Source organism: Streptomyces sp. NPDC029151, from assembly GCF_055564315.1.
In genome coordinates, this window is the sequence record NZ_JBVHWQ010000010.1 from 57672 (window position 1) to 113431 (window position 55760).

Consider the following 55760-nt stretch of genomic DNA (forward strand, 5'->3'; position numbering starts at 1 on the left):
GCGACGCCGAGGCGGGCCAGAAGCGCGTCGGCGAGGTGTTCCGCGCCGAAACCGGTGCAGGTGGCGAGCGTCGAGGTCAGACGGGCGAGGCCGGTGTCGATGTCCTCACCGCGGCGTTCGACCAGGCCGTCGGTGTAGAGGACGAGGGTGTCGCCGGGTGTGTAGGTCACGTTGGCCTGCGGACGGGGGACGTGTTCGGGGCGGGCGCCCAGGGGTGGGTCGGTGGCCTGGTCGAGCAGTTCGCAGGAGCCGTCCGGGTGCAGCAGGACGGGCGGGGGGTGCCCGGCGCTGCTGTAGATGAGCAGCTGGCTGTGGCAGTCGACGAGGACCTGGACGGCGGTGGCGGCCAGTGCACCGTCGACCGAGCGGGCGTACAGCCCCAGGACCTCCAGTGCCTGGGCGGGGCCGTGGACGGTGCGGGTGGCGGCGCTCAGCGCGCTGCGGAGTCTGCCCATGACGGTGGCGGCCATGAGCCCGTGGCCGACCACGTCGCCGACCGTGACGGTGAAGCGGTCCGCGGGCAGGTCGACCGCGTCGTACCAGTCGCCGCACACGTTCAGGGATCCGGTCGCGGGCAGGTAGCGCACGGCGATGTCCGAGTGCCGGGACAGGTCCGGGGAGTGGAGCATGGCTTCCTGGAGGGCCACGGCGATGCGCCGTTCACGGGCGTGTGCCTGCCGCAGATCCTCGTTCAGCTGCTGGAGTTGCCGCGCCCGGGCGTACAGCTCGGCTTCCATGGCCGCTTCCCTGCCGGTACTGGCCGACAGCACCTGTGCCGTGCGACGGGCCTGGACGACCTCGGTCATGTCCTCGGACCGGTGGAGGATCCAGGCGACCTTGCCGTCCGGGCCGAGGACGGGCACGTTGATCGCGGTCCACCAGCGTTCCTTGAACACCTCCGGGTCTCCGGCGACCGGGATGTCGTACTTCTGCAACGCCATGTGATCGGTCTGGCCGGAGGACAGGACACGGTGCAGCGACGTCTTCAGCGTCTTCACCCCGGTGGCCTCCTGGTCGGCGGGGTTGTCCGGGAAGGCGTCGAAGAGGTACTGCCCGACCAGCTCGGCCCGGCTCCGCCCGGTCACCTCGCAGAAGGCCGCGTTGACGTCGGCGATCGCCAGGTCGGTGCCGAGTATCAGGCACGGGCTCGGGAGGGCTGCGAACACCCCTGTGTAGTCGATCTTCGGCGTCACACGCGGTACCTGCCAGTCGCTCGCTCTTCAATCTACGAAAGGTCCAGCTCCGGCGCCCACCGGACTCCGCCGGTCCGGGGTCCTGCGGCGCGGGCCCGCAGGCGTCGGGCCTGCGGCGTGGGCCCCGCGGCCCGCCTCCTCCGGACCCGGCCCGAGGCCACGGAACCCCGTCCTGGCGCCCACCCCGCACAAACCCGTTGCGCCACCCACCGCAGCACCGGCAAGGTCTACCGTGTCCCGGCCTTTGCGGCTGCCGGACCCGCCCGAGCCCCGGCGACCTCGGACGGGCGAGGGCCGGTCGGCCCCCATCGCATCGAAGGAGCCTGCGGCCATGGCCGAGGTCCACGTCACCTACGACGAGACGGCGGATGCCGCCTATGTGTACTTCACGGATCCACAAGCCCGCCCTTCCGTGGCGCGCATGTACCCCTGTGACCCCGTACAGGTCGACGGCATGATCAACCTCGACTTCGACGAACAGGGACGCATGATCGGAATCGAGGTGCTCGGGGCCGGTGCGAAGCTGCCGACACACCTCCTCGCATCAGCGCGGCGTCTGGGTACCGATGGTGCGTGACGCGGCTGGACCCGGCACCTCGCACTCCCGTGCGCCCGCCGGCGGAGGGCCGGCCCGCCCACGGGCAGCGGCCGGGGCCATGGCGACGGGGGCGTCTTCGGACGGGCCTCGGAAGACCCGTTCGACAGGACCCACGGGATTCAGGTAGCCCGCCAGGAGATACCTGGCGGTCGCTGCGATCGGAGTCCCATGGCACGCACCGCTCACCACCTTCCTCCTTCACGCATCCGGCGTTCAGGTGACCACTCGTCAACGAGGCCTTGGCACTCGGTGGTTCTCCACGACCTCAGGTACAGCGCGGACTGCTTCGCCGACGCGGCACGAGAGGGCAGAAGGCCCCAACCCCGCGCGGTCCGTCGCACGGTGGAGGTCTACGCGTTCCCCCGGCACCAGCGGGACCGCTCCGTCGCCGAGTGGTCCGCACTGGAGGAGCGCCGGGCTCGACAGCGGCTACGAGCCCGAGTGGGGACCCTCCTGAGGCTGGTGAACTCCACCGCCGACGAGCTCGCACTCGACGCGGCGGAAGCGGTGGACGTACCGCCGGCACGTCATCGGCGCGGCTCGCTCTGGCTCGCGTGACCGCCACTGGACAGACGTCTCGCCCGGAAGCCAGGCCGGCCGACGCCCCTCACGTCGGCCGGCCACGGAGACCGCCCCGCTGCCGATCCGCGGCCATCCCGCACGACGGCTCGCGCAAGCGGTCCGCCGTGGTTGAACCGTCCCGCGCCGGCCTCTGATGCTCCTGCATTTTTTGGTGCGCGAGTGAATTCACCCAATCCACCGCGACGGCGCGGCGGGGGCGCGAACCGTTGCCGGACCGGAGCGCGCCGCTTCGCAGGACGCGATGTCAACGGATCCGGGTACACCAGGCAGCCCCTTTCGGGCGGTTGCCGTGCAGTGCGTGACGGAGGCTGGTTGCGGAGCCTGTCGGGCGCGACGGGCCGGGGCCGGGTGACGATGGTGTCGGATTCCTGCCGGACAGGAGGCCGGGATCGTTGGTTGGCTGACCGTGTGACCACAGCACACATGGACAAGGCCCTGCTCTTCCGCTCCCTTCACAGTTCCGCGCGCCCCCTCGCGCTCGCCAACGCCTGGGACGTCGCCAGTGCCCGTGTCATCGAGGCCGCAGGGGCACCCGCGATCGCCACCACCAGCGCCGGGATGGCCTGGTCACTCGGCCGTCCGGATGGGCAGGCCCTTCCTCCCGGACAGGTGGTGGAAGTGATCGCCCGCATCGTCGCCGCGGTCGACGTACCGGTCACCGCCGACATCGAGGGCGGATACGGACAGGACGCGGCCGGCGTCGCCGAGACGGTGACACGCGTGCTCGAAGCGGGTGCCGTGGGCGTCAACATCGAGGACGGCACCCGGCCTCCGGCCGAGCTCGGGGCACGGCTGGCGGCGGCCCGGGCTGCGGCCGAGCGAGCGGGTGTGCCCCTCTTCCTCAACGCCCGCACCGACACCTACCTGTTCGGCCTGGGCGACCCCGGCACCCGGCTCAAGGACACCCTGGAGCGGGCGCGCGAGTACGTGGACGCGGGCGCCGACGGCATCTTCGTTCCCGGCGTCACCGACGCCGCCACCATCGCGGAGCTGGCCGCGGGCATCTCCGTACCGCTGAACATCATGGCCGGCCCCGGATCGCCGGACGTCCCCCGGCTGGGCGCCCTCGGCGTCTCCCGCGTCAGCCTCGGCTCCGGCGTCGCCCAGACCGCCTACGCCGCCGCCCGCCTCGCCGCGCGGCAGTTGTTCGACACCGGTGACTACCAGCCGCTCGCCGGCGCCATCGCCTTCCCCGAACTCAACAGCTTGTTCCCCCACTCGCGGTGAGGTGAGGCCCGGCAGGCCGAGGCGCTCCCCCGCCGGCGCCCGCCGGACGGCGTTGACGACAGGTGAACCGGCTTGTTCTGGAAGAGCAGAACGACTGGGGGCCTCTCGCGTCGCGTGCACTGCGTGCAGCAGCCGCTCGTGGACATACGGCGGCCAGCTCGGCCGGTTCCCGTGCGAGTGGGCGAGGCGTGCAGCGCCGGGGAGCGCGCCTGCTCAGGCCGGCTGACCCGGAACGGCGGTGGTCCCGGCTCTTGCACCCAGGATGCGCCGGCCGCCGCGCCGGCTCCCGTCCGTGTGTTGCCGGCGGACCGCACCACGCCCAGCGTCGGTGCGCGGAGCCGGCGGCCGGGTCGGTGAGGTCGTATCGGCGCGCGTGAGGGAAAGCCGCCCTTGACCGAGGCCTTCCGCCGGCGTGAGCCCCCGCCCCCTCTGCTCCAGGGCCACGGCCGGCGAGCGGGACGGCGGTCCGGTTCCAGGAGGCGGTCGATCGCGTGCGTCGGAAGCGACCCCGTCTGGCGGCGCCGGCGCGGGCTCCGCCCTGCCTCACGCCACGCCGCAGCTGACGTCTACGCCGAGGCCTTTCGTTCGTCGGCCTGGAGTCCGCGCAGTGTCCAGAGGCCGTACGCAGCCAGCAGCGGTTTGACGACCGTCCACTCGCCAGGCCGGTAGTCGTCCGCGCGCACCAGCCTCCGCGCGAGATCGGGGCGCTGCCTCCGCAAGTACGCACGGGCCTTGAGCGCATGAGCCGGCTGGGAGACGATCTTGATGCGGTCCGCGTCTTCCAGCAGCGGGATGACGTTGGTGATGTTCTCCCACGTCGTCGCGCTCTGGTCTTCGAGAAGCACCGTACCGTCGAACGCGAGCGCCCTCTTCGCGTAGTCGGCCATCAGCCGGGCCTCCGACACGCCGCTGCCGATGGCACCGCCGCTGAAGATCACGCGGGTCTCGTGCGCACCGTCGGCGGCGACGGAACGAATTCCCGCACGGACGCGCCAGCGGTTGATCAAGTTCGCCCTCGTCCGGGGATTCCGGTACCCCAAGACCACCACGGCCTCGGAAGCGCCCCCGCTGTGCCCCACGAGGGCCCGCGACCAGCGCCAGTTCAACCACTCGCCCCAGGCCAGGGCCGCGACCCCGGCCACCGCCAGTCCCGTTCTTCGCCGCATGCGGTGACTCTAGGGCACCTCGGCGCGGGACCGCGCAGGAACCAGCCGCGCTGCGAACGACAGGTCCGTCCGGGGCGGCGGCACCCGTACCGTCACCCTGCCGTCCGCCGGCCCGAAGCAGCGCACCGCCGGGAGGCAGGCCCCGCGTGGCCTCTGGGCCATGCCAGCCTCCCGCCCGCACCGCGTCGCCGTCCTCGTGCTGGAGGGCGCCAAGCCACTCGATGTCGGCATTCCCGCGCAGGTCTTCACGACCCGCGCGAGCATGCCGTACGAGGTGCGGGTCTGCGGGGCGGCGCCCGGGCTCGTGACCGGCGGTGACGGCCTGTCGTACTCCGTCGCCCATGGTCTAGACGCACTGGCGTGGGCCGACATCGTCTTCGTCCCCGGCTACCGGTTCCCGGACCGCGAGGACCCGCCGCAAGCCGTGGTCGACGCACTGATCGCCGCCCACGGCCGGGGCGCGCGGCTCGCCGCCATCTCGACGGGTGCCTTCGCGCTCGCCGCCACGGGCCTGCTCGACGGCAGGCGCGCCACGACGCACTGGCACTACACCCGGGAACTCAAGGCCAGGCATCCGCTCGTCCAGGTCGACGAGAACGTGCTGTTCGTGGACGAGGGCAGCGTGCTCACCTCGGCCGGCGCCGCCTCCGGCATCGACCTGTGCCTGCACATCCTGCGCGGCGACCTCGGAGTGGCCGCGTCCAACCACGCGGCCCGCCGTCTGGTCGCCGCCCCCTATCGCAGTGGCGGCCAGGCCCAGTACGTTCCGCGCAGCGTTCCCGAGCCGCTCGGCGAGCGCTTCGGCGCCACCCGCGAGTGGGCGCTGCACCGGCTGGGCGAGCCCCTCACCCTGGACGTACTGGCACGGCAGGCCGGGGTGTCGCCGCGCACGTTCTCGCGACGCTTCGTCGAGGAGACCGGGTACACGCCGATGCAGTGGGTGATGCGCGCCCGTGTCGACCTGGCCCGCGAGCTGCTCGAGCGGTCGCAGCGCAGCGTCGAACAGATCGCCGCCGACGTCGGCCTCGGCACCGGCGCGAACCTGCGCCTGCACTTCCAGCGCGTCCTCGGCACCACCCCGAGCGACTACCGGCGCACCTTCACCCGGGGCGCGTGACGCCGGGGCGGGACGGCACCGTCATCCCGGGTGACGTCCTGGGCGCCGCAACGGGACGGGACCGTCACCGATCGACGCTGTGGCGGGATCCTTTTGAACGCTGGCGATCTCGCCACTGTCAGCGGCGCGCGCCGCGGGCGAGCCTGGTGGCGAACGGAAGGGACATCACTCATGACTCGCATCGCCGTCAACGGATTCGGCCGCATCGGACGCAACGTGCTGCGCGCACTGCTCGAACGCGACAGCACCCTGGAGATCGTCGCCGTCAACGACCTCACCGAGCCCGCCACGCTCGCCCGGCTGCTCGCCTACGACAGCACGGCCGGCCGGCTCGGACGTCCGGTGACCGTCGACGGGGACTTCCTCGTGGTCGACGGCCGCCGGATCAGGGTGCTGGCCGAGCGTGAACCGGCGCAGCTGCCGTGGGCCGAACTCCGCGCCGACATCGTCCTGGAGGCCACCGGACGCTTCACCTCGGCCAAGGCGGCCCGCTCCCACCTGGACGCGGGCGCGAAGAAGGTCCTCGTCAGCGCGCCGTCGGACGGCGCCGACGTCACGCTCGCGTTCGGGGTCAACACCGACGCCTACGACCCGGCCGTGCACACGATCGTCTCGAACGCCTCCTGCACCACCAACGCGCTCGCGCCGCTGGCGGCGGTCCTCGACGAACTCGCCGGCATCGAGCACGGGTTCATGACGACGGTGCACGCCTACACGCAGGAGCAGAACCTGCAGGACGGTCCGCACCGCGACGCCCGTCGGGCCCGGGCCGCCGGCGTCAACATCGTGCCGACCACGACCGGTGCCGCCAAGGCGATCGGTCTGGTGCTGCCGAACCTCGACGGCAAGCTGTCGGGCGACTCGATCCGCGTCCCGGTGCCGGTGGGTTCGATCGTGGAGCTGAACACGACCGTCTCCCGCGACGTCACGCGCGACGACGTGCTGGCGGCGTACCGCGCCGCGGCGGAAGGGCCGCTCGCCGGCATCCTCGAATACTCGGACGACCCGCTCGTGTCGTCCGACATCACGGGCAACCCCGCCTCCTCGATCTTCGACTCGGCCCTCACCCGCGTCGACGGCCGCCACATCAAGGTGGTCGCGTGGTACGACAACGAGTGGGGCTTCTCGAACCGCGTGATCGACACACTGGAACTCCTCGCGACCCACTGACCGGCGCAGGGGCGGTACCGCCCCTGCGGCGACCGTTCCGGCCGGCCCCTGTCGTGAGCGCTCCGGCTGTGGAACCCGGTCCGTTCGGTGCCTGGTACGGGCAGGTGGGAAGCTGTGTCCGAGGCAGCGGCTCCGTGGAAGCGGGGTCGCCGCAAGCGCCTCGGTCCGCGACGCTGTCGTCGTGACCGCTCGCGTCCGTCAAGAGTCCCCCGGCGCCCGCGCCGCCGCCGAGTCCGGAGTTATGGCAGTGCTTTTCGACATCACCCGCGAGAAAGTCGCCGCCGTGTTCGGCGAGGACCGGCTCGCGACCCTGCCCGCCACCGCCTTCCCGCCCGCCGCCGCGGACACCGAGGGCGCCCGGCTCCTGCGGACGGTCGGCGTGCCCACCGGGACGCTGTGGCTGCGTGAGCCCGACGAGGATTCCGGCCGGCTGCCCGTCGTCCGGGACGTCGTCGACGTGGAGGACTTCGAGGACGCCTCGGAGGGTGCCGGCGAATGGCCCGTCGTCGGCTGGCTGCTCAACGCCCACCTCGCCCTGGACCCCGGTTCCGGCAAGGTGCACGCCTTCGACGCCGACGAGGAGACCGTGCGGGAACTGCACACGGACGTCTCCTCTTTGATCCAGGTCACCCTTCGGTTCCAGCGCCTGCTCGAAGAGTTCACCTTCGGCGGCGGCGACGACGGCGGCGACGAGGAAGCCGGCTTCAAGCGCTTGGAGCGCGAGGTGGAACGTATCCGTCAGGAGACGAGCGGCATCGACCCGCTGCCCTTCCAGGACGACGAGTCCGTCTGGTCCGTGGTCGGCGAGGAGATCGCCGCGGGCCAGCGCTTCACGGGCGACAGCCCGGGAGCCCGCTCCCTCTACGGCTGATCAGCCCCGATGTCGCGGGGGTGCCGCGGCGACGGCCCGCGCGGTGCGCGTCAGCCCGGCACTCGCGGACACCGTCCGCTGCGTTCTCGTGACCGGCACCCGTTCCGGGCGATGACCTGGGTCGTCAGTCGGCTGCTTCGACGTACGACGCCAGGTTGGCCAGCGAGGACGCCATCCCGGCCTCGTGGACTGCTCGGTCGATTCCCGGTGGCACGCCCATGGCGGTGACCGTCACCTCGGTTCCCTCACCGGCGGCAGTGAAATTCCAGGTCATCGTCATGGTGCCCGTGTACGACGGGTCGTCCGCCTCGAACACCGCCCGCTGCACCACGCGCTCCGCCGGCACCAGCTCGGCGAACTCGACGTCCACGACGTCCGTCGCATCCGACGTCTTGCCGGGGCCGTCGGTGGGACGGAGGTAGGTGAGGACCATGCGGAACCCGCCACCAGGCCGGGGGTCCCATTGGGCGACCCGACCGCGCATGCCCTCCGGCGGCAGCCAGATCTCCAGCGCGTCCCGGTCGAGGAGGGCGCCGTACACGGCCGCCGGTGGGGCCGCGATCATCCTGCCGGCGCGGTCGGTCCTTCCCATGGCCCGATTCTAGGACCGGACCGACGGCAAGCGGTCCGGGCCTACGAATGGCCGGGCTGCGGCGGAACCGAGGCCCCCGCCGGATGGCGGAGGACCCGCTGAGGCTCCCGGCAGCCGGTGACGGTGCGCCCAGCGCTCGGCGGTGCCGTTCACGAGCGGATGCCGGGTCCCGGGGCAGGCGACAGGGGCTCGTCCCGGGCCACTTCGGCGTGGGCGCCGGCACCGTCCTGGTGGAGCCCGGCCACGAGGGTTCTGGGGGAACTGAGCCCGCGCGCGGCGGCTGTCGCGGTGCGGGGCGCGGTGACGCGGCCCGCACCGCGGGGTGGGTCAGATGCCGAACGGCGCGGCGTAGCGGACGGTTCCGCCGGGCAGCGGGTGGTCGGCGTCGAGGCCGAGTGCCATGAGGGCCTCGTCAGGGACGTCGATGGTCAGGCCGATGCCGTGGGCGGAGGCGCGGGTGAAGCCGAACCGGGGGTAGTAGGCGGGGTGACCCAGGACGACGACGTAGTGCTCGCCCCTCTGCTTGGCCGTCGCCAGAGCGGCGCGGACGGCCGCGGAGCCTGCGCCGCTCCTTTGGTGCTCGGGCCGTACGGCGCAGGGGGCCAGGCACAGGGCCGGCTCGTCGCCGATGTGGCAGCGGGTCAGCAGGGCGTGGCCGACGGGCCGGCCGTGCCCGTCCGTGGAGACGACGGACAGGCCGTCGATCCAGGAGGCGTCGGCGCGCAGGGCGTCGACGAGGTCGGCTTCCTCGGAGGTCGCGAACGCGGTGAGGAGGATGTCACGGATGGCGGGGATGTCGGCGCCGGTCTCGGCGCGCGTGATCCAGTCGCGCATGGTGGAGGAGGCTCCGTTCCGGAGGGGGTTCGTGTGGGTCCCTCGCGAGCTCACGCTCCCAGCGAGGGCGGGCAGGACGAGGTCAGGCCACGGCCCGGGACGTGAGGGGCGCCCGGACGCTGCGCAGGGTGGCCTTGCACGCGGTCATCCGCCTCACCTCCCTGTCTCTCCGCTCCGGGTCGCACACGAACAGAGACCACGGTACAGCGGTCCGATGTCCGCCCCGCTCGTCAGGTCCCCCTCGAGATCGCTCATGCGGGGAACCGGGAGGCGGTCTACCGGCGGACCGCCGAGATCAGCCCGCCGGGCCGCTCATCGGGCCGTGGTGGGGTGGGGACCTGCCGGCCGTACGCGGCAGCGCGCTCGCGCAGGGTGTGGCTCTCCGCCTGCCAACCGTGTCCGGCCAGCCAGCCGACCGGGTCGTCGGGCATCTCCGAGACCCACATGGACGCCGCCGACCCCGGCGCGGCGTCCGCGCCGAAGCGCTCGATCACGCCGCGCGAGCCCAGCGTCAGTCCCAGTCGGCTGCCTGCCGCCGACTGCCTGCTGATCCGGTCCAGCAGGAGATCCACCGCCTCATGGGGCAGGTAGATCAGCAGTCCTTCGGCGATCCAGGCGGTCGGCACGGCGGGGTCGTGTCCCGCGGCGGCCAGCGCGGCCGGCCAGTCCTCACGCAGGTCCACCGCGACGGTGATCCGCTCGCAGCGCGCGACGGCCCTCTCCTGGCGCAGCACCGAATCCTTGAACTCCATTGGGACCGCGGTGTCGACCTCGAACAGCCGGGTTCCCTCGGGCCAGTCCATCCGGAAGGCCCGGCTGTCCATGCCTGCGCCGAGCAGCACCACCTGCCGGATCCCGGACGCGGAGGCCTGCCGCAACAGGTCGTCCAGGAACTTCGTCCTGATGACGATGGAGAACGAGACGGCCAGCCGGCGGCGTCGCGCGGCCTCGTCGTCGGGAAGGGGCGGCGAGGAGGGCCACAGGCCGCCGGCGGCGGCGAAGGCCTGTGCCAGCGGGTCGCGGAACAGAGCGTTCTCCCGCTCGGTCTCCAACGCCCGCACCCTGGCCACCCCCACCGCCGTGGCCCACACTCCCGACGGCTGCGCCCGCTCCCGCTCATCAGTCACCGCGCCAGCCTAAGGCTGTACCCGTAAGCGATCCGTGAGTTGACGGCGGTGAGGGCGGTCGCTGTGCGGACCACGCCGCTACCCGAAGGGCGCTAGACCGCGACCAGCAGCACCCCGTCGGCGGCCGAGCGCCCCGGTCCGGTCCCGTCAAGAGCCGGCCCGGGGGCCCTGCCGGAGAGGGCGACGACGCCCCCGAGAGCCCGGGTTCCGCCACGGTCGCCCGGGGTTCAGTAGCCGATGGTGAAGCGGCGCTGGACGAAGCGGGGCAGCTCCGCCTCGTCGACCAGGGCCACGGCCGCGTCCTCCACCGAGATGCGGCTGCGGCCGTCGGCGTCGAGGACCGGCTGGTCACCACCGATCCTGAAGCGACCGGTGCGCTCGCCGGGGGCTATCTCCTCCGCCGGGCTGAAGTAGGTCCACAGCCGGTTCGAGGTGCGCAGGACGTTCAGGGCGTCGCGGTGGCCCCGTACCGCCGCCGCGTACGCGCGGGGCAGCCCCAGCCCGTCGAGGGTGGTGTGCAGCAGCTCGTCGGAGTCCGCGCGCACCACTCCCGGTTCGATTTCGAGGCTCCCGGCCCCGCCGATCACGATGAGCCGGGTCCGCGGATGGCTCTCCAGAGCCTTCAGCAGGGCCCGCGCCGCCGTGGCATAGACGGTGGGGTCGGCGATCGAGCGCCGGACGGTGTCCGCGAAGTCCGTGGCGGCATTGCCCGGCTGGAATCCGCTGATGAGGACATCGAGTCCCGGGAGGACGCCGGCGACGCTCTGGGGGTCCAGGACGTCGACGCTCGCCCAGGTGACGCGGTCCCGGCTCTCCTCGCGCTGTGCCTGAACGGCGTTCCGGCTGAACGCCCTGACGTGGTGGCCCCGTTCGAGGGCCTCGGTGACGACCCGGCCGCCGATGGTTCCGGTGGCTCCGATGACTCCGATGTGCATGGCTATCCCCTGTTCATGCGGACGCGGGACGCCACGGAAAGTGACGCCGTCACGAAACTATACGCCGTGAAGTTTCTGTACGGCGCTCACTAAACGAACGATGTAGAGTGCCCGGTGTGACAGTCACGGGAAGCAGGGGAAGGCGCGAGCGGCTGCGGGCCGAGACCACGGCCGAGATCAAGAAGGTCGCACTGGACCTGATGGCCTCGGGCGGCCCGGACGCCATCACACTGCGGGCCATCGCCCGCGAGATGGGCATGACCGCCAACGCGATCTACGGCTACTTCGCGACCCGCGACGACCTGGTCACCACGCTCGTCAACGACGTGTACACCGCCTTGGCCGACGCCGTCGAAGCCGCCTGGGACGCCGCCCCCGCCACGGATCCCGCCGTCCGCATCGACGCATGGGCCACCGCCTTCCGTACCTGGGCCCTGGCCAATCCGCAGGGTTTCCGGCTCGTCTACGGCGACCCCGTGCCCGGTTACCGCGCCCCCGAAGGCGGCCCCGCCCCGGACGCCGCACGCCGGGTGTGCACCGGACTCACCGCGCTCGCGGCAGCCGCGTGGCCCCACGCCCGGCACCTCTACGAGGACAGCGCCTTCGACTGGTCCGACTTCGACCCCGGGCTCCTGGCCAAGGTACGGCCGGCGTTCCCGGACCTGCCGCCCGCCGCCGTCGCCCTCGCCCTGCGCATCTGGGGACACCTGCACGGCCTAGTGTCACTGGAGGTCTACGGCCACATGCGCACCCAGACCACCAACCCCGGGAAACTCTTCCAGGAGGAACTGGCCGAGCTCCTGCGCATGCTGGGCGTTCCCCGCCGGAGCTGAACACCCCGGGCTCCGGCCGCCACGTCAGGGGCACAGCGCCGCGGGAGACGACGGCCGAGCCGCACTGCCGCGGGATCTCGCACCCACTCCCACCTGACCGGGTGGGCGCCGCTCGTCGGCCAGGAGAGCCTCGTCGCCTTCGCGGGCCCCGGTCAGTACGCCAGGCCGGCCGCCGCGCCGAGGGCGGCGGCCGGAGGGGCTGCCCCGCTACGGAAACCCGACGGACGGAGCGGTGGCCAGTGCGGCCGCCCTTTGACGTGCCGGGACCCGGGCGGGAGCCCGCGTGACGAGGGCCGGAGTGACGGCCAGATCATCGAAGCGCATCGACTTCGTCATCGTCATGGGCAGATCTCGTCAAGAGCCCTGTAATAAAGAGACTTTCGTTGTGCGCACCCTCTTGTTTCGCGCGAAACGCGTCCGTTAGCTTCGCCTGTTGAGTGAAGCGCTTCGACTGCCCCCTGCTTACTTACTCACAACCCGCGCCTGCCATGACGGTGCCCTGCCCACCGCGCTCTCCGCCGCCCCGCTGCCGCCCAGCGCCTGAAGGCGCCTCCCTTCGGACGACACCCCCGCCGGACCCACGTGCCCGTACAGCGAAAGGACCTGGTGGCTTGTCAGACACCGGCCCCGCCAACCCCGTCATCCCGGGCTTCCACCCCGACCCCAGCATCTGCCGGGTGGGCGGCGACTACTACCTCGCCTGCTCCAGCTTCGAGTACTTCCCCGGCGTACCCCTCTTCCACAGCCGCGACCTGGTGCACTGGACGCAGATCGGCAACGTCCTGGACCGGCCGAGCCAGCTGCGTCTGCCCGCCGACGTTCCGTCCTCCGCCGGGGTCTACGCCCCCACCCTGCGCCACCACGACGGACGCTTCTGGCTGATCGTCACCGATGTCCAGGAAGGCGGCGGTCACCTGATCGTCACCGCGACGGACCCCGCGGGCCCCTGGTCGGATCCCGTCCGGCTCGACGGCGTGCCCGGCATCGACCCCGACCTGGCCTGGGACGAGGACGGCACCTGCTGGTGCACCGTCGCCGGGGTGTCGCAGGTCCGCATCGACCCGTACACCGGGAAGACGTACGGGCCCCTGCGGAGGACCTGGTCCGGCGCGCCCGGCGACAAGGCCCCGGAGGCGCCGCACCTGTACCGGATCGGCGACTACTGGTACCTGCTCATCGCCGTGGGCGGCACCGAGCGCGGCCACGGCGTGGCGGTCGCCCGTGGCCACAGGCCCGACGGCCCGTTCGAGCCCTGTCCGGCCAACCCGATCCTGACCCATCGCAGCACCGACCACCCCGTGCAGAACACCGGGCACGCCGATCTGGTCCAGGCCCCCGACGGCTCCTGGTGGATGGTGCTGCTCGGCGTACGACCGCGCGGCGGCACCCCCGGCTGGCACGTGCTCGGCCGGGAGACCTTCCTCGCCCCCGTGACCTGGGTGGACGACTGGCCGGTCGTCGGCGAGGTCGCCCTGGACCTGCCGGATCCGCCGTGGCCGCTCGTCCCCGGCCCGGAGGAGGAACGGCGGGACGACTTCGACCGGAAGGCACTGCGGCCGGCGTGGATCTCCGTGCGGGACCGCACGGCGGAGCACTGCACCACCGAGGTGCGCCCCGGCTGGCTGACGCTCCGCGCGCGGGACGGCGGCCTCGACACCCCCGGCGTCGTCTTCACCGGCCGGCGCCAGCAGCACCTGTCGTGCCGGGCGCGCACTCTGGCCGACCCCTCGGAGGGCCGCGGGGGCCTGGCCGTGCGGCTGGACGAGCGGCACCACTACGCGGTCGAGGCGTCGGGCACCGAGGTGCGGGTCGTCGCACGCGTCGGGCCGCTGCGCACGGTCGTCGCCACGCACCCCGTTCCCGAGGGACCGGTGGTCCTCGGCCTCACCGTCACCGACCCGCCGCCCCCGCACGGGCCGTGCACGGGACCCGACGTCGTCTCCCTCGGCTTCGAGCGGCCGGACGGCACCTTCACCGTGCTCGCGACTCTCGACGGCCGCTACCTGTCGACCGAGGTGGCCGGCGGATTCACCGGTCGCGTCATCGGCGTGTACGCGGCCGCCGGCACCGTCCACTTCGACTGGTTCGACTACGAACCCCTCACCTCGTGACCACCTGTCCGACCACCGTCCCGACCACAGGTCCGGCAAACGGCCAACCCCCTGTCCGGCCACCCTCCCGACAACCCGCCGAAAGGAACAACAGGTGAAGGACACACGGCACCCCGCGCTCCGCCGCAGCCGCGGCCCCGGGCGCCTCGCCGCCCTGGTGCTGGCGCTGCTCGTCGTCGTGGGCCTGTCCAGCGGCGCCACGACGGCGGCGACCGGGAACCCGGCACACGCGGCGCGGTCGCAGGTCCGCGTTCCGGCCTCCGCCATGGGCGCCGTGGCGGCCATGCAGCCCGGCTGGAACCTCGGCAACACGCTGGACGCGATCCCCGACGAGACGTCCTGGGGCAACCCGCCGGTCACCAAGGCCCTGTTCGACACCGTGCGCGCGCAAGGCTTCCGCAGTGTCCGCGTCCCGGTCACCTGGACCGACCACCAGTCCGCCACCGCCCCGTACACCATCGACGCCACCTTCATGAGCCGCGTCAAGCAGGTCGTCGACTGGGCGCTGGCCGACGGCCTGTACGTCGTGCTCAACGTCCACCACGACTCGTGGCAGTGGATCGCGGACATGCCCACCGACCACGACGAGGTCCGGGCCCGCTTCGACGCCGGCTGGTCGCAGATCGCCACCACGTTCCGGGACGAGCCGCGCTCCCTCCTCTTCGAGAGCGTCAACGAACCGCAGTTCAACAACACCACGGACGCGCGGAAGACCCAGCTCCTCGACGAACTCAACCGCTCCTTCCACACCATCGTCCGCACCTCGGGAGGCGGGAACACGAACCGTCTGCTGGTCCTGCCCACGCTGGGCTGCACACCCTCGCAGGCCCTCATGGACGACCTGTCCGCCACGATCGGCACGCTGCACGACCCCGACCTGATCGCCACCGTGCACTACTACGGCTGGTACCCGTTCAGCGTGAACATCGCGGGCGGCACCCGGTACGACGCCACCGCCCAGAAGGACCTGACCGACGCCTTCGCCCGCATGCACGACTCGTTCGTCGCCCGGGGCGTCCCCGTCTACCTCGGCGAGTACGGCACCCTCAGCTGGCCCGACCACACCCACCCCGACTCCATCGAGCGGGGCGAGGGCCTGAAGTACGTGGAGCAGCTCGGGTACCAGGCGCGTGTCGCCGGGGTCACCACCGCGCTGTGGGACCCCTTCTCCTACCTGAACCGCTCCACCCTCCAGTGGCGGGACCCGGCGCTGTTCGCCTGGGTCAGGTCGAGCTGGACCACTCGCTCGGGCACGGCCTCCTCCGACCGGGTCTTCGTGCGGAAGTCGAGCCCGGTCACGGCCCGGACACTCACCCTGAACCCCAACGGCACCTCCTTCCGGGGACTGTGGCAGGGCGGCACCCGGCTCGTCGTGGGACGGGACTACACGCTGTCCGGCGACCGGCTCACCCTCACGGCCGCCGCTCTGACGCGGCTGACCGGCGATCACGCCTACGGGGTCGACGCGACGCTCCAGGCCCGGTTCTCCCGGGGGCTGCCCTGGAACGTCGACATCGTCACCTACGACCCTCCGGTCCTGTCGAACGCCGCGGGTACGACGGCCTCGTTCACCGTTCCCACGCAGTACCGCGGTGACCTGCTGGCGACCATGGAGGCCACGTACGCGGACGGAAGCAACGCCGGCCAGGCCGACTGGACCCCGTACCAGGAGTTCAACCGCGCCTTCTCGCCGGACTACGCGGGCGGCGGGATCAATCTGACGCCCGACTTCCTGGGCGCGCTGCACGACGACGCACCCGTGAAGCTGACCTTCCACTTCTGGAGCGGTGCGACCGTCACCTACCACGTCACCAAGTCCGCGGGTTCGGTCACCGGCACGGCGTCCTGACCGAACGGCCGTTCGCCCTGGTTCCGCGCTCCCCCGGGCAACCAGGGCACATCCCGTGGGCCGGCCCGGTCCTCGCCGGTGAGCAGCGCCTTGGAGGCCGTGTGGACGCCGAGGCGTCCGACCGCGGAAAGGCATGATCCAATAGGTCCGGTGGACAAGGGAGTTTCGGACTGATGGGCGGATTGATCGGGGCGGGTGTTCCGCTGCTGCTCGGGGCGGTGTTCATGGCCGTCGGCCTCACCCTCCGGCGTCGTACGCGAAGGCTGCGGCAGCAGGGGGCGAAGGCCCGGGGGACGGTCGTCCGGTTTCACATCGGGCGCGACGTCGACAACAGCGCCACGATGTACAGCCCGGTGGTCCAGTGGGTGACCGGTGACGGCCGGACCGTGGAAGGCGTGTCCCCGATCGCCAGGAACACGGTCGGTGATCTCCGCACGGGTTCGGTGGTGACGGTCTTCTACGATCCGCACAACCCGAAGCGGATGCTCATCGACGGGCACGACGGCGCCGCGCTGGTCACCGTCTTCTGCGTCGTGGGGGCCGTGTGCCTGGCGGCCGGCCTCCTCGTCGCCGGGATCCTGGTCGCTGCTTGACGGGCCTGCGGTCCCCGGGAGCGTGCACGTGGGGACACGCGCACCTTGCCCTGGCGTCGGGAGCCGCCTGGATCCGGCTCGTGCGAAGTGAACGCCCGGGAGCGGGGCCCGGCGGCCATCCGGGCGGCCGGGCGCGGGGCGGCGGGCGGTTCGGGGTCCGGCAGGGGCACGCGGCCGTCCTCACCACCCTGGTCGAAGACCTTGGGGCGGTCAGTGCGCCGTCGGCGCCCGGACGGACCGGCCGACGCTGCCGACGCGGGCGCCGAGGCGTCTCGACGCGGGCCAGGTGACGTCCCGGCAGGCGGCGGTGACCTGCTCGATGTGCTCGGTGTCCCGGTCGCGGCTGTGCTGCGGTTCGTCCATGGAGGGATCCCGTAGCCGGTGATCATCCGGCCGGGGTTCCCGCCGGGGCGGGTGCAGCGGCTGACGGGGCACGGCCGGGGCTGTGGGTAGCATCGGCGTTCATGGCGCTGACGAAGCGGTACACGGCCCGGGTTCTCCTGGTGGACGAGGCCGGTCGTCTGCTCCTGCTCTGCGGGCGTGACCCCCGCAGGCCAGGGGCGAGATGGTGGTTCACTGTCGGCGGCGGCGTCGAGCGGGGCGAGACCTACCCCGAGGCCGCCGTGCGGGAGGTGTGGGAAGAGACCGCCCTGTGCCTTCCCGTGGAGCGGCTGAGTCCCGTCGTCTGGACCCGGCAGGCGACCTTCACCGTCGACGGCCGCGTCTTCGACCAGTACGAGGAGTACCGTCTCGCCCGGGTCACCGCCGAGGAGGCCGGCGGGATGGACATCCGGACCGAGGAGGCCCGTTACGGGCATCACTGGTGGTCGACGGCGGAACTGGCCGGCACCACGGAGACCGTCCGGCCCAAGAGGATGGCTACCCTCCTGCCCGGCGTACTGGCAGCCGTCGACCTCGACCGGCCGCCCGTCCATCTGGGCGACTTCGACGAAGACACGGATCCCGACCAGTTCGCCCGCGCGTCCGGCTGAGGGCCGGTGAAGGTGCGGCCTCGCCGACCGGGCCGACGCCGCCGTACCCGCCGGAGGGGGACGGGCCGGCACGCTCAGCCCACCAGCCGGGGAGTCCTCTCCGCGGGCGGGGTGCGCATGGTCCGGAGCGGCGACAGGAAGGTGGGGAGGACGCTCAGCGTCATGCCGGCCGCGCCGATCCACAAGGTGGCCGCCGCGCCGAACACGGAGCCCAGCGCCCCGCCCAGGACGCCTCCCAGAGGAACGCCACCCCAGGACACGAACCGAGCCGTGGCGCTCACGCGGCCCAGCAGCCGATCCGGGGTGAGCGCCTGCTGCAGGCTTGACTGGGCCACCACCCGGACCACTCCCCCGAGAGACAGCGTCGCGAGACCGATCGCGGCGACGCACACGCTCCAGCCCGGCCGGGCCAACGGCATCAGGACGGTCCAGGGGCAGGTGAGCAGCGGGGCGAGCCAGATGACAGGACCGTGCCCGACGCGCCGGGAGGCCCGGGTCGCCGCCAGCGCGCCGAGCAGGGCGCCGCAGCCCATCCCCGACAGGATGAGGCCCACGCCGAGGGAATCGAGTCCCAACTCCCTTTCCAGATACACCAGCAGCATGGTCTGGTAGACGACGAGGGAGAGGTTGAAGAGGGAGTCTCCCAGCATCATGGCCCGTAGAGCGGGTCGTCGGAGAACGTATCCCAGTCCCTCTGTGATCTCCCGGCCCAGATGAGGGCGCTCACTGGACTCGGGCTTCTGCTCGCGTCCGCCGATGGTGCCCGCGAGCAGGGCGGACATGGCCATTCCCGCCGAACTCACCAGCAGTGTCGCGGGCGCACCGATCAGGCCGACCATCGGTCCGGCGATCGACGGTCCGCCGATACTGGTCACCGAGCGTATCGCCGAGAGTCTCGCGTTCGCTTCGACGAGGCCGCCCCGGCCTACGAGGTGTGGCAGATAGCTGACGTAGGCGACGTCGAAGAAGACGGTGAGGACTCCGTGGACCAAGGCGACCGCGTAGAGCCACCAGACGGTGAGACGGCCGGCCCACCAGGCGAGCGGTACCGTCACCAGGACCAGCGAGCGCGCGGCGTCGGTGCTGATCATCACGGACCGCTTCCGCATGCGGTCGATCCACGCGCCGGCCGGTAACCCGACCAGGAGCGAGCCTGCCGTGGTCATCGCCGTCAGCAACCCGACCTGGAAGTCGCCGGCGTCCAAGGCCACGATCGCCACCAGGGGCAAGGTGAGGAAGAGGATGCGATCGCCCAACTGCCCGAGGGCGGTGGCGGCGAAGAGGCGTCCGAAGTCGGGGTCACGCAGAAGCCCGGGGCGGGAGGGTGTCGGCATACGCGTCTCCTACGGGTGTTCGGGGCGTCGCGGTGCCGGTTCCCGTGGCCGCGGCACCTCGGCCGCGAACTCGTACACCACTTCCCGGCGCGCGTCGGGGATGACGATGTCGGCGGTTTCGACCGGGCGTCCGTCCGTGTCGTAGATGGTCCGCTCGATGTGCAGCATCAGGTCGCCGGTACCGATCCCCAACAGGTACGCCTGCGTCCGGGTGGCCCGAGCCGGGCGCGGGGTCTCGGCCACCGTGTCGACGAGCACGCCGATGGAGCGCATGCGCTCGACCACCCCCTTGCCCGCCAAGGGGCCCGTCTCGGGCAGCACGATGGGTGTTCCGCCGGTGATGGCCATCGGTTCCCAGGACTCGGAGAGCTGGACGGGCTGACCGTCGGCGAGGAACTCGTAGTCGGTCCGGACGCAGAGGTCTCCGGGGCGGACGGCGAGCCGCTCGGCGATCGCCTTGGGAGCGGGAACGCGCACCTGGCTGTACGCGTCCCAGGCGTCGGCCCTGCCCCGTTCCCTCGTGCCGGCGCCGTACGGGAATCCGCCCCGGCGTTCACGGTGGCGTGAGCGGAGCAGCCGCAGGCGCTCGCGCGGTGTGCGGACGTAGGTGCCCGAACCGGCGCGGCCTTCGAGAAGGCCGTCGGTGATCAGACGGTCCATGGCTCGCTGCACGACGTTGCGTCCGACGCCGTACTCCTCCGCGAGCCGCACGCGGGACGGCAGCCGCTCTCCTGCCTCCCACTCCCCCGCGAGGATCCGCGTGCGCAGCATGTCGGCCACGGCACGGTAGGGCGCTTCTCTGGGCACGGCTGTCTCTCCGGTTGTTCCGTTGCGGGGCAGGGGGGGTGATCCGGGCTGCGTTGGCAATGTACTGAGCGCGCCGAAAGCTACTGGAGTAGAAATACGCTCGGCGTCCGGGAGTTGCCGGGCGTCAGGCGACCGGGTCAGCGCGCGCGTTCCCCGGTCTCCGACTCGGCCGGCACCACGGCCGGCCGGCCCGGCGCCGCCAGGTGCTCCTCGTCCCGAGCAGCGGCGCCCACGTGCACGGTGTGGTCGAGGTCCTCGGACCGGTCCGGGTCCTGCCACACGTCTCGCTGCCGTGCGGGGCTCGCCGGACCGGTTCCCGGCAAGTGCCTCGGCAGGTTCTGTCCGCGCCGGCTCGCAGCCGCGCCTGTCACGGGCAGGGCGGGGCAGGCAGGATGATCGGCATGACCCACTTCTCGTATGAAACCGCCGTGTTCCACGACCGGTTGGCCGGACACCCCCGCCTGGCGGACTTGGCTCTGGCGCCCGATGGGACCCGTTTGATCCTCACGGTGTACTCGGTCGACGACGAGGGCACGGGGCACGACGCGACGCTCTGGGAGGTCGACCCCTCGGGTCAGGGTGAGAGCCGGCTCGTGACCGGGGCCGTCGAAGGGGACTTCGCCCCGGCGTTCGCCGCGGACGGAACGCTGCTGTTCCTCTCTGACCGCCAGGACCGTCAGGGCCCTCAGGACCCTCAGGGTTCCGACGCCGCCGGTGACGACGGAACGGGTACCTCGCTGTGGGCGTTGCCCGAGAGCGGTGAGGCCAAGCGGATCGCCGGCCACCCGGGGGGCATATCCGCCTTCACCGTCGCCGCGCGTGTGGGCACGGTCGCCTACACCGCCGACCTCCTGCCCGGCGCCGCGGACACCGAGTCGTACGCCGCCTCTCTGCGTGCGCGCGAGAACGCCATGGTCACCGCGGCCCTCTACGAGGAGACCACGACCGGTGTCTGGGGCGCGGCCCTCGGGCCGGACGAACCGCACACGTTCGTCCTGCGCCCCGACGGGCCCGCGGTGAACGCCGGCAGCCAGGGCCTGGCGGGCGAAGCGGACATGGCGGTCTCACCGGACGGCTCGCTGGTGGCCTACACGCGGGCCGCGACCGGCCGCGCCCCGGACACGAACACGGTGGTGGTCGCCGACGCGGCCACGGGTGCCCGGCGTCGCGTCTTCTCGCGCCCTGGTCACCAGTACTACCGCCCGGCGTTCACCGCCGACGGCTCGACGCTGGTCTGCCAGCGCCAGCGGGAGGAGACGTACGACACCGAATGGCGCGTCACCCTGGTCGCGTTCGACCTCGCCAGCGGTGAAGAGGCCGACCTGCTGCCGGAGTTCGACAACTGGCCGTGGCCCGGACGGGCGGTCCTTTCGCCGGTTCCCGGGGACTCCACCTTGTGGTTCACCGGGGACGAGCGGGGGCACTGCCCGGTCTTCCGCCGCGACACGGACGGCACCGTCACCCGGCTGACCGCATCCGGTGCCTACACCTCGCTGTGCGTGACACCCGACGGGACCGCTCTCTACGCGCTGCGCAGCGCGATCGACAGCCCTCCCCGGGTGGTCCGGCTGGATTCCGCGACGCCCGATCAGCGACCCGGCTTCCTCAAGGCCCCCGGCGAGCTCCACCGGCTACCCGGCACCCTCACCGAGGTGCGCGCCCACGCGGACGACGGCTTCCCGCTGCGAGCCTGGCTCGTTCTGCCCGAAGGCGCCTCGCCCGAGCGTCCGGCGCCTCTGCTCGTCGTTCCGCACGGGGGGCCGCAGGCGTCCTGGAGTGCCTGGACCTGGTCGTGGAACCCCTGGCCGTTCGCGGCCCGGGGCTACGCGGTACTGCTGCCGGACCCGGCCCTGTCCACCGGCTACGGGCAACGGATGCAGGAACGCGGCCGGGGGCAGTACGGCGGTCAGCCCTACCGTGACGTCATCGCGCTGACGGACGCCGCACTGGCACGCGCCGACCTCGACGCGACCCGGACGGCCCTCGCCGGCTGGTCCTACGGCGGCTACCTGGCCAACCGGGCAGCGACCCTCACCGACCGCTTCAAGGCCATCGTCTCCGCCGCCGGGATGTGGAACCTGGAGGCGTTGCAGACCGACACCGACATGCGCGCCTACTTCCACAAGATCTTCGGCGACCCGCGGACGCGACGGGAGCGGTACGAGGCCGACTCGCCGCACCTCGACGCGGCGAGGGTGACGACGCCCGTGCTCATCGTGCACGGCGGCAGGGACCACCGTGTGCCGATGGGCCAGGCACTGAGCCTGCACCACGATCTCCAGCGGCTCGGCGTGCCGGTCCGGTTCCTGCACTTCCCGACCGAGGGCCACACCATCGGAGCGCCGAACCACATCCGCGTCATGTACGAGACGGTGCTGAACTTCCTCGACCACCACGTCCTCGGGCAGAAGTGGCGACGTCCCGCGATGCTCTGACCGGTCCGGCCACACGAGCGGAGGCGTCGATCACTTCTGGACGGCGGCCCGGGCGCCGTCGGACGGCGGTGTGGGTCGCCGCGGTCACTGCTCACCGACAGGTGGCCGGCGGGCGAGGAACTCCTCGAACGCCGCCTTCTGCCGTGGGTCCATGAAGCCCTGGCGGACGTTGCGCGCCTGTTCCCGGAGCCAGTGCGCCTCGTCGGGGTCCAGCAGCTCGGCCACCACCACACCTCCGCGGGCGACCGCGGTGCGCCCTCCCACGCGACGGCGGAAGAGCGTGAACGGTCCGTGTTCCGCTGGGTGGGCCAGTTCCGGCTCGTCCGTCCCCGGCTGGTCCTCGTCCTCCGCGTCGCCCGTCGGGTAGGCGGTGGGGGCCCAGTGCTCCCAGAGCGCCAGCGTGGCCGCGGGCACGAGCACGGCGCGCTCCGCCTCCGTACGTCCCTCCCACAGGAACGCGACGTCGACGGGCTCTCCGACCGCCTCGGCCAGCCCGAGCACCCGCTCCATCTCGTCGTTGACCGGGTAAGCCACCTCTACGTCCATCCGAATCCCCATGGCGTTCGAGGCTACCGGCCGCTTCCGACACGCCCGCCCGCGGAGCGGGCGGGCATGCCGCCACCGATGTCCGCTCCGCCTGGCGATCCCCCGGTGCGAGGATGGTGACGTGCTGGATGCGATCGAGTCGGTGAACTGGGGTGCCGTACCCGGCCACCCCCGCTGGTACGACCCGGCGCGTGCCGCCCGGGGTCTGCGCGCCCTGGCAGACGCGGCGAGCCTGAAACAGGCGGCCGAGGCAGGCACGCTGCTGGACGGTGGCGGCATCGTCCACGGCCACAGCGCCGCGGTGTTCCCGGCGGCCGTCGTCGCGGCGCCCCTGCTCCTCGACATCGTCCGGCAGGGTCACCCGGCAGCGGGGGACACCGCGTTGGGCCTGCTCGACCAGGCCCTGTCGTGCTATCCCCACGCCGGGTACACGCGCGTGACGACTCCTTACGGCGCGGCGGTGCCGGTCTGCTGCGCCATCGCCCACCACCTGCGGGCCCGTGCGGATCTCCTCGCGGCGCTGGGCAAGAGGGGGAGGGCGCTGCTCGCCGAGGCGGCCGGGCACTGGCGCTTCGAGATCCGCGAGTGCGTCGCCGACGGCGACGACACGGCGGTGTTCGGCACCTTGGCAGGCTGTCTCCCGGACGGCGTGTGCGCGGCGGAACTGCATGTTGGCGACGACTTCGGCGTCCTGAACGAGGTCGCCCTCGAATACCCGCCCGTGGAGGGCTCCCGTGAGGCGTGCCTGCGCGTGAGGGGATGTCGTCCCGGCGAACTGCCGCCGCGTGCCGTCCTGTTGTCGGCGGAGTGCGGGGAACGCGTCCACTGACCGGCCTCCGGGGCGGTACGAGGGCTGACCGGAGGAGTCATCGCGACATCCGGCGTTCTCCCTCGCCCACGCCGGTCAGTGGTCGTCCGTGCCGGACTGTCCGTTGCCGGCTCCGGGCGTTTCCCCCTCCGGCTGCGGTGCGGGGCCCAGCAGGACCTCGATGCCCGCGCGCAGGTAGCGTTCCAGGGCGGCGTCCGGTGCCGAGAGCAGGGCCGGGGGGCGGATCTCCGTACGCATCAGGCTGGTGCCGAGCATCCAGGCCGCCAGGAGTTCCGCTCGCAGGTCGGCGTCGGGGCCGCCGAGGCGGGAGGCCAGGCGCTTGGTGAACACCTCCGTGAAGTCGGCCCGCAGCCGGGCGACCGCCTCGTCCCTTCCGGAGGACCGCAGCACCGACAGCACCGGATGCGGGAAGTCGCCGTCCTTGGGCGCCCCCAGGAGCAGCGCGCAGAACCAGTCGGGGATCGTCTCGACGGGCTCCCGCAGCAGCGGCTCGAATATCTTGCCGGTGCCCGTCACATCGTTGAAAAGCGCTTCCTTCGAGCCGAAGTAGCGGTAGACGAGGGCGGCGTCCACGCCCACGTCGCCCGCGATGTCGCGCACGCTGGTGCCCTCGTAGCCGTACTTGCCGAAGCGGAACGCCGCGGCGGCCCTGAGCGCGGTGCGCGTGCGCGAGGCCGATCGCCTGTGGGCAGGCCGGCACGCCTCCGCCTCCGAGGCCTCGCCGTCGTGTGCTGCCGTCACGTCACCGCACCTTTCGTCGTCCGTCGAACGTCCCGTCGTCCGCCCCATGTTCCAGTCTGGAGCGACTGTCTCAAAGTCACCGACCGATGTCACCGGTCGTTGACTTGTGTTCGCGCCGCATGCCATACCTGAGGCAGGTCAACGATTGATGACTTGAGAACTCGCAGTACCGGGCCGTACGACGGAGCCGGCCCGTTCCAGGTCGCCCGCACGGCACGACGGCGCACGTCCCCGACACGCGCCCGGCGCCGCGCGCGGGCCCCACCGACCGGAAAGGGTGATCCCCTGTGCCTGCTCGTCATGTCGCCGTGATCGGAACCGGCTACGTCGGACTGACCACCGGTGCCTGCCTCGCCTCCCTGGGCCACTCCGTGGTGTGCGCCGACGCCGACCCGCACAAGGTCGAGCGGTTGCGCGCGGCCCGGGTCGACATCCTGGAGCCCGGTCTGCCGGAGACCGTGCGGGACGCCCTGGAGGCGGGCCTGCTGGAGTTCACCGGCGACACCGCGGCCGCCGTCGCCGAGGCGGAGGTGGTGTTCCTGTGCCTGCCCACACCGATGGGAGCGGGCGGCGCGGCCGATCTCGCGGCAGTGGAGGCCGTCGCCGGGCAGATCCGCGAGGTGCTGCGCCCCGGCTGTGTCGTCGTCAACAAGTCGACCGTGCCGGTCGGCACCTGCGAGCGGGTCACCGCGCTCCTCGGCCGGGCCGACGTGACCGTGGTGAGCAACCCGGAGTTCCTGCGCGAGGGCCGCGCCGTCCACGACTTCCTGCACCCCGACCGCATCGTGATCGGCGCCGCCGACCGGGACGCCGCCCGCCAGGTCGCCGACCTGTACTCCGCCCTGGACGCGCCGTTGGTGCTCACCGACCCGGCGAGTGCCGAACTGACCAAGTACGCGGCGAACTTCTTCCTCGCGATGAAGCTGTCGTTCGCCAACAACCTCGCCACTCTCTGCGAACGCCTGGGCGCCGACATCACCGACGTCACCGAGGGCATCGGGCAGGATCCGCGCATCGGCGCGGCGTTCCTGCGGCCCGGGCCGGGCTGGGGCGGCTCCTGCCTGCCCAAGGACACCCACGCCCTGTTGACGGTGTGCGACCGGTCGGGGGTCGACTTCCCACTGCTGCGCGCCACCATCGAGACCAACGTCACCCACCAGCGCCGGCTCGTCGAACGCGTCGCCGTGGCGTGCGGGCGCGGTGAGGGCGGCTCGCTGGACGGCGTACGGCTCGCCCTGTACGGCCTGACCTTCAAGGCCGGCACCTCCGACCTGCGTGACTCGCCCGCGCTCGCCGTCGCCCGGCTGCTGCGCGACCGGGGCGCCGAACTCACCGCGTTCGACCCGGCGTTGCGCGAGGGGCGAACCGACCTGAGCGACCTGGTCGAGCTCGTCGACGACCCGGTGCGGGCCGCCGAGGGAGCGGCGGCCTGTGTGGTCCTCACCGAGTGGCCGGAACTGCGGGACCTCGACTGGGCGGCGATCGCCGCGCGCATGACCGGCCACGAGGTCCACGACTTCCGCAACCTGCTGGACGCGGACCTGCTCGCCCGGGCCGGGCTGACCCTGCACGGCATCGGACGTGCGAGCACCGCGGCGCGGGTGGCGTGACGCGGGAGCCGCACGACTGCCGTGAAGCGGGAACGGGGCGGCCGGGGATCCGCCACCGGCACCCCGGCCGCCCCGCCGCCCCCTGACCGCGCCACTCCTCCCTGTGCCACTCCTGCTGTCCAACGAGAGAAAGGCCCCGCTCATGCGCGTTCTGTGCACCACGCTCGGAAGTCCCTCCCACGGGCGTGCCCAGCTGCCTCTGCTGCGCGCCCTCGCCGAGGCCGGGCACCAGGTGCTGGTGGTCACCACCGACGCCCTCGCCCACGTCTTCCGTGACGACGACGTGACGGTGAACGCCGCCTTACCGCGGTTCGACCCGCTCGCCATGATCAGTTCGTACGCGGCCGAACTCCCGGACACCATCGACCTGACCGGCCCGGCGCCGGCGCTGTCCCGGTTGCTCATGCGGGCCTTGGCCGGGCCCGGCGCCAAGCCCCACCTGGACATCCTCCTCCCCCTCGCCCGGGAGTTCCGCCCCGATCTGATCCTGCGGGACGGCATGGACATGAGCGCGGTGCTCACCGCCGAACTCCTCGGTGTGCCCCAGCTGCCGACGCCCTCCGGGTTCAGCAACATCATGGACCCCTCCGAAGTGCTGCCGCTGCTCAACGAACGGCGGCGGGAGCTGGGTCTGCCCGAGCGGGACGATCCGCTGTCCGTCGTACCGCACGGCCGCGTCGACTACGTACCCCCCGCCTTCTCCTTCTCCCGGCACCTGCCGCCGACCTGGTCGTACCGGCAGACCGTGGACGTCGAACGGCACGCGGTGCTGCCCCGCTGGGCCGCCGAACTGCCCACGGACCGGCCCCTGGTGTACGCCGCCATCGGCACCGCCCTGCCTACGCTGCGGGAGCAGGCGGCGGACCGGACCGCCCCGTCGCCGGTGAAGATGCCGGACACCGCCGAAAGCCTGCGCGCGATCGTGGGGGCGGCGGCCGGCCTGGAGAACTGCACCGTGATCGTGTCGACCTCCGGCATCCCCGTGGACACCGGAGATCTGCCCGGGCACGTACACGTCACCGAGCGCATACCGCAGCCGCTGCTGCTGGAGTCGGTGGACCTGTTCGTCACCCACGGCGGCTTCAACAGTGTGCGCGAGGCCCTGCGGACCGGCACGCCGCTGGCGGTGCTGCCGCACTTCGGTGATCAGCACGCCAACGCGGAGCGCGTGGAGGAGCTGGGCGTGGGCCGCCACATCACCGACCGCAGCGCCGAGGGCATCGCCGGTGTGTGCCGCGAGCTGCTCGCCGATCCCGCTCCCCGGGCCCGGGCCCGGTCGGCCCAGCTGGAGATGCTGACACTGCCGGACGTCGGGCAGGCGGTCACCGACCTGGGCGGCCTCACCGGATAGCCCGCCTGCCTCCGCGCACGGGTGGCCGTACCCGTCACCCTGTCGGTACCCGTACCCGGAAGACGGGCAACGGCCCCCCGGCGCCTGTTGCGCGCCCCGGCATAAACCCCGATCTCCCACCCCTCAGGACGACTTGTGACCTTCTCCGACACCCGGCAGCAAGGCGCGGCCGGGGACGTGCCGGGGCGGCTCAGCCACCGGCAGATCACCACGGTCATGTCCGGTCTGGTCCTCGGCATGTTCCTGGGGGCCCTGGACCAGACGGTGGTCGCGTCCGCGCTGCGGACCATCGCCGACGACCTGCACGGGCTGACGGCCCAGGCGTGGGTGACCACCGCCTACCTGATCACCGCGACCATCGCGACACCGCTGTACGGCAAGCTCTCCGACATCCACGGCCGCCGGCCCGTCTACCTCGCCGCCATCGGTCTGTTCACGGCCGGCTCCCTGTTGTGCGGATGCGCCACGTCGATCCACGAACTCGCGGCCTTCCGTGCCGTGCAGGGGCTCGGCGGCGGCGGGCTCATGTCGTTGGCCATGACGATCGTCGCCGACATCACCACCCCGCGGGAACGAGGCCGCTACCAGGGCTACTTCATGGCCGTGTTCGGGGGCGCCAGCATCGTCGGACCGCTGGCGGGCGGGGCCCTCGCGGACCGGGGGACGCTGCTCGGCATCGACGGCTGGCGCTGGATCTTCCTGCTCGACGTGCCGCTCGCCGCGGTGGCCGCCGTGGTGATCGCCCGCGTCCTGCGGTTCCCGCACCGGCGGATACGGCACCGGCTCGACCACCCCGGAGCCCTCGCCCTGGCCGCCGGGATCGTGCCGCTGCTGACCGTCGCCGAGCAGGGCCGCGCCTGGGGGTGGGGTTCACCCCGGGCGCTGCTCATGTACGCCGTCGGGGCGCTGGGGCTCGTCGTCTTCGTGCTGGTGGAGCGGCGGAAGGGTGACGCCGCGCTGCTGCCGCCGCGGCTGTTCCGCATCCGCGCCTTCCGGCTGGGTGTCGCCCTGCACTTCATCGTGGGGATCGGCATGTTCGGTGCGATGACGACACTGCCGCTGTACCTCCAGATCGTGCGCGGCATGAGTCCGATGGCGGCGGGGCTCGCCACCCTTCCCACCGTCGCCGCGAATCTCGCCGTGACGCTCCTTGTGGGCCGGTTGATCGCGCGGACCGGCCGGTTCAAGACGCATCTCGTCGCGGGCATCGGCTCGTTCACCGCCGCAATGCTCGTCTTCGCCACCCTGCGGGTGGACAGCCCGCTGTGGTACGCAGCGCTCGGGATGGCGTTGATGGGCGCGGGGCTCGGTGCGTCGATGCAGACGCTCACCACGCTCGCGCAGTCCGAGGTGCCCCGCACGGAGATGGGCGCGGCTACGGCGTCGGTCAACTTCTTCCGGTCCAACGGCGGTACGGTCGGCACCGCCGCCTTCCTCTCCCTCCTGTTCTCCACGGCGGCCGGCCGGATATCCGAGCGGCTGGCCGAGGCCCGCCACGACCCCGCCTACCGCCGTCTGCTGGCCCGGCCCGACAACGCCCACGCCCTCGCGGGTGTCCTGCGCCCGGGCGGCGGCGCCGACCTGGAGGACTCGGCCTTCCTGCGCGCGCTCGACCGGGACGCGGCGCTGCCGTTCCTGGAGGGGTACGTCGCCTCCATGCGGGTCGTCTTCCTCGCCGGTGCCGCGGTGACCCTGGTCGCGTTCGTGATCGCGTCCTGGAGGGTGCCCGACGTGACGCTTTCCGACGAGTAGCCCGCGGGCGGTGGTGCCGGCCCGGACGGTCGGCCGGAGATCGGACCGTCCGACGGCACGGGGGCGGTCGCAGGGTCCGTCGACGCCTGGAACCACGGCCGGCGCGGGCGCATCGAGGCCGCCCGCGGGTTCGCGGGTCGTCGTACCCGGGGTCAGGCCTCTGCCCTGCAGAAGGAGCGTCAGCCGACGCTCCGAATCCGCCCTTCAGTCGCGGCTGAAGACATAGGCGCGTTCCACCCGTGCGATCTCCACGCTGTACGACGAGTACCAGCGTTCACGTCCGAGCCGCTGCGCTTCGAGATGCTCGGGATGGGCCTTCCACGCCGCTATCGATGCCTCGTCCGCGTAATAGATGACGACGATGTCCCGGCCGGCCTCGTCCGTCAGCGACTCGCGTCCGAGATAGCCGGGCTGTGCCTCCCCGAGTTCGGCCATGCGCTCACTCATCGCCGCGTAGCCTTCGAGGTCCGCGGACGGCCGGGTGGTGATGATCACCGCGTAGTAGGGCGGTCGGGGGCGGACGAACGGGGTGGTCATACGAGGAGCCCTCCGTCGGTGAGGCGCACAGGACGCCCAGGCTACTGTCAAGATCCTTTGTTGGCCACCGGGTTGGGCGACCAGGCCCGGCGGATCTGGCCGTGGACGGTGGCGGTGGGGGTGGGGGTGGCCGGGGCGGGGCGGACTCCGCACTGGACGAGGCGGTTGCCGTGATCCGTGCGGCGAGAGCCGAGCCCGGGAGAGCGTGGGAGGGCTCGGGCGCGGTGGCGACGGCGTGTACCCGCTGTCCCGGCTGGTCCGTGCCGTAGGAGCGGGGGGATCAGGGCTTGAGGAGGGTCTTGATGGCACGGCGCTCGTCCATCGCCTTGTAGCCCTCGGCGACCTGTTCCAGGGGCAGGGTGAGGTCGAAGACCTTGCCGGGGTCGATGCGGCCGGTCAGGACGCGGTCGATGAGATCGGGCAGGTAGCGGCGTACGGGGGCCGGGCCTCCGCGCAGGCCGACGTGGGAGAAAAACAGTTCCTGGCCGTCGATCCGCACCTCGTGGGGTACGCCGACGAAGCCGACGGTGCCACCGGGGCGGGTGGAGTGCAGGGCCTGCTGCATGGCCTGGGCGGTGCCGACGCACTCCAGGACGGAGTCGGCGCCGATGCCGCCGGTCAGCTCCTTGATCCGGGCGACGCCCTCGTCGCCGCGCTCGGTGACGATGTCGGTCGCGCCGAACCGGCGGGCGAGCTGCCCGCGGGTCTCGTGGCGGCTCATGACGATGATCCGTTCCGCGCCCCTCTCCTTCGCGGCGATCACCGCGCACAGGCCGACCGCCCCGTCCCCGACGACCACGGCGGTGGAGCCGGGCCCGACCTCGGCGGCGTCGGCGGCGTACCAGCCGGTGCCCATCACGTCGGAGACGGCCAGCAGACCGGGCCAGAACTCCTCGTCCGGCACCTCGTCGGTGGCGACCAGCGTGCCCTGGGCGTTGGGGATACGGACGTACTCGGCCTGGCAGGTGCTCATGAACTCGCGGTCGAGGCAGTTGGACTGCCATCCGTTGCGGCAGTTGGCGCAGGTGTTGTCCGAGGTCGCGAAGGAGCCTACGACGAACTGGCCGGGCCTGACCGCGGTGACCTCGGCCCCGACCTCCTCGACGAAGCCGACGTACTCGTGGCCCATCGGGTGCGCCGCGTCGGTCGCGTCCAGGCCGCGCCAGGGCCACAGGTCGGAGCCGCACACACAGGTGACGGCCGTGCGGATGATCGCATCCGTCGGCATCAGGATCTTCGGGTCGTCCAGGGTCTCGAACCGCACGTCGCCGGGGGCGTGGATCACTGCTCCGCGCATGGGGGGAAGTCCTTCCTGTTCGCTGGAGGGCCCGGGGCCTGGGGGGCGGTCCTCGGACAGTCGTGTGTATGCAGGTGCGCATCAGGTGCCGGCGGGGCCGCCGCTGTCCTTCGCGCGCTGCCGGCCGGGTGTCCCCGGGGGGCGGCGGCGCCGTCCCGGGGAGTGCCTCTGTTCCAGGTAACCGCGCATTCCGGCGGGCAGCGAGTCACCGGCGAAAGGGCTGGCGGGTCCCCTCGGCGCGTGCCGGGGTGCGCCGGAGCGAGGTCGCCTCGTCTGCCGACATGAGCGTGGTGTACGACGCGAAGCCGGAGCGGGGCAACCTGGCCGGCCCCTCCCCCGCCGTCCTCGAAGCCGTCGCCCGCGCCCTGCGACGGGACGCCGCCGAACGCGCCCGCCCGCTGCTCCCGGCCCAGGCCGCCGACGGCTCCGGCACCCTCCCCCGGCCCCCGGCGCCGCCCCACCGCCCGGCGGTGGACCCCGCACCGTGGCCTGCAACGGATGGCGGTGGCCATCCTGCGCCGTGAGGCCGGCCGCGACCCCCACGACAGGGACCTGCACGACCTCATCGGGGGCCTTTCCACCCGCAGCGAGGAGTTCCGCACCCGCCGGAGCGCCCATGACGTCCGCCGCCACGGCACCGGAACCAGCGGTTCCACCACCCCGCGGTCGGCGACGTCACCCTCGCCTGCGAGTCCCTGGACCTGGCCGCCGAACCCGGCTCCCCAGCGGGGCTGCGCCTGCTCGCCTCCCTGGCCGCCACCAAGGACACCGACCCAGGGGTGCGGCACCCCACCGTCCGAGAGCCCCGCGCACGGGACCGCGCCCCCGTGGGCCCGGCGAGCCCGCGCTGCTCGCTCAGAGCGCGGTGCCCGTCTCCCGTGCCGGCGTCCGCAGGAGACGGTCCTGGAAGGCCTGGTCGTGGACCGCGGGGTGCGGCTGCACGCGTCGACGGTGGTACCAGTACCCGCCGGTGGCCAGGGCCTCGGGCTCGTCGCTGCAGGCCAGCCACACCTGTGTCCGGTGGCCGAGTGCGAGGTCGTCCGGGGCGTTCGGTCCGCCCATCCTGGTCGGCACCCAGCCCGGGTCCACGGCGTTGCTGAGCACGTCGGGGCGCAGGCGGGCCACCGCGGCCGCGAGCGTCGTGACGAACAGCTTGCTGTCGGCGTACGACCCCGCGCTCCGCCCCAGCCAGTCGACCCCGTCGAGCGAGGGACGCCCGCCGAGGTGCGAGCCGCTGCTCAGGTACACCAGGCGTCGAGGGCCGCGGAGCAGGGCCGTGAGCAGGTACGGGGCGACGATGTTGACCGGGATGACCGCACGCCCGCTCCACACTCCGGCGTTGTGGATCACCGCGTCGAGGGGTGCGGCGTCGTTCAGCTCGGCGGCGACGCTCCGTACGGCGTCACGGTCCTCGAAGTCGCCGACCACGAGGTGCGCCCCCCGGTCGACCAGTGGGTGGAGGGTCGTCGCGCGCTCCTGGTTGCGGGCGTGCACCACGACCTCGTGCCCGGCGGACAGGAGCGCGTCGGCCGCGGCACGGCCGAGGCCGTCGGTGGAACCGGTCACCAGGATCCGACTCACGGTCGCACCGCCTCTCGTCCGCGCGACGTCCGGCGCGGTGTCGGGAGGAGGCCGGTGCCGGGACGGTGAAGGTCGTTTCGGCCCCGTCCATGACTGTACTCGCGCCGGAACGCTTACTTCCGTTCGGACGTGTCACCGCTTCACCGTCCGGCGGATGCCGTGGACCGTCGGGGGCGCACGGCCGGCAGGCACCACTTCCACGGCGGCGGCCGCCTCCCGCGGATCGGCGAGAAGGGCCCCGCCCGTGGCCCCCCGACCGCGGGCAGGGGGCAGGCGCGCGGTGCACCGGCCGGTCGTCCGTCCGCCATGAGGGCGAGTCCCTTGGCGGGGCAGCGAAGAGGCACGCCGACGGCAGCCTGGAGGGTTCGTTCACGGCCGTTGGCCGGTGGTGCATCCGTCTGGTCACGGGGACCGCTTGTCGAGAACGCCGAGGAAAGCCGACGCCACGAGGGCGACAGCGCGGTCGTCGTCGTGGGCCAGTTCGCGCAGGATCTCCAGCGCGGTGTTCCCCGGCAGTTCGACCAGGGCCTGGGTCAGGCGTATCCGCGTCGCCGAGTCCGCGGTGGGCGCGGCCAGTTGCCCGGCCAGTGCGGTCGTGATCCGTTCCGCGCACCGGGGGTCCTGGGACAGCGCTCCCAGGACCTCCGCCGCGTCGACGTCATGGGAACCCTCGAGCACCATGCCGACGAGGGTCGGCACGGCCGCGGTCACACCGCGCCTGCCCAGCGCGAGAGCGGCCTGCCCGCGCACCGCCGCGTCCGGGTCCCCGAGCGCGTCGGCGAGCACCGCGGTCGCTCCCGGGACCTCGGCCATCCCCACGATCGCCAGCACCGCCCGCCGCCGGATGCGGACGTCCTGCGAAGCCATGCCGGCGGCCAGTACCGCCACGCCGTCGCCGCCCGACCGGGCGAGCGCCCAGCGCAGGGCGCCTGCGACATGGGGGTCGGATTCCGACAGGACCGCCCCGGCCAGGAGTTCGGCGGGCACCGACACGCTGTGCGGGCGGGTCAGGACGGCCTGCTGTCTGCGTGCGGGGCTGGTCGAGTCGAGCCCCTGCATCAGCTCGACGATGCGCAGGACGTCCTGCCAGCCGGTGGGTTCCGAGGCGTCGACGGCACGGAGCCGTTCCAGCAGCTCCTGCTCCCGCCGCAAGCGGTCCTCCGTCCACCGGATGAGGTCGCCGACCAGGGCCGACGGTGTGAACGCCGGGTCCTGGAGCGCACGGCCGATCTGCTTGAGCGAGAGCCCGAGGGACCGCAGGCTCTCCACGTGGAAGATCCTGCGGACGTCCTCGGCGGAGTACTCGCGGTAACCGCCCACGGTTCGGCCCGTGGGGCGCACCAGCCCCAGGGCGTCGTAGTGCCGGAGCATCCGGCTGCTCACCCCGGAGTGACGGGCCACTTCACCGATCAGCAATCCGCGGCCTCCGCAATCTCCGCGACCTCCGTGGTCCCGGCGGCGCTCGCCGTCCCGGCGGTTCCCGGCGCGGCCGAGGCGGCGGCAGCGGCTCCTTCCGGGCCCAGTGCGACGACTCGCCCGGCCTCCTCGACAGCAGCGTCGAAACCGGCCTCCGGGTTCTGCCGGAGCAGTTCGGTGGCACGAGCGTGCGCGGCCACCACCGGGTCGGGATGCGCCTCCGCCCTCCGCACGACGGGCTCGGTCACGTCACCGAGGTCCACCAGGGCCCGGCTCAGGCTCAGCCGCGTCTCACGTCCTCCGCGCCCGAGTTGCCGGACCAGTTCGTCGGCCAGGACCTCCTTCGCCTCCTCGGGCACGAGGACGACGGCGACGCGCCACGCGGTCCGCGCGACCTCGTCGTCGGCGTCACGCAGCAGGTCGCGCGTGATCCAGGCCCACGCCCTCTTGTCGGCGATCTTGGAGAGCGTGTGCAACGCCTGGCTGCGGGCCTGAGTGCGCTCGGAGTCGAGGTCCCGCCGGATCCGGGGAAGGGTGATCTCCGGCGGGAGGCGGGTCAGCGCCCAGGACAGCATGTCCCGCACGAAGAAGTCCGGCTCGATCGCGCACCGTTCGATGAGGGGCTCCAGGAACCCGGGGTGGGGGTTCGAGCCGGCCGCCAGGGCCGCCTGTAGCCGGACCGACGAGTCCTCGGCGCTGAGAGCAAGGGTGATGCGGGTGTTCCGCGGGGTTCCGTCTGTCGTGTTGATCGGGACCACCTCCAGCACCCAGGGCACACCTTATCAACGTGTCAAGGTCAAGCCCGGTCCTGGACGGTCGGTGCGCCGGGAGCGCACGCCCCGCCGCGCGCTCCCCCATGGACCGCGCCAAGACGACCGAAACGCGGGTGTTCGCGGTTCCGGCCGGGTCGTTGAGCCGTACGCAGCGGCTTCACCACCGACGAGGGGGACCACGTTGACTTCGCCCACGACACGAACACCCACGCCGACTGTCCGGACGCCGAGCCGGCCCGGGCCGGGAGGTGCCCTGTGAAGCGGTTCTTCGGGCGTGTGCAGATGGCCGAGCCGGAGGTCTCCGACGCCGAGAAGGAACTGTTCGGCGGCCCCTTGCGCTACGACTTCGGCTGGTCGGAACACGAGCGCGCCTGGCTCGACCTGACGATGGCGTCGGCTCTGCGCTCCATGCCCGGTCTGGTCGCAGCGACCTTGCGGATGGCGTGGCGGGCCGACCGCCGCGCTCTCCTGGTGGTCGCCCTGAGCGAGATCGGGCAGGGTGTCGCCGCCGCGGTCGGGCTGCTCGCGGTCAATGCCGTCATGCACGCGCTGCTCGGCTCGGGCACCCCCGGGCAGCGGTTGCACGCGGTGCTGCCGGGCTTGTTCGCCGCCGCCGCGGCGGCCGTGGTCAACTCGGGCCTGGCCGGCTGGTCGACCTCGCGGGCGGGCCGGCTGGAACCGCTGGTCGAGCGGATCGCCACGACCCGGTACCTGGCCGCCGCCGCGTCCGTCGAGCTGGAGGCCATCGAGGACCCGGAGTTCCGGCGGCTGATCGACGTCGCCCAGTTCGGCGCCGGATCCGCCCGCCGCATGATCAGCGCCTGCGTGCCTGAACGGGACCATCTCCCTGGTCTCGACGGCCGGCGTCCTCACCATCCTCCACCCGGTCCTGTTGCCGATGCTGCTCCTGATCGCGGCGCCTCGCGGCTGGGGTGCGATGCGGGTGGCGCAGGAACGGTACGTGTCGGTGATGTCCTGGGTCGAGCATGTGCGGGCCAGCCGCCTCATCGGGCAGCTGCTCACCGAGCGCACGGCCGCGCAGGAGGTGCGCATCCACGCCGTCGGGCCGTTCCTGCTCAGCCGCTACGAACGCATGGCGGAGAGCGCCGAGGCCGAACAGGAGCGGCTGGCCGCCGGCAAGGCCGTCACGGAGTGGGTGGCCGCCGCGCTGTCCGGCCTCGCCATGGCGGCGACGTACGCGGCCATGTACCTGCTGATCACGAGCGGGCACATGAGCCTGGCGGTGGCCGGGACCGCCGTCATCGCCGTCCGCTCCGGCTCGGCCAGCCTGGGAGCGCTGGTGATGAACGTCAACCAGCTGCACGAGGAGTCCCTCTACGTCCGCGACCACGCCCGGTTCCTGGACGAGGCGGCACGACGCACCATTCCGAGCGGGGGCGATCCCGTACCGGCACGCGTGGGTCAGGTCGTCCTCGACCGGGTCACCTACCGCTACCCTGACCGGGAAGCTCCCGCGCTCGACGAGGTCTCGCTGACGCTGCCCATGGGCGCGGTCACCGCCGTGGTCGGCGAGAACGGGTCCGGCAAGAGCACGTTGATGAAGGTGTTGTCGGGCCTGCTGCTGCCGCAGAGCGGGACCGTACGGTGGGGTGAGGCCGATGCCGCCTCCCTGGACCGCTCCCAGATCTTCGACCGCGTCTCGCTGCTCACCCAGGACTTCCAACGCTGGCCGGTGACGGCGGCGTTGAACATCCGGATCGGCCGGCCCGCCCGCGAGGCCGGCCCCGACGACCTGCAGCCGTCCGTCGACTACGCGGGGGCCGGGCCGGTCGTCGCCAAGCTCCCCGACGGACTGCGCAGCCTGCTGGCGCGGATGTTCCGCGGCGCCAGCGAACTCTCCGGCGGCGAGTGGCAGAAGATCGGCCTCGCCCGCACCCACTGGCGCAGCTCCACCTCGGACGACGACGGCGTGCTCATCGTGGACGAGCCCACCTCCGCCCTCGACCCGGAGGCCGAGATCGCCGCGTTCGACCGCATCCGCCGGCTCGCCGCCCCGGACCGGGCCGTCGTCCTGGTCACCCACCGCATGTCCGGTGTCCGCCACGCCGACCGCATCTACGTCCTGCACCAGGGACGGCTCGTCGAACAAGGGGGCCATGACGAACTGATGGCCGCCCGGGGCCGCTACGCCTCGATGTTCGACGCGCAGGCCGCCCAGTACGCCCCCTCGGGCACCGTCCCCCGTCCTGGCTCGCCCGCCGTCGCCGATCCCGCGTGACGGTCGGGCACGATGCCGGCGCGGTGCGGGACCGACGGGACCGGCGCGTCAGCCGGTGAGGGTGCGGTCGAGGAGGGGGAGCAGGCGGTCCCAGTGGAGCCGGAGTGCGGCGGGGTCGAAGGCGTCGGTGTCGGCCATGGTGAAGCCGTGGACGGTGCCGGGGTAGATCTCGGAGGTGTGGTCGACGCCCGCGGCGTCCAGTGCCCGGTTGAGCCGGGCGAGGGCCTCGGGCGTCATGTCGGTCGCGGCGTGGCCGAGGTGCACCCGGGCGGTGATCCGGGAGAGGAGGGAGTGCGGGCCGTCGGGCTCGTCGGCGCCCACGGGGCCGTGGAACGCGGCGACGGCGGCCACCTGGCCGGGATGGGCCGCGGCGGTGCGCAACGCCACGAGGCCGCCTATGCAGTAGCCCGTCACCGCGACCGGCCCGGGAGCGACCTCGGGCTGGGTGGTGAGGAACCCGAGGTAGGCCTCGGCGTCGCGCAGGACGCGTTCGGTGGTGTGCGCCTCGATCAGGGGCATCAGCCGGGCGAAGACCGCGGGCCTGGCGTCTTCTCCGATGTGCTCGGGGAGTTCGATCACCGGCGCCGGGCCGTGCCGGTAGAAGAGGTTGGGGACGAGCACGTAGTACCCGTGCCCGGCCAGTTCGCGGGCCAGCTCCCGCAGCACGGGCCTGATGCCGAAGCCGTCCGCGTACATCAGCACGCCGGGGTGCCGCTCGTCGTGGTCGGGGAACGCGGCGAAGGCGTCCGCCCGGCCGTCCTCGGTGGGGATCAGCAGTGTCTTGGTGCGCATGAACTCTCCTGTCGTGGTTGATGTGTCGAGCCTGTGATCAACACGACGGAGGTGGAGCACGCGCGGCCGCGGCGTGGGCTCCTCTGCCGGACACCGGGCCCCCACCGGCCCGTACGGCGCTCAGAGGAGCACCGGGTCACCGATCCGTGTGTGGCGTGATGCCGTCCCGGTTGTCATCCCGCCAGCCTAGTCCGCCGAGCAGAGCCTGCGCGACGCCTTTACGCACCGCGGGCGGCAGGCCCGGCGCCGCCGGTGCACGGTGATCGCGGTGGAGCCGGGGCCAGGGGCGGCCGATGGAGCCGGAGACGGCCGAGAGCCGGAGACGGCCGGAACGATCAGCCGCTTCCCCGCTCTCCCCGGGTGAACTCACGGATCCCGGGCGGCCGGCCGCCCTCACCCCCGCGAGCGCGAGGTCATGACACTGGTCTCCGCCGGCCTGTCCGACGACGAGATCGCCGAACGCCTCTGCGTCACCCCGGTCACCGTCGGGACGCACGCCAACCGGGCCATGGCCGAACTCGGCGTCCGGGACCGCGCCCGACTCGTCGTCACCGCCTACGGGACCGGCCTCTTGCGCGCGGAGGAGACCGGTCTGAGGGCGCCTCGCCCGCGCCCGGACCGAAAGCCGTTCAGTCACCGCTTCGACCTGCGTGCGTTCAGGCAAGGGAGCGACTGTCGTCGGTTCCCTGGCATGCCCGCCCGTCAGGCGGCGAACACCTGTGAGTCGTCGGCGAACGCCTTGAACTCCAGGGCGTTGCCCGCCGGGTCAAGGAGGAACATCGTCCACTGCTCGCCCGTCTGGCCCTCGAAGCGGACGTGGGGCTCGATGACGAACTCGGTGCCCGCCGCGCGCAGCCGGTCGGCGAGCTCGTGGAACTCGGCGATCGTCAGGATCAGCCCGAAGTGCGGCACGGGGACGTCGTGTCCGTCGACCGGGTTGTGCACGCGCCGGCCGCCCCCGGGGGCGAGGTGCGTGACGAACTGGTGCCCGTGCAGGTTCCAGTCCACCCACGTCTCCGCGCTGCGGCCTTGCGTCAGGCCCAGGACGTCGCCGTAGAACCGGCGGGCGGCGGCCAGGTCGTCGACCGGCACGGCCAGGTGGAAGCGCGGGATCGGCGAGTCGAGAACGGTCATGGCAACTGCCTTCCTGGTGGCAGGCGAAGGGCCGTGGTCCAGCTCACCTGTCCCCACCCCCCGCCTTTTGTCCTGATGTTGACATTCCGACAACGGGGTGAATGTTAACGTCGGCACATCGGGGAGGTGGGCAGGTTGAGCGAACGGGGTCGTGTGGCTCCGGCCCGGCGCCGCGGTCTGGCCGAGGAGGTGGCGGACCGCATCAGGGAGGCCGTCTTCGACGGGACGTACGCCCCCGGCGCGCAACTGCGCGAGGTCGAGCTGTCCGGCGACATGGACGTCAGCCGCGGTCCGGTCCGCGAGGCCCTGCGCCTGCTGGAACGCGAGGGCCTGGTCCACTGCGCCTGGCACCGCGGTACGACGGTGACCACGCTGTCGGCAGCGGACGCGGAGGAACTGGACAGCCTGCGCGGCGCGTTGGAGGACCTGGCCGTCCGCCGGATCGTCGCGCGGGCCTCGGACGAGGACCTCGCCTCCCTCGCGAGGGCGGCCGAGACGATGGAACGGGCCGTGGACCCGCATGAGTTGGTGCGCTGCGACATCGCCTTCCACGACGCGGTGTTCGCCGCCGCCGGCCACCAGCGGCTCACCGATGCGTGGAACGGCATCCGGTGTCAGGTCCACCTGTTCCTGCTGACCCGGATCGGGCACCGTACCGAGGACTACCTGGACCGCATCCCGGGCGAGCACCGGGAGCTCGTCGCCGCGTTGCGCGCCCGCGACGCCGGCACCGCGCTCGGCCTCTTCGCCGTACACCGGCGCCACGCGGTGGACGTGGTCAGGGGCACCACCCAGCCGGGCTGAGCGTGCCGTCGTGGGCGAGGGTGGTGGTTCCGAGAATCGTCCAGCCCGTCCGCCGCGACCAGCGCCTCACCGGGGTCCTGCCGGGTGCTCCGGCCGGGCGGACGGGGTGCGCCGAGTGGGCGGCCGCATGGCGACGACCGCAGCACGGTCCCCCTCCCGCGCTCCTGCCCGAACAGTCCACACGCGCGAACGCCGGCCGTTCGCGATGGGCCGTCTCGACGCGCGTCCCAAGAGGCTGAGCCCGGGCGTCGGTCCTCCCGCACGCCCGGGACCAGCGTCCGGCGCGACCCGGTCGTTTCCGCGTACCGGCCGAGGGCGCCGGGACATCAGCCGGTCGGGGCGCCCTCGTCCGGTGTCGTCCCGGGCCGCGGGAGACGCGGGGCAGGCCAGGCCGGATCCCACCGCCAGGCCGACCATGCGTCGGCGTCGGCGAACGGGCCGGAGCGCTCGGCGAGCATCGCGAGGACCTGGGCGCGGGCGGCGTCCACGGCCTGGTGCTCGGTGTCGGTGACGATGCCGAGCCGTCGCACGTGCGCGTACTCGTCCTCGTCCTTCCACTCCCAGCTGCTCAGGTCGGGGGCGACCACCAGATCCACGGTGAGGTCGAAGGTCGTGAACCCGTCCGCCGTCCGACGGGTGGGACGCTCGAAGTTGACGTACCAGTTCCGCAGCCCGGCGCGGGTGTAGAAGGCGTTGACGCTGAACCACGCCGTCGGCGGCTTCCACAGCAGCAGCTCGGTCTCCTGCCAGTGCGCGGCCGCGAGTTGCCACGCACCGTTCGCCATGGCGTCGAACGCCTCCGTACGCATCGAACGGTCACCGCCGGCGCGGGCCTTGGCATACAGCACGGGCCAGCGGACCTCGGCTCCCGGCGGGCACGCGGTCACCAGGGCTTCGTCCGTGTCGGCGACGACGCGCAGGGCGTGCTCGCTCCACACCCGGCCGCCACGGTGGACGTCACGCCGTACGACCGTCTGTCCCGTTCCGAAGCCGCGCACCGCTCCCCTTCCGCCCGCCACCACCGGCCGGCGGCCCGCCAGGCCGCCTCACGGAGAAGCATGCCCCGGGGCGGCCGCGACGCGCCGCTCACGGTCGGGCGCATACTTTCCGTGAGGACACCCGGCAGCGGAACGGGAGCCGCACGTGATCACTCCGCAGATCGACTACCAGGCGCTGTTCGCCGTGACGCCCAGCCCGTATCTGGTCCTCGACCCCCATCTGGTGGCCGTCGAGGTGAACGAGGCGTACCTGCGCGCGACGGGCCGGAGCCGCGAGGAGCTGATCGGCCGGTACATCTTCGACGTCCATCCCGACAACCCGGCGGACCCCGCGGCCGACGGTGTCCGCAATCTGGCCGCCTCCCTGCGACGGGTGCTGTGCTCCAAGAAGCCGGACACGATGGCGGTGCAGAAGTACGACGTCCCGGTCTCCGGCCGCCCCGGAGTGTTCCGGGCCAAGTGGTGGTCGCCCGTCAACACTCCCGTCCTGGGGCCCGACGGAGAGGTCGCGTGGATCATCCACCGGGTGGAGGACATGACGGAGTTCCTGCAGACCAGCCCTCCGCGCGCCGGGCCGGAGGGCCCCTGCGGTGACAGGGCCGCGATGGAGGCGGAGCTGTACTCGCGCGCGCAGGAACTGCAGCGCCTCAACGAGGAACTCCGCGAGGCCCACCACCGGGAGCGCCGCACCGCCGTCACCCTCCAGGAGGCCATGCTGCACTCCCCCGATCTGGCCGGGCACCAGGACATCGCCGTGCGTTACATGCCGGCCGCCCGGTCCCTGAACGTCTGCGGCGACTGGTACGACGTGGTGGACCTGACCGAGGGCCGCTTCACCGTCGCGGTCGGTGACGTCGTCGGCCACGGCCTGGAGGCCGCCGCCGTCATGGGCATGCTCCGCAGCACCCTGTCCGCCGCCGTCCGGGCCCTGCACGAACCGGGCACGGCGATGGACGTCGTGAGCCTGTACGCCCGGACCTGCGAGGGCGCTCTGGCCGCGACCGCGCTCCAGGCCGTCATCGACACCCGCCGCCGGCGCATCACCTACACCAGCGCCGGCCACCTGCCGCCCGTCCTGTCCCGGCCGGACGGCACCACGGTCCTGCTCGACCAGGCCACCGACCCTCCCCTGGGCGTCCCCGTCGGCCACGTCCCGCGCCCTGAGGCCGCACTCCCCTACGCCTCGGGCGACACCCTGGTGCTCTACACCGACGGGCTCGTGGAACGCCGCGACGAGGACATCGACGCCGGTCTGCACCGGCTCGCGGACACCCTCGCCCGCCATGCCCGGTCCGGCCCCGAGCAGCTGGCCGACACCCTGCTCACCCGTCTCGGCGTGGCGGACGGAGGCCGGGACGACATCGCTTTGATCGTCGTCCGTCTGTAGGCGGTGGCGGTGCGACCACGACACCCACCGGGGGCGCCCAAGGGAATGCGGCGGGTATCCGCGCCGTACTTCGCTAGGGTCGTCACGGCCACCGGGACGGCCGGCCGTCAGCCCGTGAGGAGTTCGCAATGCGCGACTACGACTACGACCTCGGCGGCCACGGCCGACGCGTGACGACGGCGTCCCCCGAGGCACAGACCTGGTTCGACCGCGGCCTGACCTGGACGTACGCCTTCCACCACGAGGAAGCCGTCCGCTGCTTCGAGGCCGCTGCCGCGGCTGATCCCGGCTGCGCCATGGCCGAGTGGGGCCTGGCCTACGCCCTGGGGCCGAACTACAACAAACCGTGGGAGTTCTTCGACGAGGACGACCTGGAACGGACGGTGGAGCGTGCGCATGCCGCCGTGCGGCGCGCGCGGGCGAAGGCGGCCGGTGCCACGCCGGTCGAGCAGGCGCTCATCGGTGCCCTGCAGGCCCGCTACCCTCGGGCCTCGGCGCCGGACGCCGGGGACTGTCCGGTGTGGAACACCGCCTACGCCGACAGCATGCGAGCCGTGCACCGCCTGGCCGGCGACGACCCGGACGTGGCCGCCCTGTACGCCGACGCGCTGATGAACCTCACCCCCTGGCGGCTGTGGGACATCCGCACCGGCCGGCCGGCCCGGGGCGCCCGCACCACCGAGGCCAGGGCCGTACTCGAAGAGGCGATCGCCACGGAGGCGGGCGAGCGGCACCCCGGGCTGTTGCACCTGTACGTCCACCTGATGGAGATGTCCCCCACCCCCGAGGCCGCCCTGTCCGCCGGGGACCGGTTGCGCGGTCTCGTACCGGACGCGGGTCACCTGCTGCACATGCCCTCGCATCTGGAGGTGCTCTGCGGCGACTACCGCCGTGTGGTCGACGGCAACACGGCGGCGATCGCGGCCGACGAGAAGTTCGCGGCCCGGGCCGGCGCGATGAACTTCTACACCCTGTACCGGTGCCACAACCACCACTTCAAGATCTACGGCGCGATGTTCCTCGGCCGCTTCCAGGACGCGCTCGACGCGGCGCAACGGCTGGAGGCGTCCGTACCGGAGGAACTGCTGCGCGTGGACAGCCCGCCCATGGCCGACTGGCTGGAGGGCTTCCTGGCGATGCGGGTGCACGTGCTCATCCGCTTCGGGCGCTGGGAGGACGTCCTGCGCCTCGCGCTGCCCGCCGACGCGGAGCTGTACTGCGTGACCACGGCGATGCTCCGGTACGCGCGCGGGGTCGCGCTCGCCGCCACGGGCCGGATCGGCGAAGCGGAGCGGGAACGCGAACTGTTCCGGGACGCGGCAGCCCGGGTCCCCGCGACTCGGATGCTGTTCAACAACACCTGTACGGACATCCTGGCGATCGCGGCGCACATGCTCGACGGCGAGCTCGAGTACCGCAAGGGTGCGTACGAGGCCGCGTTCGCGGCGCTGCGCCGGTCGATCGAGCTGGACGACGGCCTTCCGTACGACGAGCCGTGGGGGTGGATGCAGCCCACCCGCCACGCCTACGGTGCCCTGCTCCTCGAACAGGGCCTGGTCGAGGAGGCCGAGGCCGTCTACCGTGCCGACCTCGGACTGGACGGCACCCTGCCCCGCCCGCTGCAACACCCGGGAAACGTCTGGGCGCTGCACGGCCTGCACGAGTGCCTGGTACGGCTGGACAGGCAGGGGGAGGCACAGCTCGTGGCCCAGCAGCTGAGGTTCGCCGCGGCGGTGGCGGACGTGGAGATCGAGGCGTCCTGCTTCTGCCGGCTCCGGTCCTCCGGGCACCCGGCCGGGGACGGCGGATGCTGTGCCGGGGACTGCGGATGCCGTGCCGGGCAGGGCTGAGGCCGGAGCACTCACGTACTCCGGCCCCCGGCCCCTCACGCCGGCCCGGAGCCGGGGTCACGACCGGATCAGCGGGGCTGTTTCCGGGGGGAGCAGGGGTCGCAGCAGGAGGGGGCCGGTTCGACGCAGACGGTGACCGCGTCGGTGTTGGCCGTCAGGTCGGGGTCCTTCTCGTTCGCGGTGGCGGTGGCGGTGTTGGTGATCCGGCCGGATGCGGTGGCCTTGGCCCGCAGGGTGAGGGTCGCCGTGGATCCGTCGGGCAGGTCGCCCACGGCCCACTGTCCGGTGGCCGGGTCGTAGGTTCCGGACGTGCCGTCGGCGGACAGGAAGGTGAGGCCGTCCGGGAGGCGGTCGGTGACGGTGACGCCGGTGGCCTGGTTCGGGCCGGTGTTGCGGACGGCGACGCGGTAGGTCACGGTCTGCCCGACGGTGACGGTGGTCGCGTCGGCCGCCTTCGCCACGGAGAGGTCGGCGGCCGGCTCGACGTCGGTGACCTGCTCGTCGGACGTGGCCGTCAGGGGCTCCGGGGACGGGCCGAGCCGGTTCTCGTAGGAGGCGGAGGCGGTGTTGCTGATCTGCTTGCCGCCGCTCGCCCGGTCGATGACGACCCGGTACTCCACGGTGGTGCCCGACGGTAGCGTCTCGGTGCTGGGCAGGCTGCCTCCCTGGGCGCCGGACGCCCCGTTGCCCAGATGGAAGACGACCTGGTCCGCCTGGGTGTCGTAGTACGCCTGGTCGTCGCCTTTCGCGTCGCTCTTGGCACCGGCGTTGGGGCCGTCGACCACGCGCAGGGACCCGGGCACGTACGTCGTCCCCTCCGGGACGGTGTCGGTCAGGACGACGTTCTCCGCGTTGCCCCCGCCCTCGTTCCTGGCGGTGACGCGGTACGTGACGACGTCACCCACCTCCAGCGGTCCGGCGGGCACGGCGGACTTGGTGAGCACCAGGTAGGGGGCGGTGCCGAAGAAGATGCCGTCGAGGAAGTTGCCGATACCGCGGTTGCCGCCGGCGGCGGAGACGGACCGGAAGGCGAAGCGGGTCGTGGTCTGGCCTGCGGGGACGGTGTAGGTGCCGGTGTAGTAGCCCCACGCGGTGTTGCCGTCCGTGAAGCGTCGCTGCTCCACCGGGGAGCCCGGTGCGCCGATGTCCAGCGCCATGGTGTCCTGTCCCAGGCGGCCGCGGTGGTAGAGCCGCCAGTAGAGCTTCGACCCGGGCGTGGTCGGCAGGTCCTGGTAGAGGGTGGCGACCTCGTTGGCGTTCAGTTCGGCGAACTGGGCGCCTTCGGCCGACGGCACGCCGTTGAACCCCGACCGCCATAACTCGATCCTGTGGTCGGACGCCGTGGTGAGCCAGCCCGGGACCCGCTTGGGCGCCTGGGTCTGGGAGGCGTCCGGAAGGATCTCGTAGTCGGTGACGGCGGGCTGTTCGAAGCCGCCGTTGACCAGGGCGACGCGGAGCGGTGCGGCGGTAGGTGTACTCATCGGTCTTCTCCTCGGAGTCGACGTGGTGGGTGTGCCCCATCGCCCCGCGCGCCTGCGCGTCCGGTGACGGAGCCGGAATCGCCGGACAGCTCACCGCATCCGTGCACACACGGAAAGTGACGTTCACGCGTGTCCGGCCAACCCCGCGCCGCGGGTTTCGCCGGCTCCCGCCCGCACCTGACGCCTCGCTCCGGCACGTGTACCCGGGCTCCGCGCCGCTCGGGTCACACACGCATCGCCGACCTCATGGGACGCGCCCGTCGTGGCTGAAACCGGCTGGCCATTTCTCCCCGCTCACCCTTTCGCCGGGTGAATCACCCGTCGTGAAGTTGACGGCCTCTGCGTCGTACGACAGCGGGAGCAGGCAGGTGGGGGCACGCGCCGCACGGGTGAGGCGACTGGGCGAGGACATCACCGCGCCGAAGCCGGCGGCTCGCGCCGTCACGATCCGCTCGTCCGTACGTCGATCACCGCGGGAGGGTCGGCGGCGCCGGTGGGAGAGCGGCGCGTCGGCCGCGCCTCCATGGGAGGTGGCATACCTCCCGCGCACTCCTGTTGATCATATGACCAATTCGCTTCCGCGCTTCGGGACGTGTGCCGTGCGGACATCACAAGGGTGGTTCCGTCTTCCCCGGTGAGGAGGCCGCATGGTGCGAGTGGAGCGTCTACTGGCCGACTGCCTGGACGACGCGCGGACCGAGCCGTTCGGCACCGTGCCCGTCGCCGCCCAGGACGCCGGTTACGCGGCGGCGCGCAGGACCTTCCTCGCAGCCGGTCTGCACGCCCTGCGCACGCACACACCCGACGCCGGATGGGTGCAGGTCAACCTGGCCTGCGCACCCGCCGGGCGCGGGCCGCTGCCGTACGGGAACCTCGCCGCCACCGCACGCGCGATGCTGGACTCCGGACAGGCGCGCGAGTTCTTCTTCGTGCACAAACCCCCGGGGCTGCGCGTGCGGTTCCTCGCGGCCCAGCCGTCCCGGGCGGGCGAGCTGCGCGGCGGGCGCCGCCGGGATCCGCGGCTGGTGGGAGTGAGCCCCTGCGCCCGGGCCGAAGCGCTGCCCCAGCGGTGGCGGGACGTCGTGGGTGAACACGTCCAGGCGGTGGGGCGGGCCGCGGAGCACTGGCGTACCCACTACTTCAACCGAGGTGCCCGCCGGCCGCCGCGGTGTTCGGTGCGGCGATGATGTGCCGGTGTTCTACGAAGATCTCAGCGAGTACACCTACCGGGACGAAGACGCGTTCGAGGACCGGGAGGGTTTCCTCGGGCTGTCGTACCGCCCGGCGTACACCCGTGTGAACATCGGCTGGCTGGAGGCCGGAAGGCCGTACGTGACGGGGCCTGTTCCCGCGGAGTTCGTGGAGAAGCTGAAGGCTGTCCAAGAGGTTCAGTGGATGAACGTCTGCCTCGGCTTCCACGCGTGCGACCTGTGCCCCGCGGAAGCGGCCCCGGAGGGGAACGGGGAGATCCGGATTCCCGGTGAGCCCGGTACCGCCTACGCCGCTCCGTTCCTGATCAGCCATTACGTCACGGTGCACGGCTACCGGCCGCCCCGGGTCTTCGTCGATGCCGTTCTCGCCGTCGATCTCGACGCCTGGGCCGCCGCCCGATGGCCCGACGTGCCCTTCCCCTGGGTCCCGGACGACGCCGAACGGCTGCTGGAGTAGACGGGCGAAGGCGCCGACCGGTCCGCCGTAGTGGGCCACCGGCGACCGCGCGGCTCCCAGGCCGCGGATCGTCGTGAGGCCGGGCGGGGGGCGGCCGGCGGGGGGTGTTACGCCGGCGCGGCGGCCTCCAGGTCGGCGATGCCGCCCGACATGATCGTCCGCACGTGCTCGGTGATGTGCTCCGCCGGCCAGTCCCACCAGGCGACGGCCAGCAGCCGGGCGATGTCCTGCTCGCTGTAGCGGGTGCGGATCAGGCGGGCCGGGTTGCCGCCGACGATGCCGTAGTCGGGCACGTCACCGGTGACCACGGCGCCGGTGCCGATGACGGCTCCGTGTCCGATCCGCACACCCGGCATGATCGTCGCTCCGTGGCCGAACCAGACGTCGTTGCCGACGACGGTGTCCCCCCGGTTCGGCAGGCCGGTGAGCAGGTCGAAGTGCGCGGACCAGGCGCCGCCCATGGTGGGGAAGGGGAAGGTCGACGGGCCGTCCATACGGTGGTTGGCGCCGTTCATGATGAACCGTACGCCCGTGCCCAGCGCGCAGAACCTGCCGATGACCAGCTTCTCCGGCCCGTAGTGATAGAGCACGTTGCGGGTCTCGAACGCGGTGGCGTCGTCGGGGTCGTCGTAGTAGGAGTACTCGCCGACCTCGATCAGCGGGGACTTCACCAGCGGTTTGAGCAGCACCACGCGCGGCTGCCCGGGCATCGGGTGAAGGACCGTCGGGTCGGTGGGGAAGGGGGTGGCGGGTGTCGCGGGCATGGAGTTCCTCAGTGGTTGCGGTTCGGTGACCGGTCCATGGTCCCGCCGCCCGCCCGTCCGGGCCCACCGGTTTACCGCCGGTCCCGCGACCGCTCCCCCTGCGTCGGCCCTGGTCTCGCCCTCGTACCCTCGTCGGCGTACGACGGTTGACGATGTCCGGGAGGCGACGGGGGTATGAGCGGGTTCGGGACTGCGGCGGGGACCGTGCCGTCCGGCGGGGCGGTGAGCGGGAAGCGGGCGGGGAGCCCGGCCCGCAGGGCGGTCGGCTCGTCGGCGTGGGCCCTGGCGGTACCGGTGCTGCTGCTGTTCGGGGCCGGGGTGGCGCAGTGGGTGACGCTGCTCGGCGTGATCGTCGTGCTGGCCGTCCTCGCGGTGGCGACGTGCCTGGTCGGTGGGGTGTGGCACCGGGCCGGGGCGGCCACGCTGGTGGCGGTCTCCGGTTTCGCGCTGACCCTGTTCGCCGGGCCGGCGGTGTACGAGGGGTACATGCGGGCGGTCGGCGAGCCGGTGGACGCGGTCGTCGTGGACGTCGCCGACCAGCACCGCGGGCACGGCGCCGACATGCTGTGCACGGTCCGCGAACTGGGCGGTGAGCGGCGCACGTTCGAGGTCTCCCAGATGCAGAACTGCTTCGGGCAGGCCGGGAAGGGCGACCGGATCACGGTTCGCGAGGACCCGCTGGGCCTGCTCGATCCGTGGCTGCCGTACGGACCGGGCGACCAGGACACCGGCGAGATCACCGCCGCCGCGACCGCCGGGCTGACCGTGGTGGTCGGGGCGTCCGTCTTCTACGGCGGCCTGCGGCGGCGCCACCGTTAGCCGCCGTGGAAGAGGGCGTCATCGGCCGTCGCGGCCCCACTCGTAGCGCCATGCCGCGCCGAGGTGACGCTCCTCGTCGGGGTGTTCGGGGTGCGGCGGGCCGAGGCGGCGGGCGCCTTCCACGCAGCGTTCGTCGTCGTGGAGGGCGAGTCCGTACACGGCGACGACCTGGACCCGCCGGTCCGCGTCGTCCAGCAGGGCGGCCAGGGCGTCGGCGAGGGCGGGGTCCCGGTCCCCGCCCACGGCGACCGTGTGACAGGCGTACTCCCGTACGACCGCCTCCTGGTCCGCCATCAGCTCCCGCAGCGCCGCGCGGGCGGGGCGGGAGAAGGCGGGCGGAAAGAACCAGGCGCCGAGCCCCTGGGCCACCGCTCGCCGTACCTGGACGTCGTGGTGGCGGGCGTGGGGCAGGAGCGCCGCCTCCGCGCGGGGGCCGGGGTGTTCGCCGAGGGCGACCAGCACCTCGGTGAGCACGGCGAGGTCCGCCTCCTCGGCCGCCCAGTCGGTGAAGACGTCCAGGGCGGGCCCGGCGAACACGTCCTCGTCGCCGTCGTCGAAGAGATGCGTCAGCCGCAGCACCTCGGCACCGAACAACCGGCGGACCGGGTCGGGATGGGCGCGCAGCGCCGCGGCGGCCGTCCAGGTCTCCTCGTCGCGTCGGTGGGCCAGCAGGATGGTGGCACTCGCCCACGCGGTGTGGTCCTGGTCCGGGTGGGCCAGCGCACGGCCCATCAGCTCCTCGAAGCCGACGCGGATACGGAGGAGTTCCTCCAGGCGGGTGAGGATCGCCGCGTGCCCGTCCCGTACGGCCGTCCCGGCGAGGGAGAACTCCTGGACGCTGTGGAACTCGTCGTCCTGGACCCGGGTACGGCCGACGGAACCTTCGGCCCCGGTGCGGCGGCGCAGCTCGGCCTCGACGCCCGTCTCGTGCCAGTGACGCGCCAACTCCCGCATCTCCAGCAGCTCCTGCCTGGTGTACCGTCCGCGCGCCCTGCTGTCCAGCAGCACCTCCACCAGCGCCGGCGACCCCAGGTCGACCGCCGCACGCAGTGGGAGCGGCCCGTCCGGCCCGCTCCGCCCGGGATCGGCTCCGTGGTCGAGCAGCAGCTGCGCGACGGTCGCGGAGCGGGCCCGGACGGCCAGCCAGAACGCGGGCGTCCCACGGGCGTCGCACACGTCGGCGTCGCCGCCCTCTCCGAGAAGCCTCTTCACCAGGTCGGTGTCGCCGTCGCGAGCCGCCGCGACCAGGGCGGGCTCGCCGTCCCCCGCACCGCTCGTGCCCCCACCCCTGCTCATGTCTCTCCCCCGTCGCGTTCCCGTGGCCCGTGAAGTCTAGGGACGCTGGACGCGTACCCGGACACCTTTTCCGGCAGGCAGCAGGCGGTGACGCGGCGGGGCGTGTCCGTGGCGAGGACCGGTGGACGGTGGTGAACCACCGGTCGTGGTTGGGTCGGTGTCCTCCGCGCTGAACCGGTCGCCGGCGCGCCGGCTCGGGCTTCGGCGCCGACCACCCCGGGGGGAACGAGTGCGCCACGCCCCGGTGCCGCCCGGCACCTGGACGCTCGCCACCCGCCCCACGCCTCTACGACGGCTCCGTCATCCTGGCCGACGGGCCCGCCCTCCCCAGCGGCTCGGTGCCGTGTGACCCCTCCTGCGCCGGTGACGGTCCCACGGGGCGCCGGGCGGTCTCCCTCCCCCGGCGCACGCCGATGTCGGGCCGGGTTCCGCCAGGCGTCGAGCCGGCGTCCGACGCGCTGTGCGGATGCGCTTCCGCGCACCCCCGTCGCGCCGCCGGCCGAGGCCGTGCCGTCACCGGGCGAGCGGGCCCGGCGTGTCACTGTCGCGGGGCCGGCGGGTCGGCGACAGCGTGCGCCGGGCGGGCGTTCTGTGGCGGGCGGGGGGAGCGGCGCGTGTGCAGCCGGGACCTCGACGCGCCCGTCGTGGTCGCCGGCTTCCACCTCGGCGTCCCCGGTGGGCAGCCCGTTCCCCGGGAGGCTGTGGAGGCGTACGTACGGCGGCACTTCAGCGACCGTGACGGCGACGGCGACGGCGGATACGCCATGCGCCAGGACCAACAGGCGCTACGCGTCGAGCGCGGCCGTCGACGCGGCGGGGTGTCACACCCCGTCGGCCGGTGGCTGCGGCGGGGGAAGCTCCCACCTGGTCTCGCCCTCGTGCCGGTGAAGGGTGGGAACGAGGCCGGCGGCGGCGGCAACGGCAGCGGATGCCTGGTGGTCCGGATGGATGTGGGCACGGATCGTCCGCACGCCTTGCTCCCGCAGCCAGGCGACGAGTCCTCGTGCCGCCTCGGTGGCGATGCCTCGCCTCTGCCACGGAGTTCCGACCACCCAGGCCACCTCGGCCACACATCCGTGGTCGGCGGCAGTGAGCGTGGCCTGGACGGTTCCGGTCAGGCGTTCCTCCTCGCGGAGCCTGATCACCCAGTTCCACCACGTGAGGGAAGGATCGGGTGAGCCGGCGACCAGGCGTTCGTACCGGGTGCGCAGGCCCTGCGGGGTGTGCGGGGTACCGCCGATGAAGGTGTGCAGATCCGGGTCGGAGAGCACCTCGGCCATCTCGTCCGCGTGCTCGACGGCGAGCGGCACGAGGCTCAGTCTGCCGGTTTCCACCGCCTCGATCTCCATGCCGTTCACACCATCTCCCGTCCGAGCGCTCCATCCGCCGAGGCCCGCCCGACCCTACAGCGCCGGGGGGGCCGGTTACTGGCCGGTTCACAAGTCTTTGTAAGATCCACTCCGACCAACTCAAGCCCTATCTGGGGGATTACCACTTATGACCAAGCGCATGTCCGCCCTGGCCGTCTCCGCGGTCATCGCCGGCGGCTTCCTCGTCACGTCGGTGCCCGCTCACGCGGCCACGCCGGCCGGCCACGGCGCGATCGTGTCCAAGGCCACCGTCACGTGCAACGAGCGCCAGATGCGCCAGCAGATCGCGCAGCTCAAGACCAAGGCCGCGGAGCTGAAGCGGCTGGGCGAGGACGCGGCGGCCAGGAAGGCCCTCGCCGACGCGGCCGCCATCCAGCGGCGTCTCGACCAGTGCCGGAAGGCCGATGAGGACCAGAGCAAGCCGTTCCCCGGCTGAGTCTCCGTTTCCCGTGTGGCGCCGCCCGCCCCGTTCCGGGGGTGGACGGCGCCACACGCGCGTTGTCGCCGGGCGGTCTTCGGTCCGTCGAGGTGCGCGTACGTCCCCGGACGGCCGGAGGGCTCGGCAGGCCTGAGCGCGAACGGGCTCCGGTGCGCGTGCGCTCAGAACGCCCCTGCCAAGGAGGCCGCACCGCCGCCGCGTGCGCGCTTCAGCCGCTCCCGGTAGGCCGGTGCCTCGTGGGCGACGGTCCAGTAGGCCTCCTCCAGTTCGGGGAAGACGTCGTCCAGTTCGGTCTCCGTGCGGGCCGCCAGCAGGAGGCGTACTCCTATGGGGTCACCCTTCAGCGGGCGGATCGCCAGGTCGGGACGGGGGTGAGCGGTGGGCTGGCTGACCGTGACGACCTCTCCGCTGGCGGCCAGGGAGTAGGCGGTGAGGTAGTCGCCGTGCAGCATCTCGGGGTCGAGGCCCGCCGCGCGCAGGACCCGGCACAGGCCGTCCCACTCGCCGTCGACCGTGGCGTCCACCATCCAGCGGTCGCCGGCCAGATCGGCGAGACTCACCTCCGGCCGGGACGCCGCGGGATGGTCCGCGGCCAGCGTGACGAACTGGGGTTCGCGCTCGACCAGCACGCGCAGGCAGAGGCCCGGAGGAATGCGCAGCGGACTGCCCTCGACCTCGTGCACGAAGGCCATGTCGAGCCGGCCGGCGGCGACCATCCCGAGCAGGGCGTTGGCGGACACGTTCATCTGCAGGGTCGGTTCGAGGCCCGGTCCCCGGGCCCTGAGCAGGCGCAGCCAGCCCGGGATGGCACGGCTCGGGGTGGCGCCGATACGCAGCCGGAATCCGCCGGCGGCACGGGCGGCTGCCGCCCTGGTCTCGGTCACGATCGCCGCGAACTCCGCGACCAGCGGCCTGGCCCGGCTCAGCACGGCCAGCCCCAGGGGGGTGGGGCGGCAGCCGGTCCGGGTGCGCACGAAGAGCGGGGCGCCGAGAGCCCGCTCGATGCGTCGCAGCTGCGTGCTCAATGTGGGCTGCGTCAGGCCGAGTTCCCGTGCAGCTCGGTGCAGGCTGCCGGTGTCGGCGATGGCGCAGAGCACGCGCAGATGCCTCACCTCCAGCTCCATGGGAGGAGCGTAGGGGCGGCGCCCGGCACCGCACCAGATGTTCAACTTGCAATGAAAGTGGACGAGTCGGCCGAGTCGGCCACCGATAGCCCGGTGCTATCCCCGATTGCCATCATCCGTCGCCCCGTTGGTCTGCCCGAGACTCACTGGCAACCGATCGTTCAACCCCACAGGACGAGAAGGAGCCCCCATGGCGTCGTTCCGCAGCAGCACCGGGCCGAAGAGATCCAGGAGTCTCGTGGCCCTGGCGCTCGGCCTCGGACTGGCCTCCGCCGCGCTCGGCACCGCGAGCCCGGCGAACGCGAACAGCACCACCCCGACCTCCGCCCGCACCGCCGCCTCCGGCTACGTGGGCACCGCCGACAAGAGCGGCAGCAAGGCGTTCTTCGACGCCGTGCTGAAGTCGGTCGCCAAGAGGCAGGCCGAGCAGCCGTCCCTGAAGTCGGTGACGGTCTACTACAACGCCTCCCAGGCGCCGAGCTTCCGCTCCCAGATATCGAGCGCCGCCTCCATCTGGAACAGCTCGGTGTCGAACGTCAAGCTCCAGGCCACCTCCGGCGGCGGCGACTTCGCCTACTACGAGGGCAGCGACCCGCGCGGGTCCTACGCCTCCACCGACGGCCACGGCAGCGGGTACATCTTCCTGGACTACGCGCAGAACCAGCAGTACGACTCCGTCCGGGTCGCCGCGCACGAGACCGGCCATGTGCTCGGCCTGCCCGACCACTACAGCGGCCCGTGCAGCGAACTGATGTCGGGCGGCGGCCCCGGCCCGAGCTGTACCAACCGGTACCCGAACTCCACCGAGCGGGCCCGGGTCAACCAGCTGTGGGCCAACGGCCTCGCCAAGGCTCTGGCGCAGGTGGGCAAGGCGGGCTGACCCCCCGCGCCACAGAGCGGCGGCTCCCCCACAGCCCGGCCGCTCGTCACGGTACGGACCGCGGCACCGGGCCGCGGTCCGTACTCGTGTGCCACCCCTCCACGTCACCCCTCCGTGCCGCCCTCCGCCGGCGCCCCCTGCCTCGCCACCGTCCGCAGGAAGGCGCCGAGCCGGGCGACCGCCGACGGGTTGCGGGGGCTCTCCACCAGGTCGGCGTAGTCGAGGACGACGATCCGCCGGTGCCTGATCGCGGAGACTTCGCGCAGCGGGGCGTAGGACAGCAGGAACCTCTTCTTCTGTTCGGCGCTCACGTCTCCGTAGTCGCAGATCACGATCACGTCGGGATCGCGCTCGACGACGCTCTCCCAGCCGACCGTGGTCCAGGAGTCCGCCACGTCGTGCATGACGTTGACGCCGCCGGCCTCGGTGATGATCTGCTCGGGGGCGGCGTAGCGGCCGGAGGTGAAGGGGGTGTCCCGGCCGCTGTCGTAGAGGAAGACCGAGGGGCGGTCGGCGCCCTTGGGGGCCTTCGCCCGTACGTCCGCGATCTGCTTCCGGAAGCCGTCGACCAGCGCCGCGGCCCGTTCCTCCACGCCGAAGAGCCTGCCGAGGTTGGTGAGGTCGGTGTACAGCGCGTCCAGGGGCGGCATGATGCCGCGGGAGGAGCGCGTACGGCCGTTGCGGCAGGACTCGGTGAGGATGTACGAGGGGATGCCGAGCTCGTCCAGCGCATCGGGCGTGAAGCCGCCGTCCTCGCGGAAGCCGTAGTTCCAGCCGGCGAAGACGAGGTCGGCGCGGGCGTCGAGAACGTTCTCCTTCGTCAGCTGGTCCTTCGACAGCCAGGTCACCTTGTCGTAGCCGTCCTTCCAGGGCACGCGGCTCAGGTCGCCCCTGTCGTCGGGCATGGCGAAGCCGGCCATGCGCTCCTCCAGACCGAGGGCGAACATCAGCTCGGTGATGCCGACGTCGTTGGTGACGACGCGCTCGGGGGTCCTGTCGTAGGTCACCTCGCGGCCGCAGTTGGTCAGGGTGACCGCCCGGGACGGCGTGTCCTCGGCGGACTCGACCGAGGCGCCGCAGCCCGTCGCGGTCGCGGCGAGACAGAGGGCGGCGGCGAGCAGCTTGCGCATGGGAGGGTCCTCAGGGTGTGGTGGGCGGCAGGTCGAACAGGAGTTGGACGGCGCCGGTGACGGGATGCCGTACGCGGTGCACGCGGACGCCGAACACCTCGGCCAGCAGGGCGGGTCGGAGCACCTCGTGCGGTGGGCCCGAGGCGACGATGCGGCCGCCGTCGATGACGTACAGGACGTCGCAGTGGGCCGCGGCGAGGTTGAGGTCGTGCAGCGCGGCCAGGACGGTCAGACCGCTGCCCCGCACGAGGGCGAGGACGTCCAACTGGTGGGCGATGTCCAGGTGGTTGGTGGGCTCGTCCAGGACCAGCACCCGGGGTTGCTGGGCGAGCGCGCGGGCGATGAGGACCCGCTGCTTCTCTCCCCCGGACAGGCTGAGGAACCCCCGGTCGGCGAGGTGGGCGACGCCCGTGCGGTCCATCGCCCGGGCGCGGATCCCGTGGTCCGTGGCGGAGTCGCGGTTCCTGTGGGGCAGCCGTCCCATGGCGACCACCTCGGCCACGGTGAAGTCGAACTCGGCCGTCGACTCCTGGGGCAGCGCGGCCACCGCGCGCGCGGCGGACCGCGGTCGCATGGCGTGGAGGTCGTCGCCGTCCAGCCGTACCGCCCCGCCCGTCGGCCGCAGCGCCCGGTACACGCTGCGCAGCAGGGTGGACTTGCCGCTGCCGTTGGGGCCGACGAGTCCGGCGAACGTCCCGCTGCCGACGGTGAGTCGGACGTCGTCCACGATCCGGGCCCCGGCGGTCTCGATGGTCACCCGGTCGATGTCGAGCCGCATGCTCAGCG

52 protein-coding genes and 3 pseudogenes (2 of these 55 cut by a window edge) are annotated in these 55760 nt (G+C 72.6%); 27 read left to right on the forward strand and 28 right to left on the reverse strand.

Annotated features, from left to right (window positions below; translation table 11 throughout):
• Positions 1–1193, reverse strand: partial view of a SpoIIE family protein phosphatase gene (locus tag ACZ4VF_RS30905; protein ID WP_467930108.1) — the 5' portion only. The gene continues 58 nt to the left of window position 1, outside the view; 1193 of the gene's 1251 nt are visible here — the first part of the coding sequence; the start codon lies at positions 1191–1193; its stop codon lies off the left edge, out of view.
• Positions 1194–1524: 331 nt separating this feature from the next.
• On the opposite strand from ACZ4VF_RS30905, the gene ACZ4VF_RS30910 reads away from it, so the two are divergent.
• From ACZ4VF_RS30910 to ACZ4VF_RS30920, 3 genes are all read left to right on the forward strand, one after another.
• Positions 1525–1770, forward strand: a complete 246-nt coding sequence (locus ACZ4VF_RS30910) for a DUF2283 domain-containing protein (RefSeq protein WP_467930109.1) — start codon at positions 1525–1527, stop codon at positions 1768–1770.
• Between the two features lie 363 nt (positions 1771–2133).
• Positions 2134–2349, forward strand: coding sequence for a hypothetical protein (locus ACZ4VF_RS30915; protein WP_467930111.1), 216 nt, complete (start codon positions 2134–2136; stop codon positions 2347–2349).
• Between the two features lie 432 nt (positions 2350–2781).
• Positions 2782–3600 carry an isocitrate lyase/PEP mutase family protein gene (locus ACZ4VF_RS30920; RefSeq protein WP_467930112.1) on the forward strand — a complete coding sequence of 273 codons (819 nt, stop codon included), beginning with the start codon at positions 2782–2784 and terminating at the stop codon, positions 3598–3600.
• A 566-nt stretch (positions 3601–4166) separates the two neighbouring features.
• On the opposite strand, the gene ACZ4VF_RS30925 is transcribed toward ACZ4VF_RS30920, so the two are convergent.
• Complete coding sequence (locus ACZ4VF_RS30925) at positions 4167–4766, reverse strand: YdcF family protein (RefSeq protein ID WP_467930113.1); 600 nt, start codon at positions 4764–4766, stop codon at positions 4167–4169.
• Positions 4767–4926: 160 nt separating this feature from the next.
• Here ACZ4VF_RS30925 and ACZ4VF_RS30930 point away from each other — a divergent pair, with 160 nt between their 5' ends.
• The 3 genes from ACZ4VF_RS30930 to ACZ4VF_RS30940 all read left to right on the forward strand — a co-directional run bounded on the left by ACZ4VF_RS30930 (position 4927) and on the right by ACZ4VF_RS30940 (position 7924).
• Positions 4927–5883, forward strand: coding sequence for a GlxA family transcriptional regulator (locus tag ACZ4VF_RS30930; RefSeq protein WP_467930114.1), 957 nt, complete (start codon positions 4927–4929; stop codon positions 5881–5883).
• 171 nt (positions 5884–6054) lie between these two features.
• Positions 6055–7053 (forward strand): type I glyceraldehyde-3-phosphate dehydrogenase, encoded by a 999-nt coding sequence (gene gap, locus ACZ4VF_RS30935; RefSeq protein WP_467930116.1) that lies wholly within the window; start codon positions 6055–6057, stop codon positions 7051–7053.
• Positions 7054–7300: 247 nt separating this feature from the next.
• Positions 7301–7924 (forward strand): SUKH-4 family immunity protein, encoded by a 624-nt coding sequence (locus ACZ4VF_RS30940; RefSeq protein WP_467930345.1) that lies wholly within the window; start codon positions 7301–7303, stop codon positions 7922–7924.
• Between the two features lie 124 nt (positions 7925–8048).
• On the opposite strand, the gene ACZ4VF_RS30945 is transcribed toward ACZ4VF_RS30940, so the two are convergent.
• The 4 genes from ACZ4VF_RS30945 to ACZ4VF_RS30960 all read right to left on the reverse strand — a co-directional run bounded on the left by ACZ4VF_RS30945 (position 8049) and on the right by ACZ4VF_RS30960 (position 11412).
• Positions 8049–8516: an SRPBCC family protein gene (locus tag ACZ4VF_RS30945; RefSeq protein ID WP_467930117.1), complete on the reverse strand. Its 468-nt coding sequence runs from the start codon at positions 8514–8516 to the stop codon at positions 8049–8051.
• Between the two features lie 327 nt (positions 8517–8843).
• Positions 8844–9350 carry a GNAT family N-acetyltransferase gene (locus ACZ4VF_RS30950; RefSeq protein WP_467930118.1) on the reverse strand — a complete coding sequence of 169 codons (507 nt, stop codon included), beginning with the start codon at positions 9348–9350 and terminating at the stop codon, positions 8844–8846.
• A gap of 275 nt (positions 9351–9625) precedes the next feature.
• Positions 9626–10441: a class I SAM-dependent methyltransferase gene (locus tag ACZ4VF_RS30955; RefSeq protein WP_467930347.1), complete on the reverse strand. Its 816-nt coding sequence runs from the start codon at positions 10439–10441 to the stop codon at positions 9626–9628.
• A 263-nt stretch (positions 10442–10704) separates the two neighbouring features.
• Positions 10705–11412 (reverse strand): NAD(P)-dependent oxidoreductase, encoded by a 708-nt coding sequence (locus ACZ4VF_RS30960; protein ID WP_467930120.1) that lies wholly within the window; start codon positions 11410–11412, stop codon positions 10705–10707.
• Between the two features lie 116 nt (positions 11413–11528).
• Between ACZ4VF_RS30960 and ACZ4VF_RS30965 the strand changes: the two genes are divergently transcribed.
• From ACZ4VF_RS30965 to ACZ4VF_RS30980, 4 genes are all read left to right on the forward strand, one after another.
• The gene (locus ACZ4VF_RS30965; protein ID WP_467930121.1) at positions 11529–12245 is read left to right on the forward strand and encodes a TetR/AcrR family transcriptional regulator; all 717 of its coding nucleotides are present in this window, start codon (positions 11529–11531) and stop codon (positions 12243–12245) included.
• A gap of 611 nt (positions 12246–12856) precedes the next feature.
• Positions 12857–14356, forward strand: coding sequence for a glycoside hydrolase family 43 protein (locus ACZ4VF_RS30970; protein WP_467930122.1), 1500 nt, complete (start codon positions 12857–12859; stop codon positions 14354–14356).
• Positions 14357–14450: 94 nt separating this feature from the next.
• Positions 14451–16205, forward strand: a complete 1755-nt coding sequence (locus ACZ4VF_RS30975; RefSeq protein ID WP_467930123.1) for a cellulase family glycosylhydrolase — start codon at positions 14451–14453, stop codon at positions 16203–16205.
• Positions 16206–16378: 173 nt separating this feature from the next.
• Positions 16379–16798 carry a DUF3592 domain-containing protein gene (locus tag ACZ4VF_RS30980; protein ID WP_467930125.1) on the forward strand — a complete coding sequence of 140 codons (420 nt, stop codon included), beginning with the start codon at positions 16379–16381 and terminating at the stop codon, positions 16796–16798.
• Positions 16799–17008: 210 nt separating this feature from the next.
• Here ACZ4VF_RS30980 and ACZ4VF_RS30985 read toward each other — a convergent pair whose 3' ends face one another.
• On the reverse strand, positions 17009–17161 hold the full coding sequence (locus ACZ4VF_RS30985) for a hypothetical protein (protein WP_467930126.1): 153 nt from the start codon (positions 17159–17161) through the stop codon (positions 17009–17011).
• Between the two features lie 101 nt (positions 17162–17262).
• On the opposite strand from ACZ4VF_RS30985, the gene ACZ4VF_RS30990 reads away from it, so the two are divergent.
• The gene (locus ACZ4VF_RS30990; protein WP_467930127.1) at positions 17263–17790 is read left to right on the forward strand and encodes an NUDIX hydrolase; all 528 of its coding nucleotides are present in this window, start codon (positions 17263–17265) and stop codon (positions 17788–17790) included.
• Between the two features lie 74 nt (positions 17791–17864).
• Here the strand turns inward: ACZ4VF_RS30990 and ACZ4VF_RS30995 are convergent, their stop codons facing one another.
• From ACZ4VF_RS30995 to ACZ4VF_RS31005, 3 genes are all read right to left on the reverse strand, one after another.
• On the reverse strand, positions 17865–19124 hold the full coding sequence (locus ACZ4VF_RS30995) for an MFS transporter (RefSeq protein ID WP_467930129.1): 1260 nt from the start codon (positions 19122–19124) through the stop codon (positions 17865–17867).
• A 9-nt stretch (positions 19125–19133) separates the two neighbouring features.
• Positions 19134–19931 (reverse strand): GntR family transcriptional regulator, encoded by a 798-nt coding sequence (locus tag ACZ4VF_RS31000; protein WP_467930130.1) that lies wholly within the window; start codon positions 19929–19931, stop codon positions 19134–19136.
• Positions 19932–20068: 137 nt separating this feature from the next.
• Positions 20069–20212 carry a hypothetical protein gene (locus ACZ4VF_RS31005; protein WP_467930131.1) on the reverse strand — a complete coding sequence of 48 codons (144 nt, stop codon included), beginning with the start codon at positions 20210–20212 and terminating at the stop codon, positions 20069–20071.
• A gap of 120 nt (positions 20213–20332) precedes the next feature.
• Here ACZ4VF_RS31005 and ACZ4VF_RS31010 point away from each other — a divergent pair, with 120 nt between their 5' ends.
• Positions 20333–22366, forward strand: coding sequence for an alpha/beta fold hydrolase (locus ACZ4VF_RS31010; RefSeq protein ID WP_467930132.1), 2034 nt, complete (start codon positions 20333–20335; stop codon positions 22364–22366).
• An 84-nt stretch (positions 22367–22450) separates the two neighbouring features.
• On the opposite strand, the gene ACZ4VF_RS31015 is transcribed toward ACZ4VF_RS31010, so the two are convergent.
• Positions 22451–22924: a hypothetical protein gene (locus tag ACZ4VF_RS31015; protein WP_467930134.1), complete on the reverse strand. Its 474-nt coding sequence runs from the start codon at positions 22922–22924 to the stop codon at positions 22451–22453.
• A 109-nt stretch (positions 22925–23033) separates the two neighbouring features.
• Between ACZ4VF_RS31015 and ACZ4VF_RS31020 the strand changes: the two genes are divergently transcribed.
• Positions 23034–23741, forward strand: a complete 708-nt coding sequence (locus ACZ4VF_RS31020) for a hypothetical protein (RefSeq protein ID WP_467930135.1) — start codon at positions 23034–23036, stop codon at positions 23739–23741.
• A gap of 75 nt (positions 23742–23816) precedes the next feature.
• On the opposite strand, the gene ACZ4VF_RS31025 is transcribed toward ACZ4VF_RS31020, so the two are convergent.
• Positions 23817–24482 (reverse strand): TetR/AcrR family transcriptional regulator, encoded by a 666-nt coding sequence (locus tag ACZ4VF_RS31025; protein WP_467930136.1) that lies wholly within the window; start codon positions 24480–24482, stop codon positions 23817–23819.
• A 287-nt stretch (positions 24483–24769) separates the two neighbouring features.
• Between ACZ4VF_RS31025 and ACZ4VF_RS31030 the strand changes: the two genes are divergently transcribed.
• The 3 genes from ACZ4VF_RS31030 to ACZ4VF_RS31040 all read left to right on the forward strand — a co-directional run bounded on the left by ACZ4VF_RS31030 (position 24770) and on the right by ACZ4VF_RS31040 (position 29195).
• Complete coding sequence (locus tag ACZ4VF_RS31030) at positions 24770–26092, forward strand: UDP-glucose dehydrogenase family protein (RefSeq protein WP_467930138.1); 1323 nt, start codon at positions 24770–24772, stop codon at positions 26090–26092.
• Positions 26093–26234: 142 nt separating this feature from the next.
• Positions 26235–27443 (forward strand): glycosyltransferase, encoded by a 1209-nt coding sequence (locus ACZ4VF_RS31035; protein WP_467930139.1) that lies wholly within the window; start codon positions 26235–26237, stop codon positions 27441–27443.
• A gap of 135 nt (positions 27444–27578) precedes the next feature.
• Positions 27579–29195: an MDR family MFS transporter gene (locus tag ACZ4VF_RS31040; protein WP_467930140.1), complete on the forward strand. Its 1617-nt coding sequence runs from the start codon at positions 27579–27581 to the stop codon at positions 29193–29195.
• Positions 29196–29399: 204 nt separating this feature from the next.
• On the opposite strand, the gene ACZ4VF_RS31045 is transcribed toward ACZ4VF_RS31040, so the two are convergent.
• Together ACZ4VF_RS31045 and ACZ4VF_RS31050 are read right to left on the reverse strand one after the other, a co-directional pair.
• Positions 29400–29732: an antibiotic biosynthesis monooxygenase family protein gene (locus ACZ4VF_RS31045; protein ID WP_467930142.1), complete on the reverse strand. Its 333-nt coding sequence runs from the start codon at positions 29730–29732 to the stop codon at positions 29400–29402.
• 280 nt (positions 29733–30012) lie between these two features.
• Positions 30013–31029, reverse strand: a complete 1017-nt coding sequence (locus ACZ4VF_RS31050; RefSeq protein WP_467930144.1) for a zinc-dependent alcohol dehydrogenase family protein — start codon at positions 31027–31029, stop codon at positions 30013–30015.
• A gap of 162 nt (positions 31030–31191) precedes the next feature.
• On the opposite strand from ACZ4VF_RS31050, the pseudogene ACZ4VF_RS31055 reads away from it, so the two are divergent.
• Positions 31192–31802 (forward strand): annotated as a pseudogene (locus ACZ4VF_RS31055) (MmyB family transcriptional regulator); the annotation flags it as partial.
• Positions 31803–31884: 82 nt separating this feature from the next.
• Here the strand turns inward: ACZ4VF_RS31055 and ACZ4VF_RS31060 are convergent.
• The 3 genes from ACZ4VF_RS31060 to ACZ4VF_RS31070 all read right to left on the reverse strand — a co-directional run bounded on the left by ACZ4VF_RS31060 (position 31885) and on the right by ACZ4VF_RS31070 (position 34793).
• Positions 31885–32610, reverse strand: coding sequence for an SDR family NAD(P)-dependent oxidoreductase (locus tag ACZ4VF_RS31060; protein ID WP_467930145.1), 726 nt, complete (start codon positions 32608–32610; stop codon positions 31885–31887).
• 402 nt (positions 32611–33012) lie between these two features.
• The gene (locus tag ACZ4VF_RS31065; RefSeq protein WP_467930146.1) at positions 33013–34026 is read right to left on the reverse strand and encodes a MerR family transcriptional regulator; all 1014 of its coding nucleotides are present in this window, start codon (positions 34024–34026) and stop codon (positions 33013–33015) included.
• Positions 34020–34793, reverse strand: a complete 774-nt coding sequence (locus tag ACZ4VF_RS31070; RefSeq protein ID WP_467930147.1) for a HEAT repeat domain-containing protein — start codon at positions 34791–34793, stop codon at positions 34020–34022. Before ACZ4VF_RS31070 ends, ACZ4VF_RS31065 begins: the two co-directional genes overlap by 7 nt.
• Before the next feature lie 288 nt (positions 34794–35081).
• On the opposite strand from ACZ4VF_RS31070, the pseudogene ACZ4VF_RS31075 reads away from it, so the two are divergent.
• Positions 35082–37038 (forward strand): annotated as a pseudogene (locus ACZ4VF_RS31075) (ATP-binding cassette domain-containing protein).
• Between the two features lie 48 nt (positions 37039–37086).
• Here the strand turns inward: ACZ4VF_RS31075 and ACZ4VF_RS31080 are convergent.
• Positions 37087–37830, reverse strand: a complete 744-nt coding sequence (locus ACZ4VF_RS31080; RefSeq protein WP_467930149.1) for a dienelactone hydrolase family protein — start codon at positions 37828–37830, stop codon at positions 37087–37089.
• Between the two features lie 380 nt (positions 37831–38210).
• Here ACZ4VF_RS31080 and ACZ4VF_RS31085 point away from each other — a divergent pair.
• Positions 38211–38407, forward strand: a pseudogene (locus ACZ4VF_RS31085) (response regulator transcription factor); the annotation flags it as partial.
• 125 nt (positions 38408–38532) lie between these two features.
• Here ACZ4VF_RS31085 and ACZ4VF_RS31090 read toward each other — a convergent pair.
• On the reverse strand, positions 38533–38964 hold the full coding sequence (locus tag ACZ4VF_RS31090; RefSeq protein ID WP_467930150.1) for a VOC family protein: 432 nt from the start codon (positions 38962–38964) through the stop codon (positions 38533–38535).
• Between the two features lie 153 nt (positions 38965–39117).
• On the opposite strand from ACZ4VF_RS31090, the gene ACZ4VF_RS31095 reads away from it, so the two are divergent.
• On the forward strand, positions 39118–39768 hold the full coding sequence (locus tag ACZ4VF_RS31095) for a GntR family transcriptional regulator (protein WP_467930348.1): 651 nt from the start codon (positions 39118–39120) through the stop codon (positions 39766–39768).
• 326 nt (positions 39769–40094) lie between these two features.
• On the opposite strand, the gene ACZ4VF_RS31100 is transcribed toward ACZ4VF_RS31095, so the two are convergent.
• Positions 40095–40766, reverse strand: a complete 672-nt coding sequence (locus tag ACZ4VF_RS31100; RefSeq protein WP_467930151.1) for a ribonuclease FAU-1 family protein — start codon at positions 40764–40766, stop codon at positions 40095–40097.
• Positions 40767–40911: 145 nt separating this feature from the next.
• On the opposite strand from ACZ4VF_RS31100, the gene ACZ4VF_RS31105 reads away from it, so the two are divergent.
• Together ACZ4VF_RS31105 and ACZ4VF_RS31110 are read left to right on the forward strand one after the other, a co-directional pair.
• Positions 40912–42153, forward strand: a complete 1242-nt coding sequence (locus ACZ4VF_RS31105) for a PP2C family protein-serine/threonine phosphatase (protein WP_467930152.1) — start codon at positions 40912–40914, stop codon at positions 42151–42153.
• 128 nt (positions 42154–42281) lie between these two features.
• Positions 42282–44003 carry a hypothetical protein gene (locus ACZ4VF_RS31110; RefSeq protein WP_467930154.1) on the forward strand — a complete coding sequence of 574 codons (1722 nt, stop codon included), beginning with the start codon at positions 42282–42284 and terminating at the stop codon, positions 44001–44003.
• A 68-nt stretch (positions 44004–44071) separates the two neighbouring features.
• Here ACZ4VF_RS31110 and ACZ4VF_RS31115 read toward each other — a convergent pair whose 3' ends face one another.
• Positions 44072–45484, reverse strand: a complete 1413-nt coding sequence (locus ACZ4VF_RS31115; protein WP_467930155.1) for an isopeptide-forming domain-containing fimbrial protein — start codon at positions 45482–45484, stop codon at positions 44072–44074.
• A 647-nt stretch (positions 45485–46131) separates the two neighbouring features.
• Here ACZ4VF_RS31115 and ACZ4VF_RS31120 point away from each other — a divergent pair.
• Both ACZ4VF_RS31120 and ACZ4VF_RS31125 read left to right on the forward strand, forming a co-directional pair.
• Positions 46132–46671, forward strand: a complete 540-nt coding sequence (locus tag ACZ4VF_RS31120; RefSeq protein WP_467930157.1) for a hypothetical protein — start codon at positions 46132–46134, stop codon at positions 46669–46671.
• Between the two features lie 7 nt (positions 46672–46678).
• Entirely contained in the window at positions 46679–47152 is a 474-nt protein-coding gene (locus tag ACZ4VF_RS31125; protein ID WP_467930158.1) for a DUF7919 family protein, read from the forward strand.
• Between the two features lie 107 nt (positions 47153–47259).
• On the opposite strand, the gene ACZ4VF_RS31130 is transcribed toward ACZ4VF_RS31125, so the two are convergent.
• The gene (locus tag ACZ4VF_RS31130; RefSeq protein ID WP_467930159.1) at positions 47260–47916 is read right to left on the reverse strand and encodes a CatB-related O-acetyltransferase; all 657 of its coding nucleotides are present in this window, start codon (positions 47914–47916) and stop codon (positions 47260–47262) included.
• A 174-nt stretch (positions 47917–48090) separates the two neighbouring features.
• Here ACZ4VF_RS31130 and ACZ4VF_RS31135 point away from each other — a divergent pair, with 174 nt between their 5' ends.
• Positions 48091–48735 (forward strand): hypothetical protein, encoded by a 645-nt coding sequence (locus tag ACZ4VF_RS31135; protein ID WP_467930160.1) that lies wholly within the window; start codon positions 48091–48093, stop codon positions 48733–48735.
• 18 nt (positions 48736–48753) lie between these two features.
• Here the strand turns inward: ACZ4VF_RS31135 and ACZ4VF_RS31140 are convergent, their stop codons facing one another.
• Both ACZ4VF_RS31140 and ACZ4VF_RS31145 read right to left on the reverse strand, forming a co-directional pair.
• On the reverse strand, positions 48754–50031 hold the full coding sequence (locus ACZ4VF_RS31140) for an ankyrin repeat domain-containing protein (protein ID WP_467930162.1): 1278 nt from the start codon (positions 50029–50031) through the stop codon (positions 48754–48756).
• Between the two features lie 821 nt (positions 50032–50852).
• Positions 50853–51380, reverse strand: a complete 528-nt coding sequence (locus ACZ4VF_RS31145; protein ID WP_467930350.1) for a GNAT family N-acetyltransferase — start codon at positions 51378–51380, stop codon at positions 50853–50855.
• 148 nt (positions 51381–51528) lie between these two features.
• Here ACZ4VF_RS31145 and ACZ4VF_RS31150 point away from each other — a divergent pair, with 148 nt between their 5' ends.
• Positions 51529–51837: a hypothetical protein gene (locus ACZ4VF_RS31150; protein ID WP_467930163.1), complete on the forward strand. Its 309-nt coding sequence runs from the start codon at positions 51529–51531 to the stop codon at positions 51835–51837.
• A gap of 164 nt (positions 51838–52001) precedes the next feature.
• Here the strand turns inward: ACZ4VF_RS31150 and ACZ4VF_RS31155 are convergent, their stop codons facing one another.
• Positions 52002–52964 carry a LysR family transcriptional regulator gene (locus ACZ4VF_RS31155; RefSeq protein ID WP_467930165.1) on the reverse strand — a complete coding sequence of 321 codons (963 nt, stop codon included), beginning with the start codon at positions 52962–52964 and terminating at the stop codon, positions 52002–52004.
• A gap of 190 nt (positions 52965–53154) precedes the next feature.
• On the opposite strand from ACZ4VF_RS31155, the gene snpA reads away from it, so the two are divergent.
• A complete protein-coding gene (gene snpA, locus ACZ4VF_RS31160) occupies positions 53155–53844 on the forward strand; it encodes a snapalysin (protein ID WP_467930166.1) in 690 nt (229 codons plus the stop codon).
• Positions 53845–53948: 104 nt separating this feature from the next.
• On the opposite strand, the gene ACZ4VF_RS31165 is transcribed toward snpA, so the two are convergent.
• The 3 genes in view from ACZ4VF_RS31165 to ACZ4VF_RS31175 are tightly spaced (at most 10 nt apart) and all read right to left on the reverse strand, a layout consistent with a single transcriptional unit that may run on beyond the window.
• Positions 53949–54974, reverse strand: coding sequence for an ABC transporter substrate-binding protein (locus ACZ4VF_RS31165; RefSeq protein ID WP_467930168.1), 1026 nt, complete (start codon positions 54972–54974; stop codon positions 53949–53951).
• A 10-nt stretch (positions 54975–54984) separates the two neighbouring features.
• Positions 54985–55752 carry an ABC transporter ATP-binding protein gene (locus ACZ4VF_RS31170; protein WP_467930169.1) on the reverse strand — a complete coding sequence of 256 codons (768 nt, stop codon included), beginning with the start codon at positions 55750–55752 and terminating at the stop codon, positions 54985–54987.
• A gap of 2 nt (positions 55753–55754) precedes the next feature.
• On the reverse strand, positions 55755–55760 hold the 3' end of the coding sequence (locus ACZ4VF_RS31175) for a FecCD family ABC transporter permease (protein WP_467930170.1). 1071 nt of this gene lie beyond the right edge of the window; the window shows 6 of its 1077 coding nt (coding positions 1072–1077); its start codon lies off the right edge, out of view; its stop codon occupies positions 55755–55757.

Excerpts from the sequence above, each read along its gene's own strand:
- ACZ4VF_RS30910 (WP_467930109.1), top strand. The coding sequence starts at position 1,525 with ATGGCCGAGGTCCACGTCACCTACGACGAGACGGCGGATGCCGCCTAT.
- ACZ4VF_RS30925 (WP_467930113.1), bottom strand. The coding sequence starts at position 4,766 with ATGCGGCGAAGAACGGGACTGGCGGTGGCCGGGGTCGCGGCCCTGGCC.
- ACZ4VF_RS30930 (WP_467930114.1), top strand. The coding sequence starts at position 4,927 with ATGCCAGCCTCCCGCCCGCACCGCGTCGCCGTCCTCGTGCTGGAGGGC.
- gap (WP_467930116.1), top strand. The coding sequence starts at position 6,055 with ATGACTCGCATCGCCGTCAACGGATTCGGCCGCATCGGACGCAACGTG.
- ACZ4VF_RS30945 (WP_467930117.1), bottom strand. The coding sequence starts at position 8,516 with ATGGGAAGGACCGACCGCGCCGGCAGGATGATCGCGGCCCCACCGGCG.
- ACZ4VF_RS30950 (WP_467930118.1), bottom strand. The coding sequence starts at position 9,350 with ATGCGCGACTGGATCACGCGCGCCGAGACCGGCGCCGACATCCCCGCC.
- ACZ4VF_RS30960 (WP_467930120.1), bottom strand. The coding sequence starts at position 11,412 with ATGCACATCGGAGTCATCGGAGCCACCGGAACCATCGGCGGCCGGGTC.
- ACZ4VF_RS30980 (WP_467930125.1), top strand. The coding sequence starts at position 16,379 with ATGGGCGGATTGATCGGGGCGGGTGTTCCGCTGCTGCTCGGGGCGGTG.
- ACZ4VF_RS30985 (WP_467930126.1), bottom strand. The coding sequence starts at position 17,161 with ATGGACGAACCGCAGCACAGCCGCGACCGGGACACCGAGCACATCGAG.
- ACZ4VF_RS30990 (WP_467930127.1), top strand. The coding sequence starts at position 17,263 with ATGGCGCTGACGAAGCGGTACACGGCCCGGGTTCTCCTGGTGGACGAG.
- ACZ4VF_RS30995 (WP_467930129.1), bottom strand. The coding sequence starts at position 19,124 with ATGCCGACACCCTCCCGCCCCGGGCTTCTGCGTGACCCCGACTTCGGA.
- ACZ4VF_RS31010 (WP_467930132.1), top strand. The coding sequence starts at position 20,333 with ATGACCCACTTCTCGTATGAAACCGCCGTGTTCCACGACCGGTTGGCC.
- ACZ4VF_RS31015 (WP_467930134.1), bottom strand. The coding sequence starts at position 22,924 with ATGGGGATTCGGATGGACGTAGAGGTGGCTTACCCGGTCAACGACGAG.
- ACZ4VF_RS31035 (WP_467930139.1), top strand. The coding sequence starts at position 26,235 with ATGCGCGTTCTGTGCACCACGCTCGGAAGTCCCTCCCACGGGCGTGCC.
- ACZ4VF_RS31045 (WP_467930142.1), bottom strand. The coding sequence starts at position 29,732 with ATGACCACCCCGTTCGTCCGCCCCCGACCGCCCTACTACGCGGTGATC.
- ACZ4VF_RS31050 (WP_467930144.1), bottom strand. The coding sequence starts at position 31,029 with ATGCGCGGAGCAGTGATCCACGCCCCCGGCGACGTGCGGTTCGAGACC.
- ACZ4VF_RS31080 (WP_467930149.1), bottom strand. The coding sequence starts at position 37,830 with ATGCGCACCAAGACACTGCTGATCCCCACCGAGGACGGCCGGGCGGAC.
- ACZ4VF_RS31090 (WP_467930150.1), bottom strand. The coding sequence starts at position 38,964 with ATGACCGTTCTCGACTCGCCGATCCCGCGCTTCCACCTGGCCGTGCCG.
- ACZ4VF_RS31110 (WP_467930154.1), top strand. The coding sequence starts at position 42,282 with ATGCGCGACTACGACTACGACCTCGGCGGCCACGGCCGACGCGTGACG.
- ACZ4VF_RS31115 (WP_467930155.1), bottom strand. The coding sequence starts at position 45,484 with ATGAGTACACCTACCGCCGCACCGCTCCGCGTCGCCCTGGTCAACGGC.
- ACZ4VF_RS31120 (WP_467930157.1), top strand. The coding sequence starts at position 46,132 with ATGGTGCGAGTGGAGCGTCTACTGGCCGACTGCCTGGACGACGCGCGG.
- ACZ4VF_RS31130 (WP_467930159.1), bottom strand. The coding sequence starts at position 47,916 with ATGCCCGCGACACCCGCCACCCCCTTCCCCACCGACCCGACGGTCCTT.
- ACZ4VF_RS31135 (WP_467930160.1), top strand. The coding sequence starts at position 48,091 with ATGAGCGGGTTCGGGACTGCGGCGGGGACCGTGCCGTCCGGCGGGGCG.
- ACZ4VF_RS31140 (WP_467930162.1), bottom strand. The coding sequence starts at position 50,031 with ATGAGCAGGGGTGGGGGCACGAGCGGTGCGGGGGACGGCGAGCCCGCC.
- ACZ4VF_RS31145 (WP_467930350.1), bottom strand. The coding sequence starts at position 51,380 with ATGGAGATCGAGGCGGTGGAAACCGGCAGACTGAGCCTCGTGCCGCTC.
- ACZ4VF_RS31150 (WP_467930163.1), top strand. The coding sequence starts at position 51,529 with ATGACCAAGCGCATGTCCGCCCTGGCCGTCTCCGCGGTCATCGCCGGC.
- ACZ4VF_RS31155 (WP_467930165.1), bottom strand. The coding sequence starts at position 52,964 with ATGGAGCTGGAGGTGAGGCATCTGCGCGTGCTCTGCGCCATCGCCGAC.
- snpA (WP_467930166.1), top strand. The coding sequence starts at position 53,155 with ATGGCGTCGTTCCGCAGCAGCACCGGGCCGAAGAGATCCAGGAGTCTC.
- ACZ4VF_RS31165 (WP_467930168.1), bottom strand. The coding sequence starts at position 54,974 with ATGCGCAAGCTGCTCGCCGCCGCCCTCTGTCTCGCCGCGACCGCGACG.
- ACZ4VF_RS31170 (WP_467930169.1), bottom strand. The coding sequence starts at position 55,752 with ATGCGGCTCGACATCGACCGGGTGACCATCGAGACCGCCGGGGCCCGG.